We start from the raw sequence: 56,064 nt of genomic DNA on the forward strand, positions 1-56,064 counted from the left end.
ACACTTCGCGGATAGCGCCTATTTCCTTCGAATCGCCAACAGGCGTCGAGGTGCCGTGCGTGTTGATATAGTCGACATCGCCCTTCACGGAGGCAAGCGCCTGGCGCATGCAGCGGATGGCACCCTCGCCGGACGGGGCGACCATGTCGTAGCCGTCGGAGGTCGCGCCGTAGCCACCGATTTCGGCGTAGATCTTGGCGCCGCGGGCCTTGGCATGTTCCAGCTCTTCGAGAACCAGCACGCCCGCACCGCCGGCGATGACGAAACCGTCGCGGCTGACGTCATAGGCGCGGGACGCGGTCGACGGCGTGTCGTTGTACTTGGAGGACATGGCACCCATGGCGTCGAAAAGGTTCGACATGGTCCAGTCGAGGTCCTCGTGGCCGCCGGCAAACATGATGTCCTGCTTGCCCCACTGGATCATTTCCGCGGCATTGCCGATGCAGTGCGCCGAGGTCGAGCAGGCCGACGAGATCGAATAGTTGACGCCGTGGATCTTGAACCAGGTGGCGAGCGTCGCGGATGCCGTGGATGACATCGCCTTCGGCACGGCGAACGGGCCGATGCGCTTGGGCGAATTGTTCTTCAGCGTGATCTCGGCCGCTTCGATCAGCGTGCGGGTAGACGGGCCGCCCGAGCCCATGATGATGCCGGTGCGCTCATTGGCGGCGTAATCCGCCTCCTCGAGGCCGGAATCGGCGATCGCCTGCTTCATCGCGACATGGTTCCACGAGCCGCCCTGCGAGAGGAAGCGAGCCGCGCGACGGTCCACCATTTCGGTCGTGTCGATGTTCGGCGAACCCCAGACCTGGCACTTGAAGCCGTGGTCGGCGAAATCCTGGCTGAAGCTGATGCCGGAGCGCGCATCACGCAGCGACTGCGTCACTTCGTCAGCATTGTTCCCGATGGAGGATACGATCCCCAGACCCGTGACAACAACCCGTCTCATGATTCCTGACCTTTTCTAGAACGTCTCATTGTGAAGGCGGCGTGGCGCCGCCCTCAGGCTTCCGGCGGCCATCGCCGCCTTAGGCTTCCTTGTCCTTCGACAGGCCGACGCGCAGGTCGGTCGCCTGATAGATAGTCTCGCCGTCGGCCTTCAGCCAGCCGTCCGCCGTGCCGAGCACGAGGCGGCCGCGCATGACGCGCTTGAAGTCGATGCCGTATTCGAGGAGCTTCGTTTCCGGGCGGATCATGCCCTTGAACTTCACTTCGCCGGTGGACAGCGCCATGCCGCGGCCCGGTTCACCCAGCCAGCCGAGGAAAAAGCCGGTCAACTGCCACATGCCGTCGAGGCCGAGGCAGCCCGGCATGATCGGGTTGCCCTGGAAATGACAGGGGAAGTACCAGTCGTCGGGCTTCACGTCGTATTCGGCGCGGATATAGCCCTTGTCGAAGGCGCCGCCGGTTTCGGAAATGTCGGTGATACGGTGGACCATCAGCATGGGCGGCAGAGGAAGCTGGGCATTGCCGGGGCCGAAAAGCTCCCCGCGGCCGCAGCGCAGAATTTCCTCATAGTTGTAGCTGGATTGCCTGGTCGTCATCGAATGTCTCATCCCCGGTCTGATACGCTTTGTAAGCGTTAGATTTAGAGAAGGTGCGGCACGAATTGAAGCACCCGGTCCTTCCCTTTTTGTCGCCCTACCCATTCTGAGCGGGACGTTATTTCAGCAGTCCGCATACATGATGCTTGCCGCGACAGCCAGTGCAAAGTGGTGCAGTGAAAGCAAAGGGCCCGGTTTTCCGCATGTTGCACGCCATTCAAGTGCCGTAATCCTATTGAATCCCGGCAGCGCTAAAGTTATATCGAAACGTCGACATTGTTGTTCAAGGCCAGACAAGCGGATCCGTCACCCATGACGCATACACACGAGATGCCCATCGAAGAGCGCTTGCGCCACTGCGGCCTGCGCCCGACGCGCCAGCGCGTGGCACTCGCCGACCTGTTGTTCGCCAAGGGCGACCGTCATCTGACGGTCGAGGAACTGCATGAGGAGGCCGTCGCTGCCGGCGTCCCGGTCTCGCTTGCAACCGTCTACAACACGCTGCACCAGTTCACCGAAGCGGGCATGATCCGCGTTCTGGCGGTGGAAAGCTCGAAGACCTATTTCGACACCAACGTGTCGGATCACCACCATTTCTTCGTCGAGGGCGAAAACCACGTGCTCGACATTCCGGTGAGCAACATCGCGATCGGCAACCTGCCGGAGCCGCCGGAAGGCATGGAAATCGCCCATGTCGACGTGATCATCCGCCTGCGTCCGCGCAAGGCCTGACCCCTCACATCACATCGTCCGGATGCCGCCCCGGCCGTGGCCGATAGACCGGGAAACGCCAGCCGAATCGCAGGGCCCCACCGCGCACGATGAAGGCGGCGGTGATGCCGATTGCCGACGCGATCCAGAGCGGTACGCCCGTCGCGCTCGCCGCCGTGAAGGCCGCCGCACCAATCAGCGCAGCCGTGACGTAGACCTCGGGGCGCAGCAGCACCGATGGTTCTCCGGCCAGCAAGTCCCGAATGATGCCGCCACAGCTGGCCGTCAGCACCCCGGTGGTGATCGCGACGGTCGGCGATCCGGTCGCGGCAAGGCCTTTCGCAGCCCCCATGACACAATAGGCGGAGACGCCCATCGCATCGAGCCAGAGCAGCAGGCGGTAACGTGACTCGATGCGGTGAGCGAGCACGAAGACCAGAAGCGCGACGACCACGCAGACGATGAGGTAGGTCGGTTTCACCACCCAGAAGACGGGGGTCGCAAGGATGACATCGCGGAACGTGCCGCCGCCGATGCCGGTCGCGGCGGCCAGGAACAGGAAGCCGATGATGTCGAGCTGTTTGCGCGAGGCGGAAAGCGCGCCAGTGGCGGCAAAGACCGCGACGCCCGTATAATCGAGCAATTCCAGGATCGGCACGCTTCCCCTCCTTGTGCGCTTTTCGCAGCCCAAGCCTCGCGACAGCTTTGCCGCGCTAGAGTGTGCGCCCACAGGTCCGGGTAGAATCAGGCAGCGCGCCGGCTCGTCCGCATAATGACCGAATCGCCTGCCATGGAAAGGTTTGAGAGATGGCCATCCGCATCAGAATCCTTGCGCTCCTCTCCGCCGCGCTCGTTTCCACCGTCCTGCCGGCCCGCGCGGCAGAAATCGTCCCCGATGCGCAGGCGGTCGTGAAGGCGGAAGTCGCCAAGCGCTGCAAGGCGCCGATCTACGGTGAGGATTTCGCCGAAAACGTCGATTTCAACAATGACAGGCTTGTCGACGCGATCTTCAATCTCGGCGCGGTCAATTGTGATGGCGTGCCGGGCGGCCTCTGCGGTAATGTCGGTTGCCCGCACGAATTCTATATTCAGGTCGCCGAGGGCGGTTATTTTCTCGCGGCCAACGCCGATCTCTACGGCTACGAGCTGAAGCAGCGCTACGGCAACAAGGTGCTGGAACTCAAGGCCAATGCCGCAAGCTGCGGGCGTGAAGATTCCGACTACTGCGTCATGACGATCCGCGTGCGCGGCGCGCAGTTCGACACGATTTCCAAAAAATAGGTCTATTCTGGGAAGAGCGCGTGCGTGCGGCCCGCAAAATAATAGAGCAGCAGTCCCGTCCACTCCCTGAGCGCCGTCGTCGTCAGCTGGCTGTTGGTCGACGGCTGCGTGAAGTCGAATGTGAGACTGGCGCGGCCCGTCGTGCGGAAATCCGTCGGCCAGGGCAGCACGTCGAGCCCAAGCTTGCGGAAGAGGCCGACCGAGCGTGGCATATGGAAGGCCGAGGTCACCAGCAGGCAGCGGTCGAGGCCGTTCTCTGCGAGAAGCGCCTTGGTGTTTTCGACATTCTCGAAGGTGGTGCGTGAATCTGTCTCGCGGATCAGCCGGTCGGCGGGCACGCCGAAGGCCTCGAAAAAGCGCGTTGCGACAACCGCGTCGCCCTCATAGCTGCCACTGAACGAGCCGTCGCCGCCGGAAATCAGGATGCGCGCTGCCGGGAACTCCCGGGCGAGCCGCAGCGTCTCGATGAAGCGGTCGCCGGCCTGGTTCATCTCGAAACCGCCGCGGGCCGCGATCACCTCAGCCTCCACGCCGCCCCCGAGCATGATGACGCAGCCCGGCCCGCCGGCCGGCAGCTCCGCCCGTGGAATGCGATCTTCCAGCGCCTGCAGCAGGACCGAACCGGTCGTGGTGAAGAGCGTCACGAAGAGGACGAACGCGGCAGCGACGCTCGCCCATGTCCGGAGGCGGTTCCACTTCAAAAGCCCGACCAGCAGGCCAAAGACGAGAAGCAGCAGGGCGAGCGACAGTGGTTGGGCCGCGAGCCAGAAAATCTTCGAGGCGTAATAGGTCACGCGTTACCCGCTGTTCGTTATCATGTCGCCGTCAGCGTCAGGCCCGTCCCAGTGCCGGAGCTGCAGCCTTGCCGCGCCGCAGATAGAGGATGCCTGCCGCAAGCGCAATGCCCGCGACGAGAACCGCTATGGCAATGAACGGGCGATAGGCGATCCAGGCAATGGCGATGACGGCCGGGCCGATCAGCAAGGTAAGGATGAGGGCAATCGCCGACGTGCCGAAATTGACGATCGAGCCGAGGAAGGGGATGACGTCGGCAATCACGCCCAGGATCGACAGGATGAAGGCGAAGCCGACGAAGATGCCGATGAGGCCGCCGGCGCGCACGAGCCAGGTGATCAGCGTGTTCTCGCTCTGCGCCGCATCGAACATCGCTGCCGCATCGACGAGACCGGCATCGCTGAGGAACAGGTCGCGCCCGTTCGTCGTCTTGTAGGGCGTAATGCCGCTGCCGCGCTGGGCGCCGACGAAACTTGCCTCGTCAATGTCGGAGCGCTCGAAGCGGATGCGGATGTCGCCGATCTGCGGGTCTTCCGGATTGAAGGAGAAGATGGCCTGGCCGGCGATCGTCGAGACGGGTTTGCCGAGCGTCACGGCCTCGCCCATCCGGTTCGCCTCGATGGCGGTTAGCGGCACGGGCCGTTCCTCGCCGAGGCGGGCGACCGCACGTCCATCGATGCTGAAGGCGCCGATCGTGGCGGAAGCGACCGGGAAGCTCGCATCGTCGATCGGCTTTTGCGGGTTGTCATGGCCCGACTGGCGGAAATTGCCGGAGTTGATTTCGTTCTGCTTCCATTCCTTGTGGTAGGAATAGGTCGTGACGGTTTCCTCACTGCCGCCGAGCTGCTTGCGCGTCTCCGACTTCGAGGTCTCCACCCACTGGTACATCTCGACGATGCGGTCGAGACCGGCCGCGCCTTCAGCCGAAACGCCGAGCACGTCGTCTTCCGGCACGCCGACCGGCTTCACCGGCCCCGAAATATGCACCAACTTGCCTTCGTTGCCCGGATCGACGCTGCCATTCTCGACAGAAACGACAAGCCCCGCGCCCTCGACGAGCGCGCGATAGGTTTTGACCGAGCGGCCCTCGTTCCAGAATAGGAGCCAGATGCAGGCGATGAGAAGGATGAAGCCGATCACGATCTTGATCAGCGCCCCCTTCAGCCTGGAGAACCAGGAGGTGGTCGTCGTTTCCGTAAAGCTCATGATGTCCCCCGACAAAGCGTGCGTCCTAGCCTGAGACGCCCGGCAAGTGATGCTTATTCGCGGTTCCTGAACTGTGCAAGCGGGGATATGATGGTCGACAGGTGAAGGGCGGGGTGGCGGAACATCTCACCCTGACAATCGTTTGTTGCTGGAATGGAAGGGAGCATGTCCATGACCGATGACCGCAACGAAAAAATCCGCAAACGCGCCCACGCACTCTGGCTGCAGGAAGGCCAGCCGGACGGCAAGCCCGACGACCACTGGTATCAGGCCGAACGGGAAATCGACCAGGGTGAAGGCGAGATCGAGGGCGACGATGTCCCGAACCTCGCAGCACTCCGCGAAGCCGCCCGCCAGCATAACGATGTATTCTTGGTAAAGACCGACTTGGAAGATGCCGACCAGCGTGAAGCGACACCGGGCATGCGCGAACAGCCGTAGCGCTTCCGCATTCTGCCGATCTCCAGCTCGATCAAGTATGTGCTCACTGTCCTGGTTGGCATCGAGGAATTCGATAATCTGCTTCTGGGGTTTTTGCGGAAAATCCCGCATGGCGCTCCCAGTGCCCGAAAGTGACAACGTCGTCTCATATGGAGGGCTCCGCTGAAGCGGAGCCCTTTGTAATTGCGGATCAATGGGGTCCGCGAAGGGAGATCGTTAGATCATGCCGCCCATGTCCGGCATGCCGCCACCGGCGGCGTCCTTCTTTGGCAGATCGGCAATCATGGCTTCCGTCGTCACGAGCAGACCAGCAACCGAAGCCGCATTCTGAAGCGCGGTACGAACCACCTTGACCGGATCGACAATGCCCATGGCGATCATGTCGCCATATTCAGAGGTCTGGGCGTTGTAGCCGTAGTTGTCCGTATTGCTTTCGAGAATCCGTCCGACCACGATGGAGCCTTCGTCGCCGGCGTTTTCGGCGATCTGGCGAACCAGCGACGGCAAGGCCTTGCGGATGATGGCGACGCCGGCATTCTGGTCGTCGTTCTCGCCCTTGACGTCGAGGACGATGGAGGCGCGCAGCAGGGCGGTTCCGCCGCCGGGCACGATACCTTCCTCGACAGCAGCACGCGTCGCGTTGAGCGCGTCGTCGATGCGGTCTTTCTTTTCCTTCACTTCGATTTCCGTCGAACCGCCGACCCGGATCACGGCAACGCCGCCGGAAAGCTTGGCAAGACGTTCCTGCAGCTTTTCCTTGTCGTAGTCCGACGTGGTTTCTTCGATCTGTGCCTTGATCTGGGCCACGCGGCCTTCAATCTCGGCCTTGGTGCCGGCGCCATCGACGACGGTGGTGGTTTCCTTGGTGATCGAGACTTTCTTGGCATGGCCGAGCATCTCGAGCGTGACGGTCTCGAGTTTGATGCCGAGGTCTTCGGAGATCACCGTGCCGCCGGTCAGGATCGCGAGATCCTCCAGCAGGGCCTTGCGGCGGTCGCCGAAGCCCGGAGCCTTGACGGCAGCGATCTTGAGGCCGCCGCGCAGCTTGTTGACGACGAGGGTCGCAAGCGCTTCGCCTTCGACATCCTCCGAGATGATCACCAGCGGCTTGCCGGTCTGAACGACTGCTTCCAGGATCGGCAGCATGGCCTGTAGATTGGAAAGCTTCTTTTCGTGCAGCAGCACGTAAGCGTCTTCCAGATCAGCCACCATCTTCTCGGCATTGGTGACGAAATAGGGGCTGAGGTAACCGCGGTCGAACTGCATGCCTTCGACGACTTCGAGCTCTGTCTCGGCGGTCTTGGCTTCCTCGACGGTGATGACGCCTTCGTTACCGACCTTCTGCATCGCGTCGGCGATGTACTGGCCGATTTCCTTCTCGCCATTGGCCGAGATCGTGCCGACCTGGGCGATCTCTTCCGAGGTATTGATCTTCTTGGCCTTGGCGAGCAGGTCCTTGACGACGGCGGTGACCGCAAGGTCGATGCCGCGCTTCAGGTCCATCGGGTTCATGCCGGCAGCGACCGCCTTGCCGCCTTCGCGAACGATGGCCTGGGCAAGAACGGTTGCCGTCGTCGTGCCGTCGCCGGCGATGTCGTTGGTCTTCGAGGCGACTTCGCGAACGAGCTGGGCGCCCATGTTCTCGAACTTGCCTTCCAGTTCGATTTCCTTGGCGACGGTGACGCCGTCCTTGGTGATGCGCGGCGCGCCGTACGACTTGTCGATCACGACGTTACGGCCCTTGGGACCGAGCGTGACTTTCACGGCGTCAGCGAGGATATCGACGCCGCGTAGCAGCTTTTCGCGTGCATCACGGCCGAATTTGATCTGTTTGGCAGACATGGAAAAACTCCCGGGCCGTTGGCCCTCTGGTCTCTATGATAGGAAACGGCAGAAACGCTCGAGATCAGGCGATGACGCCCATGATGTCGGCTTCCTTCATGATCAAAAGGTCCTCGCCGTCGAGCTTGACCTCAGTGCCCGACCACTTGCCGAACAGGATGCGGTCGCCAGCCTTGACGTCCAGCGGGACGACCTTGCCGGACTCGTCACGAGCACCGGAACCGACGGCGACGATTTCGCCCTCCTGCGGTTTTTCCTTGGCGGTGTCAGGAATGATGATACCGCCCTTGGTCTTGGCTTCAGCCTCGATACGGCGCACGACGACGCGGTCGTGCAACGGCCGGAAAACGGTACTTGTCATTTTTTGGGTTCCTCGGCGGGAACGCGGCCCAATGGCCGATCCCGCCAAACACTCTTAGCACTCCCGCGCCGAGAGTGCTAGCGGAGTTTCTTGTTTGGTTGTGCTGGAAAATGGTCGGGGATAGGAAGCCCGTAGGCAATATGCCGGTAGCCAATGGGAGAAGGCGAGAAATATCACGCCTATTCTGACGTATCGCAGCTCGAAGCATTTAACGGGAAAGTTCGCTAATTCTTGCCAACGTCGCGCGCTGCCTTCATATCGGGCCTATGACCCGTGATTCCAAAATTTTCGTCGGCCTTAAATCCACGCGCAAGAAAGCATCTCCGTCTAGCGAGCCTGTCGGCCCAAAATGCCAATGGGATGGTTGCGAAAAGAGAGGCACGCACCGCGCGCCCGTCGGACGAGACGCCGAAGGCCTGTATCTGCTGTTCTGTCTGGAGCATGTGAAGGAATACAACAAGGGCTACAATTTTGCGACAGGCCTTTCTGATGCAGACGTCGCCCGCTACCAGAAAGAGGCGACGACCGGCGCGCGCCCGACCTGGGGGGCGGCGGTCAGCCAGGGATCCGAAGTTCCGATGCCCTTTACCGTCCGCTCTGGTTCTGCAAAGGCATTGAATGCCCGCAAGACCGCGGCCCAGCGCCAGGCACAAAGAGCCGAGCTCCAGAAGCGAAAACTCAAGGTGCTTGAAGCCAAGGCATTTGAGACACTCGGTCTTTCGCCGGATGCGACGCCGGAGGAAATCAAGAGCCGCTACAAGGAAAGACTCAAGATGCACCATCCCGACACCAACCAGGGAAACCGCATTTCCGAGGATGAGCTTCGCGCTTCAATCGAGGCGCATAAGATTCTCAAGTTGAATGGATTTTGCTGAGAGATTCATCTCTACAGCGGTAGCCCTGCGGGCGTTGAAATGACAAGCTGAGCATTGACCGCCTCGGAGGACAAGACGCGTTTGTTCATCTGTCTGCCTTGCAATGCGATGGTTCGCTCCGCGAAGGCGATACTATCGGCTTCGCGGTTGAACAACGCCGATAGCCAGCCGCGGTATGTCGAGTGGTCACAACAACGTATCTCAATCTGTGGAAGGCCTATCCATGACAGCGTCGTCGAACAGTCGGATCAAACCTTGACCGGTTCCAACCTGCCCCCATCGCTTGAACGGCTCGGCTGGTCGGATTTCTTCGCCGCTCAGGTCGAGCCAGCCGAAGCGGATCTCGCGCCCAGGCGCGTCGCCTCGGTTCACCGGGCCCGTATCGACACGATCGATGCCACCGGACCGGTGGGATTTGAGCTGCCAGCTAGCGCCAACACTGCTGATTTTGCGGTGGGCGATTGGGTTCTTGCCGATCCCCTGACAGGCATGTTTGTCCGCCGTCTCGATCGAAAGACCGTGTTCCAGCGGCGCGCGGAAGGCGGACACGGCCAGCAGCTTGCCGCCGCCAACGTGGATACGCTGTTTATCGTGACCTCGTGCAATGCCGATTTCAACCTTGGAAAGCTGGAACGCTACCTGATCATGGCCAACCAGGCGGGAACCAATCCGGTGATCGTGCTGACCAAGGCTGACACCGCCGATGACGCGGGCCTATTCGAACAGCAAGCCAAGGCGCTGCAGCGTGATTTGCCCGTCATTGTCTTGAATGCGCGCTCGGGCGATGCCGTTTCCCTGCTGAAGCCCTGGTGCGGTGCTGGCCAGACAGTGGCGCTGGTGGGGTCCTCCGGCGTCGGAAAGTCGACGCTGGTGAACACTCTGGCCGGGCCGGCATCCGGCACAATGCAGAAGACCGGAGGGATCCGTGAGCATGACGCACAGGGCCGGCACACCACGACCGCACGATCGCTGCATGCCATTTCAGGCGGCGGTTGGGTTATCGATACGCCGGGAATACGAACGCTTTACGTCAGTGACGTTACCGATGCGATCGATACGCTGTTTGCCGAAATCACCGACCTGACCCCGCTCTGCCGATTTCGCGACTGCACCCATGTCCACGAGCCGGGCTGCGCCGTGCAGGCGGCGGTCGCCACCGGGACCCTCAGCGCCGACCGCCTGGAACGCTGGCGCAGCCTGCTTGCGGAAAACCGCGACCGAACGCCGGTCGTCAGCGGACCACGCGGCAACAAGATTGTCCGCAAGAAGAAATACTGAGGTTAGGCCGGATCGGCAGTCGGGTTTCCCAAATCGCCCGGTCGCTGTTTCATGGGCGCCGCGTTGAGCCCGGCAAGCGTGGCGATCCGCGGCACTCAGGCTCGGGCAACCAGTTGCCTATCACTGATTGTCTCTGGAACACATTGGCTGATCTGTCGGGAGTGTTGAGGTAGTTGGAAAACAGTGCACAAGCGCTTCAGCCGCGGGTGCACCGGCCATCGCCGCATCGATGTTCACCAATTCAAGTGGAAGAAGCCGCCGGACTTCTGCGAAATAGGGCCTGTTGAGCACCACAACGCGGACGCATCATGTGTTGCCGCGAAATGTGAGACGTTGATTGTTCTTGGCCACGTTTTTTTGCTCGTGGTGTACCAAAATGGGGAGATACCCTAGTCGACTAAGGATATATAGGAAAATCCAATGCTTGGAAGAATTGGTGGAGCTAAGCGGGATCGAACCGCTGACCTCTTGCATGCCATGCAAGCGCTCTCCCAGCTGAGCTATAGCCCCATAACGGGTCCGGCTAGGCCGGTTTTCCGGGAACCGAAGCGGCGTTTCCGTTCGGTGTGCGGCTTATTACTTCCGGTGATCGGAGATGGCAAGCCGAAAAATGAAATCCGGCCGGTTTTTTTGAAACCGGCCGGAAAAACAACGTCTTATGCTTCGTCTTCGTCGCCGGTGACGCCGATCAGGCCGGTCATGTCGTCATCGTCGTCGTCTTCGTCCTGTTCCAGGAACGTATCGTCTTCGTCGCCGTCGATTTCGACTTCGTCGTCGCCGAGATCGGGCAGGTCGTCACCACCCGCTGCTTCGTCATCGGCATCCTCGAGCGAGACGAGTTCGACTTCCGTGTTCTCGGTATCGACTTCGTTGACTTCCTCTTCCTCGGCCGCCTTTTCGAGAACCGCAACCGCAGCCGTCTCTTCAAAGAAGGACAGCGGATAGGACTTGCCCGTATAGGGCGAGACAATCGGATTGCGGTTCAGGTCATAGAATTTCTTGCCCGTTTCCGGGTCGATGCGTTTGGTTCCGAGTTCCTGTTTCGCCACAGTCAAAGCCTCTCAGGTGCCGAATGTTTCCGGCGGGGCCGGGGGTCCCGGCGCGTTGGACGTAGAATGATTAGCCGGTCCCCATAATCGTCTTGGGCAATCCTGTCAAAGCCAAACTTGGAGACGGTCCGATCCGCGGCCTGCGACGAATGTTTTTCGGCAGGATGATGACGCTTTAAATCGTTTGTGATAGCAAGCCCGCGTTCTCCCCGGCGCGCTCCGTTCGGGGAGCGGTGGATGTATATAAGGAAGACGCCCATGTCGCACGGCGCCAGTGCACGGCCCGCAACCGCCCGCAAGTCCTCCGGCCTTTCCGGGACCGTTCGCATCCCCGGTGACAAGTCGATTTCTCACCGTTCCTTCATGTTCGGCGGGCTTGCCAGCGGTGAAACCCGCATCACGGGCCTGCTCGAAGGCGAGGACGTGATCAATACGGGCAAGGCGATGCAGGCCATGGGCGCCAAGATCCGCAAGGATGGCGACACCTGGATCATCAATGGTCTTGGCAATGGTGCGTTGCTGGCACCGCAGGCGCCGCTCGATTTCGGCAATGCCGGCACCGGCTGCCGGCTGACCATGGGCCTCGTCGGCGTCTATGATTTCGATTCCACCTTCATCGGTGATGCGTCACTCACCAAGCGCCCGATGGGCCGCGTGCTCAACCCGTTGCGCGAAATGGGCGTGCAGGTGACCTCTGACGCCGGCGACCGCCTCCCGGTGACGCTGCGTGGTCCGAAGACGCCAACGCCGATCACCTATCGCGTGCCGATGGCCTCCGCCCAGGTGAAATCCGCCGTGCTGCTTGCCGGCCTCAACACGCCGGGCATCACGACGGTCATCGAGCCGATCATGACGCGTGACCACACCGAAAAGATGCTGCAGGGCTTTGGCGCCAACCTCTCCGTCGAGACGGATGCGGACGGTGTGCGCACGATCCGGCTTGAAGGTCGCGGCAAGCTCACGGGCCAGGTCATCGACGTGCCGGGCGATCCGTCTTCGACGGCATTCCCGCTCGTTGCCGCGCTTCTGGTTCCGGGGTCCGACGTTACGATCCTCAATGTGCTGATGAACCCGACCCGCACCGGCCTTATCCTGACGCTTCAGGAAATGGGTGCGAATATCGACGTCCTGAACCCCCGTCTTGCCGGCGGCGAAGACGTGGCGGACCTGCGCGTGCGTTCCTCCGAGCTCAAGGGCGTGACGGTACCGGAAGACCGCGCCCCGTCGATGATTGATGAATATCCGGTACTCGCCGTCGCCGCCGCTTTTGCGGAGGGCACGACGGTGATGAACGGCCTCGAGGAACTGCGCGTCAAGGAAAGCGACCGTCTTTCCGCCGTGGCGATCGGCCTCAAGCTCAACGGTGTCGATTGCGACGAGGGCAAAGCATCGCTCGTCGTGCGCGGCCGCCCGGACGGCAAGGGCCTCGGCAATGCCTCGGGTGCAGCCGTCGCAACGCATCTCGACCACCGCATTGCCATGAGCTTCCTCGTCATGGGCCTCGTCTCGGAAAACCCGGTGACCGTCGATGACGCGACGATGATTGCGACGAGTTTTCCGGAGTTCATGGACCTGATGGCGGGCCTGGGCGCGAAGATCGACTAGACGCGCCGGTCAAACCCGCATGAGGCTTCTGCGCATCGCGCTCGTCTTCTCGCTTCTGACGGTGCTCACCCAAATCGGGGGTGCAGTTTACCTTTTGGGGCGCTGGTTCGCCCGTAAGGCGAGACTCACTGGTTGTTTGGCACGCGTTGCAGTTTTCGCGGCGCTCTATGCCTCGGCGACTGTTGCAGCTTCCTTTCTGGCGCCGGCCTTCGGGCGTGTGGCGTTATCTTGTTTTGATAGCGGGAATTTGCGGGTCCAGTCGCCGCTCTATTGCGCGCTGAACCGCAACTATCTGGCGATAGATACCAAACGCGCCGCGGAAGGGCTTTCGGCGGCGATGGCCGCGAAGTTCCCCGGAACCGTTACGCTCGTTCTTGATGCCAATTTTCCATTCCTGGATGGCTTTCCTCTTTTGCCGCACCTGTCGCATGATGATGGGCGCAAGCTCGATATCGCCTTCTACTATCGGGATGAGGCAGGTGTCGCTTTGAACCGGGCAACGCGCTCTCCGATCGGATATTTCGCATTTCAAGAGCCGGCACCAGGTGCCGTTTTGCCTTGCAGCGGGCGTCGCGATCTCTTGACACTCCGGTGGGATATGGGGTTTCTGCAAGGGCTTTTCCCGGCATGGGCGCTGGACGAAGCCAGAACGGGTGCAGCCTTACGCTGGCTCGCATCGGAAGGTTCGAAATACGGGGTGGAACGCATTTTTATCGAGCCGCATCTATCGCAACATCTCGGTGTCTTCAGCCCGAATGTGCGGTTCCAAGGATGCAGGGCCGCGCGCCATGACGATCACATCCATTTTCAGGTGAAAGAATGACCTTCACAATTGCCATCGACGGTCCTGCTGCTGCCGGCAAGGGGACGCTGTCGCGCCGCATTGCGGAAGACTACGGCTTTCATCATCTCGATACGGGTCTGACCTACCGGGCAACGGCGAAGGCATTGCTGGACGGCGGCCTGCCGCTTGACGACGAGACTGTCGCCGCCGATGTGGCGCGCAATCTCGATCTCGGCGGGCTCGACCGCTCGGTGCTGTCCGCGCATGCCATCGGCGAGGCGGCGTCCAAGATTGCCGTCATGCCCTCCGTGCGCCGGGCTTTGGTCGAGGCGCAGCGGAATTTTGCGGCGCGCGAGCCCGGAACGGTGCTCGATGGGCGCGATATCGGCACGGTGGTTTGCCCGGATGCGCCGGTAAAACTCTATGTTACGGCCTCGCCTGAGGTGCGCGCGAAGCGTCGTTACGACGAGATCCTCGCCGGCGGTGGGGTGGCCGATTTCGAGACGATCCTCGACGATATCCGCCGCCGTGACGAGCGGGACATGGGCCGGGCGGACAGCCCGCTGAAGCCCGCCGACGATGCGCACTTGCTTGATACCTCGGAAATGAGTATAGAGGCGGCGTTTTCGGCGGCAAAGTCGTTCATCGACGCCGCGCTTAAGCAATAGAACGAAGCCTGTCCCCGCGCCGGATTAGCTGCCCTTGAGGCAGCGGACAAAGTTTTGTTTATCATCAACGCTAACCCCCGGCGCCTGTGCCCGAGAGGCACACCAGGAGTTTTCATGTCTCAAGCAAACCCCACGCGCGAAGATTTCGCAGCCCTGCTGCAGGAATCTTTTGCCACGAACGATCTCGCCGAAGGCTATGTTGCCAAGGGTATCGTTACAGCCATCGAGAAGGACGTCGCCATCATCGACGTCGGTCTCAAGGTTGAAGGCCGCGTACCGTTGAAGGAATTCGGTGCCAAGTCCAAGGACGGCACGCTGAAGGTCGGCGACGAAGTCGAAGTCTATGTCGAGCGCATCGAAAACGCGCTGGGCGAAGCTGTTCTGTCGCGCGAAAAGGCTCGCCGCGAAGAGAGCTGGGCCAAGCTCGAAGTCAAGTTCGAAGCCGGCGAGCGCGTCGAAGGCGTCATCTTCAACCAGGTCAAGGGTGGCTTCACCGTCGATCTCGACGGCGCCGTTGCCTTCCTGCCGCGTTCGCAGGTCGACATCCGTCCGATCCGCGACGTCACGCCGCTCATGCACAACCCGCAGCCCTTCGAAATCCTCAAGATGGACAAGCGTCGCGGCAACATCGTTGTTTCGCGCCGTACGGTTCTTGAAGAGTCGCGCGCCGAGCAGCGTTCTGAAATCGTTCAGAACCTCGAAGAAGGCCAGGTTGTTGACGGCGTCGTCAAGAACATCACCGATTACGGTGCGTTCGTTGACCTCGGCGGCATCGACGGCCTGCTGCACGTCACCGACATGGCCTGGCGCCGCGTCAACCACCCGTCGGAAATCCTGTCCATCGGCCAGCAGGTCAAGGTTCAGATCATCCGCATCAACCAGGAAACCCACCGCATCTCGCTCGGCATGAAGCAGCTCGAGTCGGATCCGTGGGATGGCATCGGTACCAAGTACCCGACCGGCAAGAAGATTTCCGGTACGGTCACGAACATCACCGACTATGGTGCGTTCGTCGAGCTGGAGCCGGGCATCGAAGGCCTGATCCACATCTCGGAAATGTCCTGGACGAAGAAGAACGTTCACCCCGGCAAGATCCTGTCCACCAGCCAGGAAGTTGACGTGGTCGTTCTCGAAGTCGACCCGACGAAGCGCCGCATCTCGCTCGGTCTCAAGCAGACCCTCGAGAACCCGTGGCAGGCATTCGCGCACAGCCACCCGGCTGGCACGGAAGTTGAAGGCGAAGTCAAGAACAAGACCGAATTCGGCCTGTTCATCGGCCTCGACGGCGACGTCGACGGCATGGTGCACCTGTCGGACCTCGACTGGAACCGTCCGGGCGAGCAGGTCATCGAAGAGTTCAACAAGGGCGACGTCGTCAAGGCTGTCGTTCTGGATGTGGACGTCGACAAGGAGCGTATCTCGCTCGGCATCAAGCAGCTCGGCAAGGACTCGGTCGGCGATGCCGCCACGTCCGGCGACCTGCGCAAGAATGCCGTCGTTTCGGCTGAAGTCATCGCGATCAACGATGGCGGCATCGAAGTGAAGCTCGTCAACCACGAAGACCTCACGTCGTTCATCCGCCGCAACGACCTGTCGCGTGACCGTGACGAACAGCGTCCGGAGCGTTTCTCGGTTGGCCAGACCGTTGACGCCCGCGTCCTGAACTTCTCGAAGAAGGATCGCAAGATCCAGCTTTCGATCAAGGCTCTGGAAATCGCTGAAGAGAAGGAAGCCGTTGCACAGTTCGGTTCGTCCGATAGCGGCGCTTCGCTCGGCGACATCCTCGGCGCGGCTCTGAAGAACCGCAACAACGCCGAGTAAGCCTTGCTTGCCTGACCAATAAGAAGCCCGCGGAGAGCGATCTCCGCGGGCTTTTTCGTTACGAGGTTTTGGGGGCGCTCAGGCCCAGTAGTCGCCAAGCTTCTGGTAGAAGACGAGGCCGGGCTCGATCACGCCGACCATCTCCGCCGTCTTCTCGCGCTTGCGGGCCATGTCGGCGCTTTCAGGCTCGCCCTCGGAGGCGTCCGCTTCCGCGTCCTGCTGTGCTGCGTCGTCGCCTCCGGCTTCACTGTCTGCCGCGTCTTCACCGGCAGCTTCGTCTTCTTCTGTATTCCTGTTCTCCGACCATTCGAGGTCTTCCTCGGCAGGCAGGTAGGGAACGAAGGCAAGCGGTATTCCGTCACGCGGCATCGCTGCCGGGAGCAACCTGTCCGGCGTCACGTCGACCACCGTTGCCGATTGGGCGGCTGAGCGAGCCGGCATCGGCAGCGCCTCGTCCTGCTCTGTAACCTGCCGTGGCGAGGAGAGGGCGGTCTCAGGCTTTGCCTTGTTGCCTTCGGCCGCCGTTTCGGTCTCGATGGCCTGCTGTACGCTCTCCTCCGGGTGGCCGGTCTCGGCGAGTTCGAGTTCCGGCTCAACCATCGCATCGAGCGGTCGCTCCAGCAGTGCCCGAAGAAAGCTTGCTTCCTCGGGCGAGAGATTTTCGACCAGATGAGCCACCGCCTGCATCAGCAGGGCGGGCGGTACATCACGTGCCACGGCTTGCAGCACGCTGCGGGCCAGCGCCTGTCCCGTCGCGTTGGCGGTCTGTGCCTTTGCGGGCAGTTCCTCCCGCTTTGCTGCCGGTGTCGCGGTTTCAGGTTCTTCCGCATGTTCACCGTGGCGGACGACCCCTGCTACGGCTTCCACGGGCTGCTGGTCGCCGTGTTTGGCGATGGGCAGCGGCGAATGCAGCTCTGTCCGGGCTGCCGCATTTGTTTCGGCGGGCAAGCGGTTTACCAAGGCGGGATCCAGCCGGCCGGCAACGGCCTCCGCCGCGCGTGCCACCACGGCGCGTGGCTTGCTGCTGCCGTCGGCATCGAAGATGCTTTTCAGCGCCGCTTGCAGCGCACGCGCATCGCCGGATTGGCCCGCCTGCTGCGTGCCTTGGCGGCCGATGGCGATAAGTTGCTGGGCGGTCAGGCCGAGTGGCTTGCGCTCCGCACCGGCAGCATGAAAACTGTTGTCGCCCTGGTCGAGATCGACGTTCGCAAGGAGAGCGGCCAGTTTTTGCGCTTCCGGCCCGCTCGGATTGCGCAGGATCTCAGCGAGCACGCGCGCCGGAATGGCAGAGAGCAGATTGCCCTGGCGGCCGATGATGCCAAGCTGCTGGTTGGCAAGGCCAATCGGCTTCTGCTGGTGCTCTGCCCCACCTTCGTCGGCGATCGGAAGGCCCGTTGCGATAAGACTGGCAAGCTTTTGAGCTTCCGGCCCGCTTGGATTGCGCAGGGCCTCGGCAAGCACACGCGCCGGAATGGCGGAGAGCGGGTTGCTGCCCTGGCGGTCGAGAATGGCGAGCTGCTGGAGCGTCAGGCCGAGCGGTTTCTGCGGATGTTCCGCACCTCCGCCATGAAAGTCGCCACCGTCAGGAAGCGAAAGGCTGGTCGCAATCAAGGTGGCGAGTTTCTTCGCCTCCGGCCCGTTCGGGTTGCGAATGATTTCGATCAGACTACGCGCGGGCATGGAGGAGAGCACGGTGCTGATCAGCTTTTCCACGCTCGGGCGAAGTTCCGGCGGAAGCTTGGCGAGAATATCGGCAAGCTTGCGGCCATTCTCGCCCTCGCGGCCCGGCAGGGTCTTCAGCGCGACAAGTAACGTCTCGAGCAGGTCACGACTGGGGCTCGCCTCGGCGCCTGACGGCAGATGCTTGAGCATGGTTTCGATGAGCCGGAGCAGCACGTCCGCCCGAAGATTGGCGAGTGCGGCGGCGGAGAGCTGCGGCCTGGCGGTCGCATCGACCGAGCCACCCGCCGGAAGGGCGGGGGAGGGCTGCGAAGTCCCGGTCGTTGTTGCCACGCGCGGCAGCATGCCTGCCTCCTGTTCTCCATCGCCGATGCGTTCCCGCATCGCCAAGGCCTGCCAATGTTCCATCGTCCGTCGGATGGCGCATCATGCGCGACGCTGCGAAGGGTGAGCATTCGGCCCGGACGAACCGGGCATTTTACGCGGAGGCGGCGGGCAATCCGGCAAGCACTGAACCGCTTAACTGTACCGGACGGGAGGAACCCTGGACTCCGAACATCTACTGACCCTTACAATTGGCATTTTATGGTTAACGAAATCCTAATACGGGCGAAAAACCTTCGCATGTGCAGCAACGACAGCAAGATTTCACCTCTTTTACAGGGGCTTGCCCCTTATGCTCACCTCGCGTAAATCTTCCCCACACTGTTAACCGCCGATACATGCGGGCCGCGGATGCGGCGGAGATCTCTCGATGAACCTCACCAATTTCATCCTCAACACCGACAGCTACAAGTTCAGCCACTACCTGCAATACCCGCCGGAAACCCGCGCCATCTCCTCCTATGTCGAGGCACGCGGCCATTCCGAGCAGGCAGAAGTCTTGTTCTTCGGCCTCCAGATGTTCCTCAAGGAATATCTCTCGAAACCGGTGACGGAAGCGGATGTGGACGAGGCCGAAGCGATCGTGACGGCGCACGGCCTGCCGTTCAACCGCGCGGGCTGGACGCATATCGTCAACAAACATGGTGGCTTCCTGCCGCTCTCCATCGAGGCGCTGCCGGAGGGCACATTGGTGCGCCGTGGCGTACCGGTTGCGCAGGTCGTCAACACAGATCCCGACTGCTACTGGCTGACCTCCTATATCGAGACCTCGCTTCTGCGCGCCATCTGGTATCCGAGCACGGTCGCCTCGAACTCGCGCAAGGTGAAGCAGATCATCCAACCGATCCTCGACAAGACCTGCGACGACCCTGCCGCCGTCTTGCCTTTCCGCCTGCACGATTTTGGCGCGCGTGGAACCACGAGCTTCGAGCAGGCGGGCATCGGTGGCGTGGCCCATCTCGTCAATTTCATGGGCACGGATACGGTGAGCGCGGTGCTCTTTGCACGCCGCTACTACGGTGCGGACATGGCCGGTTTTTCGATCCCGGCATCGGAACACTCGACCATGACCTCTTGGGGCCAGGAGCATGAGGCCGATGCCTATGGCAACATGATCGACAAGTTCGGCGCCAAGGGCCTCTATGCCGTCGTGTCGGACAGCTACGACATCAACAATGCCGTCACGGAAATCTGGGGCAAGCAGTTGAAGGACCGGGTGCAGTCTGCCGGCGGCACGCTCGTCGTCCGGCCGGATAGCGGCGACCCGGTGGAAACGCCGGTGCAGGTCGTGCGCCAGCTCGCCTACGCCTTCGGCACGCACCTCAATGCCAAGGGCTACAAGGTGCTGGACAACAGCGTGCGCGTCATTCAGGGCGACGGCATTTCGCCGGCCGATATCGGTCTCATCCTCGGTCGGCTGGAGGCTTTCGGCTTCTCGGCGGAGAACATCGCCTTCGGCATGGGCGCGGGGCTTTTGCAGAAGGTCAACCGCGACACCTATTCCTTCGCCATGAAGGCCAATGCGCGGCAGGACACGCAAGGGGCCTGGCATGACGTGTTCAAGCGCCCGGCGACCATGAACCTCAAGGCCTCGAAGGGTGGTCGGCAGGCCGTAGTGGCAGGCGCCGGTGGCCTGGAAGCCGCCCGCAGCGACCAGCTGGTGGGCCGCGAGAACCTGCTTCAGCCGGTCTGGCGCGACGGCCAGCTGCTGCGCGACTGGACCTTCGACGAGATCCGTGCCCGCGCCGTCTGACCTCTTGCAACCGCGCGTGCGCCGCGCCATCTTTCGCTCGTTGACTGGAGACGAGAGATGACGGTTCGCCCGCCACAGGCCCTTGCCCCCTCTTTCACCAAGGATACGGGGCTCAATATCCTCGAATACGAGTTGATGTCCGAGCGGGCCGATGCGCTCGGCCGGCACGGGCTGAAGGTCGAGAAGGCTCTGGCGCTGCTCAGTGAGCGCCTTGCCGCAGGATGCGGCGAAACCGAACGCGAAGACCTGCTGAACGACGCGGCCGACAAGGTCTGGGCCTTCTTCATCCAGCGGGAAATGTGCGGCCTGCGCAGCCAGAAGGACGCGGTCCGCCGCTACGGCATTCCGCCCGAGGTGATTGCAAGGCTCGGCATCGTGCGGCGGAAGGCGTAGGCGTCAGGCGACGAGCTGGCGCGTGATCAGATCGTAGATGCCGTTGTCGTCGACCCGCAGTGCAAAGACCTCTTTCTTCGCCTCTTCCCGTTCTTCCAGTTCGCGGGTGCTTGCGGCATCAAGGTTGCGGATCGCCTCGCCGGTGGTTTCGGCCGCGGCTTCCTTGTTCTTGAACAGGGTGTTGTCGGTTTTCGCAGGCGCTTTGTCGGTAATCTCGGTGGCTTCCGCGCCTGCCGCGAGCAACTGAATGGTATCGAGCGCAGCGGCGGACGGATCGGCGGCTTTCTTGTCTTTCGTCTTGCCGGCGCTCGCGTCTTCGTGGGCTTCGCCGACAGCGTCCTGAAGCTCCTGTACGTCCTCGAGCTTCTTGCCGGCTTCCAGCTTGCGGATCGTGTCTTCGCGCTCTTTGCGCGTCTCCGCATCCTCGACGCGGGTCGGGTCCCGCCGGGTGCGGTCGAGCTTCAGTTCCTCGATCGATTTCGGGTTCGCCGCGTCTTCCAGACGGGCGAGCACCTTCTGCATCTCGGGTGTCAGCGCCTTTTCATCATGCGCCTTCTCGGCCAGCGCTTCCTTCACCCGCTCGGCTTCGGTGCCGTAGGGATTGCGGATCGCGGCAACGAGGTCGCTCGCTGCGAGGCCGAGCTCGGAGAGGCCGGTCTTCTTCTCCAATGTCGCGATATCGGCAGGCAACTCGCCGCGCTGGCGCGTCAGCATGCCGGAGAGGCGCTGTTCGAAGTCGGCGTCCGTCTCGTCTTCGCCCTGCGTCACGTCGGCGGTCAGCGCGAGGCGTGCGACGAGGTTTGCCGTCGCATCGTCGGAGGGGCCGCTCATCGCCTGCTTGACGGCAGTTAGTGTCGTGCCGAGCGAGCCGAGGGTGACGTTGAGCGTGCTTCCCTTGGCGGGAAGTGCGATGCCGTCGATGAGCGTCAACTGGTCGGCAAGGCGCTGGGCGAATTGCCGGCTGGATTCACCATCCTGCTGGGTGAGGCCGAGTGCATCGCTGAAGCGGGATACCAGCTTGGCAAGCGTGTCTTCGGCTCCGGCATTGCTGCCGAAGAAATGTTCGTTGATACGGGCGTTCGCCTGGCGTGCCGTGTCGTCCGAGCGCAGATGTGCCTGCTCTCGAATTTCGTCGGGCTTGCGCCCGCTCGCCTTCTCCGCTTCCTTGCGCTGGCGTTCCTCCAGCGTCTCGACGATCGACTGCATCGCCGAGACGGCGGCAGTGGATTGCGCGCTCTGCAGGGGTGTCAACATGGCAACCTCCGGTCTCATCGGAGGATAGGACGGGTCTATTAACCAGGCGTTAATCCTGTGCCCGTCGGATTTCGGGGGTATCCGGCGGCTGCGGCCGGCAGACGACCGTCACCAGCACGAAGCTGACATAGAGCAGGAGATACCACGATCCGAGCTTGGTGAAGGGCACCATGTGCCAGGTCTTTTGCCCCGGATAGAGCCACACACCCGTCGCCGTACCGATGTTTTCGGCGATCCAGAGGAAGATGCTGGTGAGGAATGCCGCGACGACGAGCGGCATCCAGCGCGGCTTCGCCTCCACCGTATAATAGATGCGCACCCGCCAGAACAGCAGCACCGTCGCCGCGAACAGCACCAGGCGGATATCGATGATGAAGTGGTGCAGGTAGAAATTGGCATAGATCGCGATCGCCAGCAGCGCCGTCATCCAGAAGGGCGGATAGTGCGTGAAGCGCATGTCGAAGATGCGGATGGCGCGCGCCATGTAGCTGCCGACCGAAGCATACATGAAGCCGGAAAACAGCGGCACGCCGCCAATGCGGAAGATAGCGTCCTCCGGATAGACCCAGGAGCCCATATGGACCTTGAAGATCTCCATGGCCGTGCCGACGAGATGATAAATCAGGATGACCTTCGCCTCCTCCAGGCTCTCCATCTTCAGCTTGAGGAAGGTGACCTGAATAGCGAGCGCCATCAGAAAGAGGGCGTCGTAGCGATGGATCGGCCAGTCAGGCTGCCAGATGAGCTTCGTCAGGATGATCAACCCGAGCATGAGGGCGCCGAACAGGCAGGCCCAGGCCTGTTTCAGCCCAAACAGGATGAACTCGGCAAGCCCGGGAGGAAGGGCCGCAAGCCGGCCGCGGATCAGCCGCCGCAGCGGTTCCAGCGCCGGCCCGGTCTGATGCTGCTGTCCGTTTTCCACGGACTGGCTCAGCTATGCGCGAAAATGTCGGTCTCGTCCCAGCCGAGCAGATCGAGCTTGGCGCGGGTCGGCAGGAAGGCGAAGCAGGCATCCGCATGGGCAAGCCGGCCGTCACGCACGAGGCGGGCATTGAGCTTGTCGCGCAGCGCGTGGAGGTGGAGCACGTCGGACGCGGCATAATCGAGCTGCGCCGGCGACAGCGTTTCGGCCGCCCAGTCGGAGGACTGCTGATGTTTGGAAATGTCGACTTCGAGCATTTCCTTGAGATTGTCCTTCAGGCCGTGCCGGTCGGTGTAGGTACGCGTCAGGCGCGACGCGATCTTGGTGCAGAAGACCGGCGTGGTGGTGACGCCGAAGGTATGGAACAGCACGGCGATATCGAAGCGGCCGTAGTGAAAAATCTTCTGGCGGCTCGGGTCTTCCAGCATGGCGACGAGGTTCGGCGCTTCCTTCTGGCCGGCAGCGATGCGGATGACATCCGCCGTGCCGTTGCCCGGCGAAAGCTGCACCACGCACAGCCGGTCGCGGCGCGGGATTAGGCCGAGCGTCTCGGTGTCGATGGCGATCGCACCGGTATAGCGGGCCGCATCGGCCGCCGAGATGTCACCTTCGTGATACCGGATTGCACTTGCCATGAAAAACCCCATCTAAGCAGCACGAATATCCGCAGGCCTATAGCGCAAGTTTTTGCCCTGCGGTACCTCTTTGTGGATTGCGAAGGATCGGCCGCCGGCCGGAAGAGATGATGACGATACGATTGACCCTTGCCGCCCTTGCCATGCTGACGATCGTCCCGACCGCCCAGGCGCAGGTTTTTCACGACCTGCCGGGCGTTGTCACGACGGAAGAGCATGAGGCCGAAGATCGTGTGACATGCGAGCCGCGCTATGTTCCTCCGCCGGAAAACAGTTCCAGGCAGATATGGGGACACACCGTCTATGATTGCGTACGTGGCGGCGTGACGATCACCGGTAGAGGCCAGCCACTGTCACGCGAGCGGAGTTTGCGCGGTCTCGACTGGTAAGACACAGGCCGCCCCTTCGCTTCGCCCATCCCATCGAGACTGTCATCCGGAGGAGCCATGACCGACGATACCTTGCCGCTGGTGATCAGCGCGCCCGAGCCGCGCACGCTGGACCTGATCTTCACGCCGGCGGCGGAGGCCGAGCTGCGCAGGACCTACCGGATCGTCGAGGCTGATGCGGAAAACGTTGCAGGGCTCGGCGACGATGTCCTGGCGGAGGCGCGCTACATTCTCGGCCAGCCGCCGCTTTCGGCAGAAACGCTGGCGCGCATGCCGAAGCTGCGCTCGATCCTCAATGTCGAAAGCAACCTCCTCAACAACATGCCCTATGAGATCCTGTTCGTGCGCGGCATCCATGTCGTGACGACGGGGCAGGTCTTTGCCGAGCCGGTTGCCGAACTCGGCCTTGCCATGGCGCTGAACCTGGCGCGCGGCGTGATCGACGCGGATGTCGCCTTCCGCGAAGGACAGGAGCTGTGGGGCGGAGAGGGTAATCAATCCGCCCGCCTGTTGTCCGGTTCCGAGATCGGCATCGTCGGCTTCGGTGATCTCGGCCGCGCGCTGAACCGCCTGCTCTCCGGCTTCCATGCAAAAATCCGTGTCTTCGATCCCTGGCTGCCGCCGTCCATGCTGCGCGAGGCGGGCGTCGAACCGGCGTCGCTCTCCGAAGTGCTGGCGATGAGCGATTTCGTCTTCGTCGTTGCGTCAGTGACGAGCGAGAACAAGGGCTTTCTTGGCGCAGAGGCTTTCGCCTCGATGCGCAAGGGCGCTGCCTTCATCCTGCTCAGCCGGGCGGATGTCGTCGATTTCCCGGCACTGATGGCGGCTGTCGAAACCGGCCATATCGTTGCGGCAAGCGACGTCTATCCGCAGGAACCGCTGCCGCTCGAGCATCCGGTGCGCACGCTCAAAGGCTTCGTTCGTTCGGCGCATCGCGCCGGCGCGCTCGACAGCGCCTTCAAGAAGATGGGCGATATGGTGCTGGAAGACATGGCGCTGATGGACCGCGGCCTGCCGCCGATGCGCTGCAAGCGCGCTGAGCGCGAGACGGTGTCGCGCATGCGATCGAAACCGGTCAGCGTCAACTGAAAGAAAAGGCCGTGGCGGGAAACCGCCACGGCCTTTTCGATTCTTGATGGTGGTCAGGCGCGTTTGATGACCTTGATGAGCACGAGCAGGATCACTGCGCCGATCGTTGCGTGAATGATGGCGGCAAGGATGCCGCCGCCGATCGAGAAGCCGAGCCTTGGAAACAGGAAACCGGCGATGAAGGCGCCGACGATGCCGACGACGATGTTGCCGACGAGGCCGAAGCCGAAGCCCGAGACGATCAGGCCCGCAAGCCAGCCGGCAATGGCGCCGACGATGAGGAAAACGAGAATGCTTTCAATGCCCATACTATGCTCCCTTTGACAGTTCCATCTGTCTCTGCTGAATCTGGCAGCCGTTCTCAGGAAAGCAAGGGGCGCTGAAAACTTCTCTTCAGCCGCTCAGACGATGCCGCCGCCGCCACTCGCAACCGCCGGCCGCTCGCTTGTCACCTTCGCCCGGTAACCTGCCGACCGATAGGTCGCGACCGGATCGATCGCGCCGCCCGCGCCCAGCCGCGCCATGGCAAGGATCGGCTCGACATCCGTGCGGAAGCCGGCCTTCAGCGTTTCGGAGGCCATCAGAGCATCGTTGCCGTCCTGGTAGCCGACAAGGGCTGCGCGGTCGACGATCAGCCCCTGCGCATAGGCGCGGCACACTTCCATGGCGCTGCGCATCAGGCTTTCGATCGGGTCGGTGACGTTGTGGCTCTGGTCGAGCATGTGTGCCGGTGAAAAGCCCTCGGCTTTTCGCACTTCGGCATCGACCAGCTCGTTGAAGACGAGGAAGAGCCGGTAGGGATCGATCGAACCCGTATCGAGGTCGTCGTCGCCATATTTCGAATCGTTGAAATGGAAGCCGCCGAGCTTCTTGAACTGGATGAGCCGGGCGACGATCATCTCGATATTGACGTTCGGCGCATGATGACCGAGATCGACGAGGCAATAGGCCTTGGGGCCGAGCTCCTGGGCGATCAGGTAATTGCTGCCCCAGTCCTGCACGACCGTCGAATAGAAGGCAGGCTCGTACATCTTGTGTTCGGTGAAAAGCCGCCAGTCTTCCGGCAATTCCTTATAAATGGCCTTCATCGCATCGAGATAGCGCTCGAAGCTCTTGGTGAAGTTGGCCTGGCCCGGAAAGTTCGTGCCGTCGCCGATCCACACCGTCAGCGCCTTGGAACCCAGCGCATTGCCGATGGCGATGCATTCCAGATTGTGCTCGACGGCCTGCTGGCGCGTTGCGGCATTGGCGTGCGACAGCGAGCCATATTTATAGGAATGCTCCTGCTGCGGCGCGTCAGAGAAGGTGTTGGAGTTCATCGCGTCGAAGCCGAGGCCCAGCGCATTGCCCCGTTCCTTCAGCTCCTTGAGGTCCGTGACCTTGTCCCACGGGATATGCAGGGAAACGGCCGGTGTCGCGCGCGTCAGTTCCTGGATGACCGCGCAGTCCTCCAACTTGTCGAAAATGTTGCGCGGTTCGCCCTCGCCGGGAAAGCGGGCAAAGCGTGTACCACCGGTGCCGACACCCCATGAAGGTACGGCGACCGCATAGGCCGCGACCTTGTTCTTCACCGCATCGATATCGACGCCGCGACGGGCAAGCTGCGCGCCGAGATGCTCATAGTCGCTCTTCAGGTCGGCGAGACGCCTGTCGTTCTCGCGCCCAATCACGTCCTTGGAAATCATCGTCATGACAAAATTCCTCAGCGCGTGAAGGACTGGGCATTGCCCGCGTCGACATTGACGATGTTGCCGGTCGATTTGGCCGACATGTCGGAGGCAAGGAAGTAGATAGCCTCGGCGATATCCTCCGGGAAGACCGAGAGCTTCAGCATGGAACGCTCGCGGTAGTGCGCTTCAAGATCGTCGGTTTTGTAGGTCGCGGCGCGCTGTTCCTTCCACTCGCCGGTCCAGATTTTCGAGCCGCGCAGCACCGCATCCGGGTTCACCACGTTGACGCGGATCTGCTCGGATGCGCCTTCAAGCGCAAGGCAGCGGGCAAGATGAATTTCGGCGGCCTTGGCCGTGCAATAGGCGGATGCGCCGGGGGAGGCGGCAAGGCCATTCTTGGAGGCGACGAAGACCACGTTGCCGCCCGCCTTCTGCCGGCGGAAGATGCGGAAGGCTTCGCGCGCCACGAGGAAATAGCCGGTCGCGAGAATGCCGATATTCTTGTTCCACAGCTCCAGCGTCGTCTCCTCGATGACGGCGGAGGAAGCGAGGCCGGCATTGGAGACGAGGATGTCGAGACCGCCGAACTCGACAAGCGTATCGGCAAAGCTCTTTGCCACCAGCGCCTCGTCGGTGACGTTCATGGCGACCGAGCGCACGACATCCTTGCCATAGCGGCTTGCCAGCTCGCTTTGAGCCGCTGCAAGCGCCGCCTCGTCGATATCCGCCAGCACCACGCAGGCACCCTCCGCCATCAGGCGGTTGGCGGTGGCCTTGCCGATACCGCCGGCACCGCCGGTGACGAGCGCGATGCGGCCGGCAAGGCTCTTCGGCTTCGGCATGCGCTGGAGTTTCGCCTCCTCCAGCAGCCAGTATTCGATGTCGAAGGCTTCCTGCTCCGGCAGGCCGACATAGTCCGAGACGCCGGAAGCGTCGCGCATGACATTGATGGCGTTGACATAGAACTCGCCGGAAATCCGCGCCGTCGCCTTGTCCTTGGCAAAGGTGATCATGCCGACGCCCGGTACCAGATAGACGACGGCATTGGGATCGCGCATGCCGGGACTGTTGTCCCGCTTGCAGCGTTCATAATAGGCGGCGTAATCGGCGCGGTAGGCGGCCACCGCATCCGCAAGGCCTGCGAGCGTCTTGTCGATATCCGGGTTGGCAGGGTCGAAATCCACGACCAACGGGCGGATTTTCGTGCGCAAAAAGTGGTCCGGGCAGCTGGTGCCCAGGGCTGCGAGCGGCGCCAGGTTCTTCGATGTCACGAAGTCGAGCACGGCTTCACCGTCGTCGAAATGGCCGACCTTCTTTTCATCGAGGCTGATCATGCCGCGAATGACGGGCATCAGCTTTTCGGCGACCGCGCGGCGCTCGGAGGCAGGCAGAACCGGCTTTACCGCGCCGCCGAAGGCTGGTGCATTGTTGTTGTCCTCGAACCAGCCGATTGCCTTGTTGATGATCTCAACGGTCGTTTCGTAGCATTCCTTCGCCGTATCGCCCCAGGTGAAGAGTCCATGGCTCTCCAGCACGAGGCCGCGGGCTTTGGGGTTTTCCAGGCAGAACTTTTCGAGCCACAGGCCGAGTTCAAAGCCCGGTCGCTTCCAGGGCAGCCAGCCGATATCCTCGCCGAAAATCCGCTGCGTCAGCTCGCGGCTATTCTTCGCGGCGGCAATGGCGATGATTGCATCGGGGTGCATATGGTCGACATGCTTCTTCGGCACATAGGCATGCAGCGGCGTGTCGATCGAGGCGGCGCGCGGGTTGAGGTTGAAGGTGCAGTGGGGGAGGTAGCCCACCATCTCATCCTCATGCTCCAGGCCGCGATAGAGGCCCTTCAGCGCATTCAGCTTCTCCATGTAGAGGGTGGCAAACCCGTCCATCTTGATCGTGCCGACATCGCCGCCCGAGCCCTTGACCCAGAGAACCTCCGCCGCGCCCGCCCCGAGCGGGTCCGTCTCGATGGCCTTCGCCGAGGTGTTGCCGCCGCCGTAATTGGTGATGCGCTTGTCGGAGCCGAGCAGGTTCGAGCGATAGAGCAGGCGCTCCGATTCGCTCATCGTCGACGCCTTCGCGTCATCCCACAGGTTAGCAAGGCGTGCGCCCTGGTTCTTCTCCAGCATCGGCATTTCCTCCCGGTGTTTCTCATGCGCAAGGCGATGGTTCTCATTCGCAAGGCTATCGCCGCGCTTGAACGCATGCTTTCAGATCACATGAGAGTTTCGCCGATGTCAATCATAAACGATCAAAAACAATCATACTGCGCTGCACAATGAAAAAATATGATTGATTGTGATTGACATTGCGCGATCGTGATGGAAGCATTGCAAGCACTGGAGGAGCCATGCACGAGAAGGAAAGACATCGGATCATTCTGTCCGCGGTTCAGGAAAAGCCGGTCATCACCGTGCCCGAGCTGGTAGACCTGACCGACAGTTCCGAGGCGACGATCCGCCGCGACATCGCAGCGCTTCACGTGCAGAAGAAGCTGCGCCGGGTGCGCGGCGGCGCCGAGGCGCTGCATCCGCCACAGTTCGTCGGCCTTGCCGGCCGGCCCTTCACGGTGAACGAGACGCTGAACACCCGCCAGAAGCAGGCGATCGCCAAGGAGGCGGTCGGGCTCTGCGAGGATGGTGACCCGATCATCATCAATGGCGGCACGACGACATTCCAGATGGTGCATTTCCTGACCAACCGCCGCATGCAGGTCTTCACCAACTCGTTCAACATCGCCGAACACCTGCTGAAACATTCGAAGAACACGATCATGCTCTCCGGCGGCACGATCTACCGCGAGCAGAACATCGTGCTCAGCCCGTTCGACAACGACGTGACGCGCAATTTCTATGCGCGCCGCATGTTCATGGGCGCACAGGGCCTCGGGCCGCTCGGCCTGATGGAGGCTGATCCGCTGCTCATCCAGGCAGAACAGAAGCTGATCGATCAGGCGGACGAACTCGTCGTGCTGATCGATTCCACAAAATTCAAGAAGCGCTCCAGCCTCATTCTCTGCGGGCTGAAGCGCATCGCAACCGTCATCACGGATTCGGGCATCGAGGACAGGGATGCCGCGATGCTGGAGGAGGCCGGCGTCAACCTGATCGTTGCAAACGTTCAGACCGACGCCAGAACGCAGACTGCACCCTCCTCGGCATGACGCCGGAGGGTTGATTTTCACTGGGAGGAAACGTCGTGAAAATTCTGAAGACATTGCTTGTGACCGCGGCCGTCTCGGTCGCGATGATGGCAACCGCACAGGCGGAAACCAAGAAGATCGCTCTCGTCGTCAAGGCGCTCGGCATCGGCTTCTTCGAAGCCGCCAACAAGGGCGCGCAGGAAGCCGCTAAGGAACTCGGCGACGTCGAAGTCATCTATACCGGCCCGACGACGACGACCGCCGAGGGTCAGATCGAGGTGATCAATTCGCTGATCGCCCAGAAGGTCGATGCTATCGCGGTTTCGGCCAACGACACAAATGCCCTTGTACCGGCCCTCAAGAAGGCCATGGACCGCGGCATCAAGGTCATCTCCTGGGATTCGGGCGTCGCCCCCGAAGGCCGTTCGATGCACCTCAACCCGTCGTCGAACCCCTTGATCGGCAACATGATCATCAAGCTTGCTGCCGACAATCTGCCTGATGGCGGCGATGTCGCCGTGCTCTCCGCAACAGCCACCTCGACCAACCAGAACGTCTGGATCGAGGAAATGACCAAGGTGCTGCCGAACTACAAGGGCATCAACGTGGTCGCGACCGTCTATGGCGACGATCTTGCCGACAAGTCCTACCGTGAGACGCAGGGCCTCATCCAGTCGCATCCGAACCTGAAGGCGATCATCGCGCCGACCTCCGTCGGCATCGTCGCCGCAGCCCAGGCCGTCACCGACGCCGGCAAGGTTGGCCAGATCAACGTCACAGGCCTCGGCCTGCCGTCCGAAATGGCCGGCCATGTGAAGTCGGGCGCATCAAAATCCTTCGCGATCTGGAACCCGATCGACCTCGGTTACTCGGCCACGATGATCGCCTATGACCTGATCGGCGGTGCGGAAGCCAAGCCCGGCGCGGAACTGAAGATGGGCCGCATGGGCACCGTCAAGCTCGACGACAAGAACGAAGGCGCCATGGCCGACCCGTTCATCTACGATGCCAAGAACGTCGAAGAGTTCGCCAAGATCTTCTGATCTGGCTTTACCCCTTCTCCCTTCGGGGAGAAGGTGGCCGAAGGCCGGATGAGGGGGCTTGGCCGCGGCGTTGCGCCCGTGGCTACCCCTCATCGCCTCGCATTCGCTTGGCATTTCTCCCCGCTGGGGAGAAGAGGAACCGCGACGACGGCACGAAATAAGACAATCGCTCCGAAATTTTGCTGGTGGACCGAGACTTGCTGCAGGACACGACCACATCGCGGATGAAGCCCGCCATCGCACTTGAGGGGATCTCGAAATCCTTTCCCGGCGTGCGCGCGCTCGCCGAGGTCTCGCTCGCGCTCTATCCAGGTTCTGTGACCGCGCTCGTCGGCGAGAACGGTGCCGGCAAGTCGACGCTCGTCAAGATCCTCACCGGCATCTATCAGCCGGATGAGGGGGAAATCCGCGTCGATGGCGTAGAGACGCGTTTTCCGACCGCCACGTCCGCCGCCAAGGCCGGTGTCACCGCCATCCATCAGGAGACCGTGCTGTTCGACGAGCTGTCGGTCGCCGAAAACATTTTTTTGGGGCACGCCCCTCGCACCCGCCTCGGTCTGATCGACTGGAAAAAGATGAACGCGAATGCGCGTGCGCTGCTGTCCCGCGTCGGCGCTGATCTCGACCCGTCGATCCGCCTGCGCGACCTCGGCATCGCCAACAAGCACCTCGTTGCCATCGCTCGCGCGCTGTCCATTGATGCCCGCGTCGTCATCATGGACGAGCCGACGGCTGCCCTGTCACATAAGGAAATCCACGAGCTCTACGAACTGGTCGACCGGCTGAAGGCGGATGGCAAGGCGATCCTCTTCATCAGCCACAAGTTCGACGAGATTTTTCGGATCGCCGACCGCTACACCGTTTTTCGCGACGGGCGCATGGTGGGCGAGGGGCTGATTGGCGAGACGACGCAGGACGATCTCGTCCGCCTGATGGTCGGCCGCGATGTCGGCCAAGTTTTCCCCAAACAGGATGTTGCGATAGGCGAACCGGTGCTCACCGTCTCCGGCTATCGCCATCCGACGGAATTCGAAGACATCAATTTCGAACTGCGCCGTGGCGAAATCCTCGGCTTCTACGGCCTCGTTGGCGCCGGCCGCTCGGAGTTCATGCAGTCGCTGATCGGCATTACCAAACCCTCTGCCGGAGCGATCAGGCTGGATGGTGAGATCAAGGTCATCCGCTCGCCGGCGGAAGCGATCGAAGTCGGCATCGTCTACGTGCCGGAGGAGCGCGGCCGGCAGGGCGCGATCATCGGCCTGCCGATCTTCCAGAACGTCACGCTGCCCTCGCTCACGCGCACCTCGCGCGCCGGTTTCCTTCGCATGGCGGAGGAGTTCGCCTTGGCACGGGAATACACCGCCCGCCTCGATCTGCGCGCCGCCTCGCTCGATCAGGATGTCGGTACACTCTCGGGCGGCAACCAGCAAAAGGTGGTGATCGCCAAGTGGCTGGCGACGCGCCCAAAAGTCATCATCCTCGACGAGCCGACCAAGGGTATCGACATCGGATCCAAGGCCGCCGTGCACGCCTTCATGAGCGAACTGGCGGCCTCGGGACTCAGCGTCATCATGGTCTCCTCCGAAATCCCGGAAATCATGGGCATGGCCGACCGCGTCATCGTCATGCGCGAGGGCCGCATCGCCGGCCGCTTCGAACGCGCGGACCTCACCGCAGAAAAACTCGTGCGCGCCGCCGCCGGCATTCAGGAGGCCGCATGAAACTTTTGCTGAATAACCGCGAAATGCTGCTGGTCGTGGCGATCGTCGCCCTTGTGGCGTTGATCGCCCTCCGCTTCCCGCCTTTCGTCACGCCGGGCAATCTTGCCAATGTCTATAATGACACGTCGATCCTGATCATCCTGGCGCTCGGCCAGATGGCGGTCATTCTGACGCGCTGTATCGACCTCTCCATGGCCGCGAACCTCGCGCTGTCGGGCATGGCCGCGGCGATGATCAATGCGGCGATACCGGGCCTGCCGATCCCGCTCGTCATCCTGACCGCCATGGCGCTCGGCGCCGTGCTTGGCTCGATCAACGGCCTGCTCGTCTGGAAGCTCGACATTCCGCCGATCGTCGTGACGCTCGGCACGCTCACCATCTATCGCGGCTTGATCTTCCTTCTGTCCGGTGGCGCCTGGATCAATGCACACCAGATGAGCGATGCGTTCAAGGCGCTACCGCGCGCAGCCGTGCTCGGCTTCCCGCTGCTCTCCTGGCTGTCGCTCGTCATCATCGGCATTATGGTCGTGGTGATGCGCCGTACACCGCTCGGCCGCGCCTTCTTTGCGGTCGGCGGCAATCCGCATGCGGCGGTCTATACCGGCATCGACGTCGGCCGCACGCGTTTCTTCGCCTATTGCCTCTCCGGCACGCTGGCCGGCCTCGCCGGTTATCTCTGGGTCTCGCGTTATGCGGTTGCCTATGTCGATATCGCAGCCGGCTTCGAACTCGATATCATTGCGGCCTGCGTCATCGGTGGTATCTCGATTGCCGGCGGCATCGGCTCGGTCGGCGGCGCGCTGCTCGGCGCGCTGTTCCTCGGCGTCATCAAGAACGCGCTGCCCGTCATCAACATCTCGCCCTTCGCCCAGATGGCAATCTCCGGCATGGTCATTATCATCGCCGTCGCCGTGAATGCGCGCGCCGAAAAGCGCAAGGGCCGGGTCATTCTCAGGAAAGCGGAGGCTATCCATGGCTGAGACCCAGATGGTTGCGCGCCACATCCCCGATCGGCTGGAAGGCCGCGGCGCGCGGCTGGTGAAAAGCTGGGAGACACTGCTGGTCGCCGTGGCGCTGGCGATCTTCCTCGTCAATTCCTTCGCCTCGCCCTATTTCCTCGATCCCTGGAACCTGTCGGACGCGACCTTCAACTTCACCGAAAAGGCAATGATCGCCTTCGCCATGGCGCTCGTCATCATTTCCGGCGAGATCGACCTCTCCGTCGCGTCCATTATCGCGCTGACCTCCACCGCGATGGGCTACGCCGTGCAACTCGGCTTCGATACGCCGGCGCTAGTCATGGTCGGCCTTGCCACCGGCCTGCTCTGCGGCGCCTTCAATGGCCTGCTCGTCACCGGTCTCGGCCTGCCGTCCATCGTCGTCACCATCGGCACGATGAGCCTGTTCCGCGGCCTCTCCTTCGTCATCCTCGGCGACAAGGCGTTTACCGGCTATCCTGAAAGCTTCTCCTGGTTCGGCCAGGGCTATGTCTGGTGGGTCTTCTCCTTCGAACTCTGCCTCTTCGTGGCACTCGCGGTCATCTACGGCGTCGTGCTGCACAGGACGAGTTTTGGCCGGACGGTCTATGCGATCGGCAACAACCAGACGGCAGCGCTGTTTTCCGGTGTGCGGGTCGGGCGCGTCAAGTTCGTACTCTTTCTTTTGACCGGCCTGATGGCAGCGATCGCCTCGATCTGCCTGACCGCGCGCCTCGGCTCGACGCGCCCCTCCATCGCCATGGGCTGGGAGCTGGAAGTGGTGACGATGGTCGTGCTCGGCGGCGTCAACATCCTCGGCGGCTCGGGCACCATTCCGGGCGTCGTTCTTGCAGCGCTCATCATGGGCATGGTGACCTTCGGCTTCGGCCTCTTGAATGTGCCGGGCATCGTCATGTCGATCTTCATCGGCCTGCTCTTGATCTCCGTCATCGCGCTGCCGATCCTCTATCGGCGCTTCCGCGGCCGCAGGAGCCATTGAGCCATGGAGAAATACGCGTTTCGCATGCGGCTCAATCCCGGCTGCTCGGCCGAATACAAGGCACGGCACGATGCGATCTGGCCGGAGCTTTCCGCCCTGTTGAAGGAGGCCGGCGTTTCGGACTATTCCATACATCTCGACGAAGAGACGAACCTGCTCTTCGGCGTGCTCTGGCGGCGCGACGATCACACCATGGCGGACCTGCCGAACCATCCCGTGATGAAACGCTGGTGGGCGCATATGGCTGATATCATGGAGACGAAGCCGGACAACGAGCCGGTCGCCGTGCCGCTCGTTACCGTCTTCCATATGGATTGAAGCGATGGCCCCGCCAAAAACCATCGCCGTCGTCGATATCGGCAAGACGAATGCCAAGGTCGTACTCGTCGATGGTGAAAGCTTTCAGGAAATCGCCGCGTTCACCATGCCGAACGGCGTGGTGAACGCGGCACCCTATCCGCATTTCGACACGGAAAAGCTCTGGACCTTCATCGTGGAGAGCCTTGGCGCCCTCAACCGCGAGCACTCGATCGACGCAATCTCCGTCACCACCCATGGCGCTACCGCCGCGCTGGTTGGTGAGGATGGTCACCTTGTCCTGCCGGTGCTCGACTACGAGCACGAAGGCCCGCAGGAGCATGCCGACACGTATCGCGCGGTCCGCCCGCGCTTCGAGGAGAGCGGCACCCCGATCATGCCCATGGGACTCAATGCCGGCCTTCAGATCTACTGGCAGTCGAAGCGTTTTCCCGAGGCCTTCGCGAAGGCCCGCCACATCCTGATGTATGCGCAATACTGGTCTTTCCGCCTCACCGGCATCGCGGCCAGCGAGGTAACGTCACTCGGTTGCCATGCCGACCTCTGGGAGCCGCGCAACGGAAGGTTTTCCAGCCTCGTTGCAAGCCAGGGCTGGACCCGGCTGATGCCACCGGTGCGCAAGGCAGGTGACGTGCTCGGCCCGATCCGCCCCGAGGTCGCTGCGGGGACAGGTCTTCGACCGGATGTGCCGGTCCATTGCGGCATCCACGATTCCAACGCCTCGTTGCTGCCCTATGTGCTGACGCGAAAGGAACCCTATGCGGTCGTCTCCACCGGCACCTGGGTCGTGGTCATGGCGATCGGCGCGCGGTCGGTCATGCTGGACGAAGCGAGAGACACGCTGATCAACGTCAATGCGCTCGGTGATCCGGTGCCGTCGTCGCGCTTCATGGGTGGGCGAGCCTTCTCTCTGCTCGGCGGCAAGTCCGGCGAGCTGCCGCCTGCGGCCATCGCTGAGGTGTTGGAGCGTAGCGCCATGCTGCTGCCGTCGCTGCCGGAGGAATCCGGGCCGTTCCCCGGACGCAAGGCGACATGGACCGTGCCGCGCGAAGAGTTGAGCGAGGATGAGGCGCAGGCTGTCATAGCCTTCCACCTTGCCCTCATGACCGCGACTTGCCTCGATCTCATCGGTGCGGACGGACCGGTGATCGTCGAAGGCCCATTTGCCGCCAACAGGGCATTCCTGATGATGCTGAAGGTCGCGATGGACCGCCCGGTGCTGGCTGGCGGCAGCGCGACCGGCACGAGCATTGGTGCTGCCTGCCTTGCAGCGGGCAGGGCGCCGGACCCCGCACTTGTTGCGATTACGGACACATTGCCGAAAAACGCGACGGACTATGCGGCGCGCTGGCGCGCGCTTGCCGGGCAGGGATAATAGCCTTCAGCGGCTATGCTCAGAAAACGCGGGCCTTGGCCGGCGCGCGCGCCGCATCGATATCGAGAAGAAGATAGATGGCGGCGAGTGTTGCGGAAGCAATCACAGTCGCGCCCAATGCCAGAACAATCATTGCTCTTTCCTCCTGACATCATTGTCAGCCTAGGCCCTGACCCTACGCGCGCGACCTTGTCTGAGGCTGACGCAGCATTGGGCAATGTTAATTTTAGCGAACCCGGAAGCAAGCCATGAACTATTAACCTTCAGGCAAGGAATTAACCATAAACATTGAACTACGCGTCGGAATGGGAAATTCGCCGTTTCTCACCCAGGCATGATGCCGACCCGCCGTACCGGATTTGAACCGGTATTCGAGTTTCACCGAATTTGATCATGGATCGACGGGTGGCATCGCGTGCGCCGGCTTGCCGGTACGCTACCGCCCCTTGAGCACGGCCGGTCAGCCAACCTCTCCTCCATGCGAGAATTCAATGAGCCACCCTTTTCGGGCGGCTTGGCATTGTTGGTTTGGGAGCGATTTGGTGCAGGAAATGCCAGCAGAACAGGCCCGAACGGGACAGGCGACCAGCCTGCGCGACCGTTTGCGTTTTGCCGGCGTCGACAGCAGCCAAGGTGATACGCTCCGCCGCCACCGCCAGACGCTCGAACGGCACGTCGAAACGGCGCTTCGCGATCTCTTCCAGCGTTTCCAGACCTTTCCCGATGCCGCACGCCTCTTCCAGAGCGAGCGCCAGATCGACCGCCTGCACGACCTCCAGAGCTCCCACTGGAGCGTGCTGACCGATGCGCGGTTCGATGCGCTTTACGCCGAGCGCGTCAAAGTCCTCTCCGACAGCGAAAGCCAGATGGGTCTCGACCCGCGCTGGCGCATTGCCGGCCATTCTGTCGTCGTCGAAACGGTCGTCTCCGGCCTGATCGAGGACTACTGGCCGAAATCGATTTTCCCCGGCGCCGGCAAGGCGCGCCGCAAGGAACTGACCGACCTCGTCTCCGCCTTCCTGCGCACGGCCTTTGTCGATGCGGAAATCGGCGTCTCGCTGCGTTTCAACGAACTGCGCCACGCCCACCAGCGGGCGCTTGGCGAACAGCGCCGGGAGGACCGCGCCGAACTTGACCGCGTGTTCGGGGATACGATCCGCAGCCTGTCGCAACTCGATTTCTCCGCCCGCGTTGCCGGAGAGATGCCGGATGCCTGGCGTGACCTCGCCGAGACGCTGAACGGTGCGCTCGACGAAATCCAGTCCCGTCTCACGTCGGCAGCCGACCGGGCGACAGAAAGCGACCGTCTCGTCGGCACGCTCGCCTCGGGTGCGGGTGCGCTCTCGGCCCGCTCCGCCGAGCAGTCGGCGACACTAATCGACACGGCAAACGCGCTCGGCAGCATTGTCGAACGGGTCCGCCAGACGCTCGGTGAAACCCGCAAGGCGCAGTCGGCCGCAGCCTCCACACAACAGTCCGTTGCCCACAGCGGCAACATCGTCGGCGAGGCCATGTCCGCCATGGCCGACATCGAGGCTTCGGCGGAAAAGATCGGCCAGATCATCGGCGTGATCGACGAGATCGCCTTCCAGACCAACCTACTGGCATTGAATGCCGGCATCGAGGCCGCACGGGCCGGCGATAGTGGCCGCGGCTTTGCCGTCGTCGCGCAGGAAGTGCGGGCCCTTGCCCAGCGTTCAGCGGATGCGGCCCGCGAGATCAAGCAGCTCGTTACCAGCACGAAGTCGCAGGTCGAAACCGGCGTCGAGCACGTCCACCGCACCCAGGATGCGATCGGCAACATCGTGCGCCAGGTCGAGGGCATCAACGACGCGATCACCGGCATCGTGCGCGTAAGCGCCGTCGATGTAGATGGACTTGGCAGCGTCACGGCCGATATCGGCCGTGCCAGCCGTGCGCTCGAAGCGGACGCTTCGGATGCAGGCCGCGTCGGCGAGGCAGGCGGCGACCTGCATGCTGTCATTCTCGAACTCGGCCGGACGATCCGGGAGTTCCATGTTTCCCCAGGCCGCGATCTTCGACGCCCGGGCCGCCCCGCATCGGTGGACCAGTATGTGGCGCCGGATCGCAACGAAGCGCAGGCGTCTCCCCTCGATTTCCTCTCGGCACGCGCCGTCGGCTTTGGAGGCTGAGATGACGAACAGGCAACCCCGGCATTGGTTCTCGACGGCACGCAGCCGGCTTTCGGAAGAAAGCCATCCGCCCGCAGTGCCGAACAGGGCGACGATGATTTTGGACAGACGCAGACAAGGAACCCGGTAATGGCGAGCAAGAAAGCCGTTCAGAAAAGTTTAAGCCTTGCCCCCGTTCTCGATCTCAACGAGGCGACGGCGCTGCATACCCAGCTCATGGGCCTGAAGGGCAATCCGCTCGTCATCGATGCTTCGGCGGTCGAGCGGGTCGGTGCGCTCTGTGCCCAGGTGCTGATGGCCGGTGCCAAGAGTTGGGAAGAGGACAGGCAGCCCTTCACCTTCGGCAAGGTTTCCGATCCTTTCATGAAGACAATGCAACTTATCGGCGTGAACATTGATCACTTGCTGGCACAGGAGATTCGGCAATGAAGAAAAAAGTCCTCACCGTGGATGATTCACGGACAATCCGGAACATGCTTCTGGTTACCCTCAACAATGCAGGCTTCGAGACCATCCAGGCCGAAGACGGCATCGAGGGTCTGGAAGTTCTCGAAAACGCCAACCCGGATGTCATCGTCACCGACATCAACATGCCGCGCCTCGACGGCTTCGGCTTTATCGAAGGCGTGCGCCGCAACGAGAAGTACCGGGCAATCCCGATCCTGGTCCTGACCACCGAAAGCGATGCCGAGAAGAAGAACCGTGCACGCCAGGCCGGCGCCACGGGCTGGATCGTCAAGCCTTTCGATCCGACCAAGCTGATCGACGCAATCGAGCGCGTAACCGCCTAATTCACTAGTCCAGGATTCTCCCGATGGATATGAACGAAATCAAAGAGATCTTCTTCCAGGAATGCGAGGAGCAGCTCGCGGAATTGGAATCCGGTCTCTTGAAGCTGAACGACGGGGATCGCGACCCGGAAACGGTCAACGCCGTTTTCCGTGCCGTGCATTCGATCAAGGGCGGTGCCGGTGCATTCGGCCTGGATGACCTCGTTTCCTTCGCCCATGTGTTTGAGACGACACTGGATTGCGTTCGATCCAACAAGCTGGAGCCGACCCAGGATGTCCTGAAGGTCATGCTGAAGTCCGCCGACGTTCTGGCGGACCTGACCAATGCCGCCCGCGACGGCGGAAGCGTCGACGAGGCCCGTAGCCGCACACTCATCCGCGAACTCGAAGCCTTGGCGAACGGCGAAACACCGGCGGCTGCTGCCGAAGCGCCCGCGCCAAAACCTGCAGCCGCTGCTCCCAAGGCGGCCGCACCGGCGCCGGTCGTGGAAAAGCCCGCGGTCAACGACGAAGGGTTCCAGCCGATCCCGTTCTCCTTCGGCGATTTCGACGACGAACCGGCTGCGCACTACGTTCCGACCTGTCAGGTCCTCTTCAAGCCGAAGAAGGATCTCTACGCCAAGGGCAACGAGGCCGTCCTCCTGCTGCGCGACGTTTCCCGCCTCGGCGACATGAGCGTCTATTGCGACATGGATGCCTTGCCGACGCTCGATAAGATGAACCCGGAGGAAGCTTACTTCTCCTGGAAGATTTCGGTCACGACCGAAAAGGGCGAGGATGGCGTGCGCTCCGTCTTCGAATTTGCCGAATGGGATTGCGACCTCGACATCCGCACCATCGAGGAAGACGTCGTCAGCGAAGCGGCAGATGACGAAGAGCTGCCGATGCAGCCCGTACCGTTCGACCTGTCGATCCTCGATGATGGCGGTTCTGTCGCTGCCGAGGATGAACCGGCAATCATCGAAAGCGATGCCGCTGCCGCCGTTGCCGCCGCAGAAACCGCAAGCAAGGTTGCGCAGGTCACAAGCCGCGCCGCCGACAATGCCAAGGCCGCTGCCGCCGCATCGGCAGCGAGTGCAGCGCAGGCAAACCAGGCTGCTGCCGCCGGCCAGACGATCCGCGTCGATCTCGATCGCGTCGACCGCCTGATCAACCTTGTCGGCGAGCTCGTCATCAACCAGGCGATGCTTTCGCAGAGCGTCGTCGAGAACGACAGCAACGGTACGTCCTCCATCAATATGGGCCTCGAGGAGCTGCAGCAGCTCACCCGCGAGATCCAGGACTCGGTGATGGCGATCCGCGCGCAGCCGGTAAAGCCGGTCTTCCAGCGCATGGCCCGTACCGTCCGCGAAATCGCCGACATCACCGGCAAGTCGGTGCGCCTTATCACGGAAGGCGAGAACACCGAAGTCGACAAGACCGTCATCGACAAGCTCGCCGAACCGCTGACGCACATGATCCGCAACGCGGTCGACCACGGCCTCGAAATGCCGGAGAAGCGCGAAGCCCTCGGCAAGAACCCGGAAGGCACGGTTCGCCTGACGGCAAAACATCGTTCCGGCCGCATTGTCATCGAGCTTGCTGACGACGGCGCCGGCATCAACCGTGAGAAGGTGCGCCAGAAGGCGATCGACAACGACCTGATCGCGGCCGATGCCAATCTGTCGGACGAAGAAATCGACAACCTGATCTTCCACGCCGGTTTCTCCACCGCCGACAAGGTTTCCGACCTTTCCGGCCGCGGTGTCGGCATGGACGTGGTCAAGCGCTCGATCCAGGCACTCGGCGGCCGCATCTCGATCTCGTCGAAGCCGGGCCAGGGCTCCGTCTTCACCATGAGTCTGCCGCTGACGCTTGCCGTTCTCGACGGCATGGTGGTCACGGTTGCCGGCCAGACGCTCGTCGTGCCGCTGACGGCCATTGTCGAGACCTTGCAGCCGGAAGCCTCCGCCATCCATTCCTTCGGCGCCTCGCAGCGGCTTATCTCGATCCGCAACTCGTTCTGCCCGCTGGTGGATGTCGGCCGGATCCTCAATTTCCGCAACATCCAGGCCAACCCGATGGACGGCGTGGCACTCCTCGTCGAATCGGAAGGCGGCGGCCAGCGCGCCCTCATGGTCGATGCGATCCAGGGCCAGCGCCAGGTCGTCATCAAGAGCCTCGAGGCGAACTACACGCACGTTCCGGGCATCGCCGCGGCGACCATTCTCGGCGACGGCCGCGTGGCCCTCATCCTGGACGTCGATGCGGTGGTTGCCGCATCGCGCGGCCACTCCCTGAGACAAGACATCTCGCTTGCTGCAACCGGTTGAGACGATGACGTACGCAGGAAAGAACATCATGCACGGGCGCGAGCTGATCGCGTTCAGGATCGCTGACCAGGAGTTCTGCGTGAACGTCATGTCGGTCCGGGAAATCCGTGGCTGGACCCCGGCGACACCGATGCCGCACGCGCCATCCTATGTCCTGGGCATGATCAACCTGCGCGGCGCCGTCCTGCCGATCGTCGACATGTCTCAACGCCTCGGCATGAAGCCGGCCGAGCCGACCGTCCGTCATGTCATCATCGTTGCCCAGGTCGGGCCGAAGGTGGTGGGGCTGCTCGTCGATTCGGTCTCGGACATCCTCACCGTCACCGACGAGAACATCCAGCCGACGCCGGACATCGCGAACGAAGCGGAAAAGGGCTACGCCCGCGGCATCCTCGCCATCGAGGGCCGCATGATCTGTCTCATCGAACTCGATTCCCTCTTCCCGCATACGGAAAGCGAAGCCGCATGACCTATTCCCCGGCCATCGATACGAGACAGTCTCCGGACGAGTGCCTGGCGAGCGGCGAATATCCGCTGACGCGCAAGGATCTCACCGAGATTGCGGCCATGATCTATGCGGATGCCGGCATCTATCTCAACGAGACGAAGGCCTCGCTCGTCTATTCCCGCCTGTCGAAGCATATCCGCCAGCTCGGCCTCAAGGGGTTCCGGGAATATTGTGCGCTCGTCTCCTCACCGGCCGGTGCGGGGCCGCGCAAGGAAATGCTGTCGCATCTGACGACCAATTTCACCCGCTTCTTCCGCGAAAACCACCACTTCGACCATCTGAAGAGCGACGTGCTGCCGGATCTTCTGGCGCGGGCCCGCAATGGCGGCCGCGTGCGCATCTGGTCGGCCGCCTGCTCGGACGGGCAGGAGCCCTATTCGATCGCGCTCACCGTGCTCTCGATGATGCCGAATGCCGCCGATTACGATTTTCGTATCCTCGCGACGGATATCGACCCGAAGATTCTCGCAATCGCTCGGGCCGGCGCCTACGACGCGACGGCGCTCGAAACGGTCAATCCCGCCATGCGCAAGCAGTTCTTCCGCGAGACGGAGGTCGGCGGCCGGCAGAAATGGCAGATCGACGACCGGGTGAAGCGCCTCGTCACCTTCAACGAACTGAACCTGATGGCGCAGTGGCCGTTCAAGGGGCCGTTCGATGTCATCTTCTGCCGCAACGTCGTCATCTACTTCGACGAGCCGACGCAGGTGAAGATCTGGTCGCGTTTCGCCGGCATGCTGGGCGACAACGGCCATCTCTATATCGGCCATTCGGAGCGCGTTTCCGGCGAGGCGAAAAACCAGTTCGATAATATCGGCATCACAACCTACCGCTACACCGGCAAGCACAGGAGGAGCGTATGATGGCACCCGCGCGCGTACTCGTCGTTGACGATTCGCCGACCATGCGCGGCCTGATCACGGCCGTGCTCAATTCCGACCCGGACGTCAATGTCGTCGGGCAGGCCGGCGACGCCATGGAAGCCCGCAACGCGATCAAGCAGCTCAATCCGGACGTCGTGACGCTGGATATCGAGATGCCGAACATGAACGGGCTCGAATTCCTCGACAAGATCATGAAGCTCCGGCCGATGCCGGTCATCATGGTCTCGACGCTGACCCATCGCGGCGCGGAAGCCTCGTTGATGGCGTTGGAAATCGGCGCCTTCGATTGCGTCGGCAAGCCGCAGCCGGGTGACGCCCGCCCGTTCGGCGATCTCGCCGAAAAGGTGAAGGCCGCCGCCCGCTCGCAGCGCCGGTTCCATGCCGACCCGCCGCCGCTTGCACCGACCGCCACGAGCGTCAACCCGGTTGCCAGCTACAAGCCCGGTCGCAGGGTCATCGCCATCGGGTCCTCGACGGGGGGCGTCGAAGCGCTCATCGCCGTGCTCCAGAAGTTCCCGGCGAATTGCCCGCCGACCGTCATCACGCAGCACATGCCGCCGAGCTTTACAAAGAGCTTTGCGGAGCGGCTGAACCGGCTCTGTGCCCCGGTCGTGCAGGAAGCGACCGACGGCGCGCGGCTCGAAATCGGGAAAATCTATCTGGCGCCCGGCGGCGAGCGCCATCTCCAGATTGCCAACGTGCATGCACCTTGCTGCCGGTTGGTGGAACGGGATCCGGTCAACGGCCATCGCCCTTCGGTGGATGTGCTGTTTGATTCGGTTGCCGAACTTGCGGGCCGCAACGCCGTCGGCGTCATCCTGACCGGCATGGGCCGGGACGGGGCAAGCGGCCTTTTGAAAATGCGTCATGCAGGCGCTCGGACCATCGGTCAGAACGAAAAAACCTGCGTCGTATATGGAATGCCGAGAGTGGCTTTCGAATTGGGTGCCGTAGAACACCAGTTTCCGCTCTCCTCCATAGGGGAGGAAATCTTGAAAATCACTGCGGCCCGTAGAGAAGGGAGCGAATAATGTCTATCGCTGAAAAAATTAAAGTCCTCATAGTCGATGATCAGGTGACCAGTCGCCTGCTGCTGGGTGATGCCCTGCAGCAGCTTGGCTTCAAGCAGATCACGGCAGCCGGTGACGGTGCGCAGGGCATGGCCATCATGGCCCAGCAGCCCCATCACCTCGTCATCTCCGATTTCAACATGCCGAAGATGGATGGCATCGAGTTCCTTCAGGCGGTGCGGTCCAACCCCACCACCAAGAAGGCAGCCTTCATCATCCTGACCGCACAGGGCGACCGTGCCCTGGTGCAGAAGGCGGCGGCGCTCGGTGCCAACAACGTTCTCGCCAAGCCGTTCACCATCGAGAAGATGAAGGCGGCCATCGAAGCAGTGTTCGGGGCATTGAAATGATAGCAGAAGCCGGGACGCGCCGCGTCCATGTCATTCAGGGCGAATACAAGGTCCTCAACGATCCGAATGTGGTGCTCACCACCATTCTCGGTTCGTGCGTGGCCGCCTGCATGCGTGACCCGGTCATTGGTGTTGGTGGCATGAACCATTTCCTGCTGCCGGGGTCGGCCGAGGCCATGGCCTCGGGCGGCGACGCCACACGCTACGGCGTGCATCTGATGGAACTGCTGATCAACGGCCTCCTCAAGCAGGGCGCGCGGCGCGACCGGCTGGAAGCGAAGATCTTTGGCGGCGCGAAGACGATCGCGCGCTTCTCCAATGTCGGCGAACAGAACGCGCTGTTTGCCAGGCAGTTCCTGATGGACGAAGGCATCAAGGTCGTCGGCGAAAGCACGGGCGGCGAACACGGGCGCAAGCTGGAATACTGGCCGTCGAGTGGCCGCGCGCGGCAATATGCGCTGACCGGCGTCGAGACGCAGAAGACGGTGGCGCTGGAGCAGCGGCCCGTTCCTGTCGCGCGGCCCGTCGAAAGCTCGATCGAATTCTTCTGATCGGGCAATCGCGCCCGAAGGAAGCGAAAATACCAAGGTATGTGTGTTGCCGGTCCCGATCATCGATCTGCCGGCCCCGCACGGGGGAAAAGGGTTACCCATGCAAGCCGAGTATCTGAGTGCAGCGACTGCCATGGAGGAAGCCCTTCCGGATGTCCTGATGCGTATCGTGTCCGAACTGCACGACGTCGCCTATCTGATCGAACGGATCGAGCCGCAGCTGGCCGCTGTTCACGGCGAAACGGGAGTGCACGCCGCCGAACGCATGATGGTGCTGCAGGGCATCGACCTTGCCGTGCAGAAGACGCGCGGCCTTGCCGAGTTCATCGACACGATCACCGGAAGCATTCCGGAAAACTGGGTCGTTGACGTCACGACGGCGCTCAATCTGGTGAAGCTTGCCGATATGCAGAAGGCGCTGAGCAATGGAATGCGCCACGGCCATTCCCAGCCTATCGGCAAGGCGGTCGGCGACTTCGAAGCCTTCTAGTTGATTTGAAAGAGTAATCAGCTTTTCAGATGGCGCCCTTGTGGCGCCATTTCTCGTTGTCGCATGCCCCTTCGTCCCGCATGGCAACGACATGTTCGCGCAAGTTTCAGCGGCTAGTCTCCACCTCGGGTCAGTTAGATCCGCGTATTCCATGGGGCAGGCGGCGCGTGCGGAAATGTGCCGGTTTCGTCCCACGAGATTGAAAATTTGTCTGATAGCGCCGGCATGTTGCCCGGTGTCCAGGCGACTAGTCCGTGCGGGAACAGAATGAATCTGTTGGAACAGTTGACGAAAGTCTACAAGAACCTGGCTTCGCTGGGGCAGGCGAAGCTCGCGATGCTGGCGGGAGCCGCCGTCGTTTCGATCGGTCTCGTGCTTGCAGCCGGGATCCTGGTAAACAAGCCCGCTTACGAGACACTTTACGTCGGACTAGAAAAGACCGACGTCAACCAGATCAGCCTGGCGCTCGCCGAAGCCAATATCGATTTCACCACCGGAACGGCAGGCGACAGCATCGAGGTCCCGGTCGGCCAGACCGGCAAGGCGCGGCTCTATCTCGCCGAACGCGGCCTGCCGAACAGCGCCAATTCCGGCTACGAACTCTTCGACAAGGTCGGCTCCCTCGGCCTTACCTCCTTCATGCAGGAAGTGACACGCGTTCGCGCCCTTGAAGGCGAAATCGCCCGCACCATCCAGCAGATCAGTGGCATCGCCGCCGCCCGGGTGCACATCGTCATGCCGGAGCGCGGCAACTTCCGCAAAGCCGAACAGGTGCCGACCGCCTCCGTCATGATCCGCGCAGGCGCGCAGGTCGGCCGTGAATCGTCGGCCGCGATCCGCCACCTGGTGGCAGCCTCGGTTCCGGGGCTTGAGGTCGATGGCGTTACCATCCTTGACTCCGCCGGCCAGCTTCTCGCCTCCGGCGACGATGCGGAGAACGGTGCGGTCAACCGGTCGTTGACGGCCGTGCAGACCATACAGAGCGAAGTCGAGCGCAACATCGAGAAGGCGCTTGCTCCCTTCCTCGGCATGGAGAATTTCCGCGCCAGTGTCACCGCAGCACTCAACATGGATACGCAGCAGATCCAGGAGACGGTCTACGATCCGGAATCGCGCGTCGAGCGCTCTGTCCGCGTGACGCGGGAAACCCAGAAGTCCGAGCAGCAGGCCGCCAACAAGGCCGCGACCGTCGAGCAGAACATTCCGCAGGGCGGTCCCCAGGGCGAGGCCAACGGCCAGAAGTCGAGCGACGCGGCGGACAAGAAGGAAGAGCAGACCAACTACGAAATCAACAGCAAGACCGTCGCGACCGTTCGCAACGGCTATGCGCTCGAGAAGCTGTCAGTCGCCGTCGTCGTCAACCGGGCCCGCATTGCGGCCATGGTGGGAGAGCCGGCGGATCAGGCGAAGGTCGACGCCTATATCGCGGATATGCAGAAGATCGTCTCGTCCGCAGCCGGTCTCAATGGCGAGCGCGGCGATGTCGTGACCATCACCGCGATGGAATTCCTCGATCATCAGCTGCTCAACGAGGCCGTGCCCGGACCGGGCGTCATGGAGGTGCTGACGCGCAATCTCGGCGGCATCATCAATGCGCTCGCCTTCGTCGGTGTCGCCTTCCTGGTGGTGTGGTTCGGTCTTCGCCCGGCGGTCCGCTCCGTCACCGGTGGCGGCGCTGCGGCCAATGCGCTGGAAAGCGATGCGGCCGGCCTCGAGCTGCCCGACTTCTCGCCCGCTGCCGGCATCGGTGGCCCTGGTGCTACCCTCATGGACGGCTTCGGCGCGGACTTCGGCTTCGACAGCACGGACGACCTGCTCAATGCTGGCGACGACGGCGACGGCACCTTCAACCGTCGCGTCAAGGAAGGCCCGGAACGCCGCCTCGGCCGGATGGTGGACATCAGCGAGGAACGTGCTGCGAAAATCCTGCGCAAGTGGTCCGCCGAGAGAGAAGCAGCCTGACGGCTCCTCCCATAAGAACGATCAAAACGCGGCCCGCAGTGGCCGCGTTTTCGTTTGCGGGAAAGAATACGCCTGCCGTTTTTTGAGCCCGGCCTGTCGCTTTTCGGCAACGCTTGTTCAGCCCGCGCGCAGCAAATTCGTTCATTCGGACTCCAAGCGTCGGCAGGCGCGTTCACGGCCGTGTGATTGCTGAAAAAATTTTACCACCACATTGGTTGAGAGCGGCATGGGCAGGCCGCAATTTTCACTCGAATTAGCACGGGCTTTTGTTCGGGCGGTTGCGAATAATGCATGGTTAACAATCGCTTAACGCTATGCCTTTCAGGAAGGCAGACAAGCAAATCACTCCCCTCAAGTCGATTCACAGAAGGTTGCAAAAGTAAATCCCGAGAAGATGGCGGTGGTTTTTAGCGATAGCCGATGTACACTTTAGTTACTGATTCGTTTGGTGATTCTTGCCGATGCGGCCTGAGCGGGAAGGGTTTTGGATGGTTCCAAAATCCTTGACGGGAAGGAGGCGGGAGTTCTCCGTTCGGAATCGGAACAGGGGGCTATCATGGAAACGATCCGGTCGGATGTCGCGGCCCGGGAATCCTATGGATTCACCGCGGAAGCGAGTGAGCGTAAGAGTGCGCGTGAGCTTCTGGTTCAACATCTCGGCCGCTGTGCAAATCGCGCCGGCCTTTCCTCCGGTCTGAAAGCGCTGACCGACTATGTAAGCGCTTCGCATTACCTTCTCGTTCGCCACGACGTCTCGCCCGAAGCGGGCCTCGAAACCGTCGTCGCCTCGGACTGGCCTTTTGACATGGTGCGCACGATTTCCGGTGCAGTCATCGCCAGCCAGTCCCGCATGAGCGAGCTGGACAAGTGCCTCGGGCTGCTCAAGCCCTGCTTCCACCACCTGGCTGATGACGTCGCGGTGCCGAAAGGCACCAGCCGCGAATATTGCGTCATCGCTTTCCATGTCGGCCGGGTGCGCATGTCGCTGCTGCTCCTCTTCCCGGAGCATTTCATCCTCTCGCAGAGCAAGCTGCGCGACGTCGGCGTCATGACCGGTTACTTCGCCAGCGTCTGCTGCCAGGGAGCGATCCTGCGTCATGACCGCGAGATGGAACTGACGGAACGTGAGATCGAGTGCCTCTACTGGATTGCCGAAGGCAAGACGAGCGACGAGATCGCCGTCATCCTCGGCATTTCACGCAACACGATCAACAACTACATCACCAGCGTGATGCGCAAGACCGCGACGAAGACGCGGTCGGAAGCAATCGCCTGGGCCGTTCGCAACAGCCTGGTCTGAGGAGAACTGCCATGAACATCCAGCTTTCCGGTCCTGCCGCCCTCGAGGTGGAAATCCGGCTCGCGCGGCCACCGAAGATCGCGCGGGCGTCCGATTTCGTTTCCCGCCTGCAGATGATGCAGACGGTCATCGGGGCCGAGAATTTCGCGGTTCTCCGGGTTGCCGGCCATGGCCTTCCCTCGGCGCGCAAGCTGACGCTTTCACTGCACAACTGGGGCCGTGACATCGGTACGAACACCCGTACGCTCCTCGACGCGTATGGTTCGGCGATGCTTGCCCATCTCGAAGCCTCCATGCTGCCATTGATTTGGGAAGGTGCAGGCAACAACCAGTTCGCCGAATCGGGTGCCGAACCCTTCACCACGCGCCTCCCGGCGCAACTCCTGCCCTGGTCGGGCATCGCATTCCCCATCCGGCTGGGCGCGCATGGCAATGGTTATGTCGTCTTCATGGGCACCTTCATCTCGCCCTCCAGCGACCTGATCGTCGATATCCATATGAAGAGCTGCCAGGTGCTCATCGACATGCTGGCCTGCGAGGAAAAGAGGCTGGCGCCATCCGAAGCGCTCAGCGAGCGCGAGATCGCCTGCCTGCAGATGGCCGGCGACGGCTGCATTTCAGAGGCGATTGCCGAGAAGATGGGGCTTTCGGTGCACACCGTGAACGCCTATCTCGGCACAGCCACCACGAAGCTCGATGCGGTGAACCGCATCCAGGCAATCGCCAAGGCCATTCGCCTCGGTTACATCAACTGACAAATGAATGCGGCCATGCCCGGCATGGCCGCTGCCTTTTTCGTCAATGGGCCTGTGGCGACGACGGGCTGGACTTCACGTAGCGCGCCTCTGCGAGGCTCTTGCGCAGGAAAGCCGTGTTGTCGTCCGGATCAGCTGCCGGGTCGTTAAAGGCGACGTGGGTGACCTCTACGCCGGCCGTGTCCTTCTGAAGCAGCAGTTTCGCATAGACCGTCACGCCCTGCGGGCGGAGTTCCATGTCCAGCGTTACCTCCGGCTCCGTGTCCCAGTCGAGGCGATAGTCACCGCCGGCGCCGAAATTGACCGTGCCGGGCAGGAAGTAAAGCTCGGCGGCTGAAGAGACCAGGTCGGCCAGATTACCGTAGCACTCGAAACGCAACAACGAGACAAGATCGGCTGCATCGAGCAATCTGAGCTCTGTGGCGACCGGGCAAATTGCTTCTGCAACAATCTTCTCGCGTTCGGCGGAATAGGTGCATTTTCTCATCGGATCTAGTTTACCCGTCTGGTCTGGGGCGAAGCTGCATATACCCGGTGAATCAGTTCCGCCACAGCTTTGTAGAACACCGGTGGAATGACACTATCCACCGAGACTTGCGCAAACATTGAGCGTGCGAGCGGTGGGTCTTCAAAAACGGGAATTCCGTTTTCTTCCGCGATCTCGCGAATCTTCAGGGCGACAAGGTCCTGTCCCTTGGCGACGATCACCGGCGCGTCGCCTTCTTCGCGCACGTAACGCAACGCAACGGCAAAGTGAGTCGGGTTGGCGATGACGAGGGTGGCGCGCGGCACTGCGGTAATCATGCGCCTGCGGGCGCGGTCGCGCTGGATCGAGCGCATGCGCGCCTTGACGATCGGGTCACCCTGCGACTGCTTCATTTCCTCCTTCACTTCCTGCTTCGTCATCATCAGTTCGGAAAACCAGTGATGGCGGGTCCAGGCGAAGTCCAGGCCGGCGATGATCGCGGTGGCGAAAAGAATGATCAGCAGCACCTTGTTGATGTCCGAGACCATCATGTAGATCAGCGCCGCCGGCTCGGAAAACATGGTGTCGAGCGAAGCGAAATAGTTGCCGCGCATGGCAAGGGCCACGACCAGCGACACGATCAGGATCTTGATCAGCGACTTGCCGAATTCGACGAGGCCCTGCTTGCCGAAGAGGCGGCCGAGGCCCTTTATCAGGCTGAGGCGGGACATTTGCGGTCGCACCCGCTCCAGTACCGGGCTTGGCAGGTTCTGAAGGATCGACGAGATCACGCCGAAAGCCATCATCATCACGAGGATGGGTAGCATCAGGGCACCTGCCTCCCAGCCGAGATGGCGGAAGATGGCAATGACGTCCGTGCCGGATTTGAGATTCCAGGCCTCCGGCTGTTCGAAAAAGTCGCGCAACGTTTCGTTCATGCGGGCAATGCCGCCCGGCATGAAGAAGACGAGGTAGAGATAGATCGCCAGCGTCGAGGCGAACATGGTGATTTCGCGGGAGAAAGGCGTATTGCCCTTCTCCATGGCATCCTGGATTTTCTTCTCTGACGGGAGTTCTGTTTTACTGTCCTTGTCCTCGTCGGACATGTCGCGCTCCCCGGTGGCCATGGTCGGCCAAAAACAAACGGCCCGAACCCCCTGAAAGGAGATTCGGGCCGCAGATACGCTCCGCCTGTGGCGTCAACGTGTCAAGGAGGGTCAGGCAGCCTGCCGCTCTTCTTCCTTTTCCTTCAACTGTATTTGTCCGGCCGCCGCGAGGCGGATGGCTTCCTGCGTGATCGAGCGGCGGGCGATGGCCACTTCGCGCGGGTTGACGCCCTGGTCGCCGGCAGCGAGATCGGATTCGATCATGCGGCGCTGGCGTGCGCCGATGCAGGCGAGGATTGCCTCGCGCAGTTCCATCGGCGTGCCGCGCAACGCGGCCGTGATGATGTCGCCGGAGACGTCGTTGAAGAGCGAGACGCGGCTCTTCTGCGGCATGTAGAGCACGTCCTCGAAGAGGAAGATCTTCGGGCGCACCTTCTTGACCGATTCGGTCGAGACCGTTTCGAGCGAGGCGAGCATTTCGTCGACCTGCGACTTCTCCAACTCGTTCATGAGGTCCGCGACCTTGTTGGTGCCGACCGCGTTGCGATCCGCATCCAGCGCGTTGATCATCTCGATGACGCGGGCCTCTACGATCGCGGTCGCCTTCGGGCTCGCGTCCTTCAGGTTGACCGTACGGTTGATGACATCGGCGCGGCGCTCTTCCGGAATTTCGAGCAGCACCTTGGCGCCGAAGGCGGAGGGCATCATCGACAGGATGTAGGCGATCGTCTGCGCATGTTCGTTGAGCAGGAATTTCGCAACAAAGACCGGGTCGGCGTCCTGCAGACGGTCCCAGATCGTCGTCTCGAAGGCCTGGAAGGCGGCGCGGCGGCCAAGCAGGCCATCCACTTCGTCCGGCGTCAGGCCCTCTTCGAGAATGCCTTCCATCATCTTGGCATTGTCCATCAGTCCTGCACCTTCGGTGAACAGGTCCTCGAACTCGTTGACGAGGTCGATCAGTTCATGGGGCGGGATGGCACGCAGGTTCTGCGCGGCGGCGATGATCGCCTGGAGCTCGCTCTGGGTGAAATACTTCAGCAGCTTGCCGGCAACACCCTTGCCCATGGCGAGAAGGACGGCTGCAGCCTTCTCAACCGCCGAAAGCGGTGTTCCTACCGCTGTGGAGGTGCCGAAATTTTCGAAATCCATCATGGATCATCCTCCTGAAACCTAAACCGGTATCAGACCTTTCGTGTACTCTTCACTTCGATGAGCTTCACCCCGAAGCGGGTGTCGTCGTTTTCAAGAACGGTGATTTCGCCCCGGCCGATTACGCGGCCGTTGACCATGACCTCGACGGGCTCGCCGATGCGGCGGTCGAGCGCAATCGTGGCGCCCTCGCTGAGGTTCATGAGGCTGGAGACCTGCATCTGCGACGAGCCCAGAACGATCTGCAGATCGATCGGGATGTTCATGATCAGGTCCATGTTGGACTCAAGCGCGCTGCCCGGCTTCGAGGCTTCGCCAAGGTCCGCGGAGAAATCGTTGCCGCCACCGAAGTCGGAGCCGCCGAAATCCGAACCGCCGAAGCTGGTGTCGGCGCTGAAATCGGATGCCGCGCCACCACCGAAGTCGGAGCTGCCGAAATCGCCGCCGAAGGCGGCGAGCGGGTCGTCGTCGACGGTCGCCGGCAGGCCAGTGCCCATCGCGCCGGAAACAGCATCCTTCTGAAGAACGCCGCGCAGGTCGTCGATCGCCTGCTCCAGTTCCTGGTCGCCCGCGTTGAGGGAAGGCGTCATGTCGTCAAGGGGTGTTTTCTTCGGTGCCATATGACCACTATTCCATTCGAAACTTGCCTGAGGCGTTCCGCTCGACAGGCTTCATGCCTAAACTATCCGATGATGTGCTGGAGGATGTCGTCCTCCGAGCCGTATGTATCCTTGACGCGAACCGTGTAGCGGGCGCCGGAGCGGCCGAATTCGCAGACGTAGAGATTGCGGCCGTTGGCATTGACCTCGACGCGCACGTCACCCGATTCGTTGAACGGGATGATGTCACCGGCCTGAAGCCGGCTGATCGTGTCGAGCGTCTGCGCTTCGAGGCGGATGCGCGCCTCGAGCGTCACCTTCGAGCGGCGGACCTGCTCGCCGAGCTCTTCGCTCCACTCGACGCGGGTTTTCGCCGCGTTGGCAGGCTTGGGGGCGGTGACCGTCGACTTCAGAAGAACGTGCTGCGGAATGATGACGTGGAAAGTCGATAGAACAGGCCCGATGCCGACGGACATGTTGATCATGGCGACGAAAGTGTCGTCCGAACCGTCCTCCGCAGGCTTGCGCGTCTCGGCGTTGTGCGACGGGCCGAGGAAGGGTTCGTAGCTGTTCGCATCGGTGACGGCGGTTTTCAGCACGCTGGAAATACGGTCGAACATCATGGCGGCGAGATCGAGCTCGATCTTGGAGAGCGGGCGTGCTTCCGGATCCTCGATCGAATCGCTGACGGCGCCGAGCATGTTCTCGACGAGCGTGATGATCATCGGGCTGTCGCAGATCAGGGTGAAGCGATCACACCAGTTGCGCAGCGACGCATCGCAGCAGGCCATGGCGCCGCCGAGGCCCGATATCAGCGGCCCGTATTTGCCGGTCTCGAAACCCGCATAGGAAACGGCGACCTCGAAGCCAAGCTCGCTTTCCAGCATGTCCGGCAGGAATTCCGCGAAGACCTCGCCGAGGGTGGCGCAGAGCTTGGAGATCGTTGCCTGGTCGCCGAGCCGGCCGGTGAGGCGGGCGAGAACGATCGGGTCCATGGCGGGCGGTGCAGTCACGGTCGCGTCTCTCATCTCTTAGGCCGCCTTCGATCCGCCGCCAGGGTTCATCATTTCCTGCTCCACCGCGTCGATCGACGGGCGTTCGTAGGAGGAGATGGTCTTGCGGCCATATTCCAACGCTACCTGCGGCACGGAGCCGTTCATGTAGGCGAGCAGCGTCTGCTTCACGATGATGTAGAGGCGGTTCTGCTTTTCGCGCACCACCTTGATGTTGGTGATGATCGGGGTGACGATCGAGTAGGACAGGAACACGCCGAGCAGCGTGCCGACGAGGGCGGCCGCGATCTTGCCGCCGAGCACTTCAGGGCTTTCGTTGATGGCGCCCATGGCCTTGATAACGCCGAGAACGGCCGCGACGATGCCGATTGCCGGGAAGGCGTCGCCCATCGTGCCGAGTGCGTGGTAGGGCTTCATCTTGTCGCGCGTGATCGTCTGGATTTCCTCATCCATCAGCGCCTCGATCTCATGGCTGCGGGCATTGCCGATGATGATGAGGCGGACATAGTCGCAGATGAAGGCCGTCAGTTCATGGTTGGCGAGAACCGTCGGGGCGGACTGGAAGATCGTGGATTCGGCCGGGTTGTCGATATGCGCTTCAATCTCGTTGCGCGACTTCGTGCGCAGGTCCCGCATCAGGCTGTAGAGCACGCCGAGCGTATCGAGATAGTGGCGCTCCTTCGGAACCTTGTGCTTGAAGGCCTCGCCAAGCGCCTTTCCGGTCTCCTTGATCACCTTCATCGTGTTGGCGACGATGAAGCCGCCGATCCCGGCGCCGCCGATGATGAGGAGTTCGAAGGGTTGGTTCAACACCTCCAGGTGCCCGCCCATGGCCATATAGCCGCCGAGGACGCAGCCGAAGGTAACGATAAGACCGATGATGATGTTCATGAGCGCTGGTGTCCCGACACAATTCTGACCGTTCTGGAGATACGGTTCCAGCCTTGCGTGAAGCTGTACCTAACGGCGGGTTCACGGATCAGGTTCGCGCAAGCAAAAACCCGCAGGATCATGGCTCAAAACGGGCAATCGTGCCCTCTTGCACCTTGATCGGCGGCCAATCGTGACGACCACCTATACAAGCTACAAGCTGATTACCGCCGACCTCCAGACGTCGCTGAACCGCGTGTCGGAGCAGCCGGACGTCAAGCGGGAGACCGAATATTACCTGTCGAAGATCGGCGGCGTGAAATCGGTCGACGACTTCTTCGCCGACAGCCGGCTTTATAACTATGTCATGAAGGCACATGGCCTGGAGGACATGGCCTATGCCAAGGCCTTCATGCGCAAGGTGCTGACTGAAGGTGTCGACGACAAGGACGCCTTCGCCAACAAGCTTACCGACACGCGCTACAAGGCCCTGGCGGAATCGCTCAATTTCGCCAAGTATGGCGAACTCGCCACCACCTTCGAGCGCGCCCAGAAGGGCATGGTCGACAAATACACCCGCCAGACGCTTGAGCTCAGCGCCGGTGAGGACAATACCGGTGTTCGGCTCGCGCTCTATTTCGAGCGCATGGCATCCACCGTCACATCGGGCTATTCGATCATCGCCGATGACGCGCTGGCGCAGGTCGTGCGCACGGCCTTCCAGCTTCCGGCGGAATTCGCCGCGACCGATATCGACCGCCAGGCCGCCTACTATGAAGACGTGCTTGATCTCGAGGATTTCAAGGACCCGCTGAAGGTCGGAAAGTTCCTGGAGCGCTTCACCGCGATGTGGGAACTGGAAAACCCATCCGGCAGCTACGACCCGCTGACGGCCTTCCAGCCGTCGAGCCTCACCGGCATTTCGACCGACCTGCTTCTATCCATCAATAACCTGAAACTCGGAGGTCGCTGACATGCAGACCGGGCTCTATGTATCGCTTTCGTCCCAGCTTGCGCTCGACCGCCGCCTGACGACCCTCGCCGACAACGTCGCGAACTCGACGACCGTCGGCTTTCGCGCCACGGAAGTGAAATTCAACCAGGTGATCAGCGACCAGAAGGTCGCCGACGTCGCCTTTGTTTCGCAAGGCAACGAATTCATCTCGACGCGCGCCGGCGGCATGACCGAGACCGGCGGCACCCTGGATTTCGCCATCAAGGGTGATGCCTGGTTCCAGGTGGAGACGCCCTCCGGCCCGACACTCACCCGCGACGGTCGCTTCACGCTGACGGAAGCCGGCGAGCTGGTGACGCTCAATGGTTACGCCGTGCTCGATGCCGGTGGCGGGCCGATCCAGCTTGATGGTGCCAATGGGCCGATCGTGCTCAGCGCCGATGGCCAGCTCAACCAGAACGGCCAGCCGGTCGCGGCACTCGGCCTCTTCTCGGCGGATCTGTCCGGCGGGTTCACGCGGGCCGGCAACAGCGGCATCATCACCGCCATTCCGCCGGAACCGGTGATCGATCGCCTCGATGCCGGCGTGGTGCAGGGCTATGTCGAGGAATCCAACGTCAACGCCATCGGCGAGATGACGCAGCTCATCCAGGTGACGCGCGCCTTCGAAAGCATCGCATCGCTGTTGCGCGACAGCGAGGAATCGATGAACGAGGCGGTGCGCACCCTGGGTGGAAGCCGGTAAACGATCATGGCGGCGACAGACAACAGGACACC

At 62.0% G+C, this 56,064-nt stretch carries 57 protein-coding genes and 1 tRNA gene (2 of these 58 running past the window's edge); 36 read left to right on the forward strand and 22 right to left on the reverse strand.

The features are described from left to right. Positions 1 to 949: the 5' portion of a beta-ketoacyl-ACP synthase I gene (gene fabB / locus AC1RT2_RS23275; protein ID WP_493105757.1), read on the reverse strand. It extends 275 nt beyond the left edge of the window; the window shows 949 of its 1,224 coding nt (coding positions 1-949); the start codon lies at positions 947 to 949; the stop codon falls past the left edge of the window. 79 nt (positions 950 to 1,028) lie between these two features. Continuing rightward, complete coding sequence (fabA, locus tag AC1RT2_RS23280) at positions 1,029 to 1,544, reverse strand: 3-hydroxyacyl-[acyl-carrier-protein] dehydratase FabA (RefSeq protein ID WP_069060015.1); 516 nt, start codon at positions 1,542 to 1,544, stop codon at positions 1,029 to 1,031. Between the two features lie 312 nt (positions 1,545 to 1,856). Between fabA and irrA the strand changes: the two genes are divergently transcribed. Continuing rightward, a complete protein-coding gene (gene irrA / locus AC1RT2_RS23285; protein WP_493105759.1) occupies positions 1,857 to 2,276 on the forward strand; it encodes an iron response transcriptional regulator IrrA in 420 nt (139 codons plus the stop codon). 4 nt (positions 2,277 to 2,280) lie between these two features. Here irrA and AC1RT2_RS23290 read toward each other — a convergent pair whose 3' ends face one another. Continuing rightward, positions 2,281 to 2,913, reverse strand: a complete 633-nt coding sequence (locus tag AC1RT2_RS23290; RefSeq protein ID WP_493105761.1) for a trimeric intracellular cation channel family protein — start codon at positions 2,911 to 2,913, stop codon at positions 2,281 to 2,283. Between the two features lie 149 nt (positions 2,914 to 3,062). On the opposite strand from AC1RT2_RS23290, the gene AC1RT2_RS23295 reads away from it, so the two are divergent. Beyond that, positions 3,063 to 3,536, forward strand: coding sequence for a hypothetical protein (locus AC1RT2_RS23295; RefSeq protein WP_493105763.1), 474 nt, complete (start codon positions 3,063 to 3,065; stop codon positions 3,534 to 3,536). A 2-nt stretch (positions 3,537 to 3,538) separates the two neighbouring features. Here AC1RT2_RS23295 and AC1RT2_RS23300 read toward each other — a convergent pair whose 3' ends face one another. Together AC1RT2_RS23300 and AC1RT2_RS23305 are read right to left on the reverse strand one after the other, a co-directional pair. Then, a complete protein-coding gene (locus AC1RT2_RS23300) occupies positions 3,539 to 4,330 on the reverse strand; it encodes a YdcF family protein (protein WP_069060012.1) in 792 nt (263 codons plus the stop codon). Positions 4,331 to 4,367: 37 nt separating this feature from the next. Beyond that, complete coding sequence (locus tag AC1RT2_RS23305; protein WP_493105765.1) at positions 4,368 to 5,537, reverse strand: TMEM43 family protein; 1,170 nt, start codon at positions 5,535 to 5,537, stop codon at positions 4,368 to 4,370. Between the two features lie 165 nt (positions 5,538 to 5,702). Here AC1RT2_RS23305 and AC1RT2_RS23310 point away from each other — a divergent pair, with 165 nt between their 5' ends. Next, complete coding sequence (locus AC1RT2_RS23310; RefSeq protein WP_493105767.1) at positions 5,703 to 5,978, forward strand: DUF2934 domain-containing protein; 276 nt, start codon at positions 5,703 to 5,705, stop codon at positions 5,976 to 5,978. Between the two features lie 216 nt (positions 5,979 to 6,194). Here AC1RT2_RS23310 and groL read toward each other — a convergent pair whose 3' ends face one another. Both groL and groES read right to left on the reverse strand, forming a co-directional pair. Beyond that, positions 6,195 to 7,820: a chaperonin GroEL gene (gene groL / locus AC1RT2_RS23315; protein ID WP_493105769.1), complete on the reverse strand. Its 1,626-nt coding sequence runs from the start codon at positions 7,818 to 7,820 to the stop codon at positions 6,195 to 6,197. Between the two features lie 64 nt (positions 7,821 to 7,884). Continuing rightward, a complete protein-coding gene (gene groES / locus AC1RT2_RS23320) occupies positions 7,885 to 8,181 on the reverse strand; it encodes a co-chaperone GroES (RefSeq protein ID WP_069060008.1) in 297 nt (98 codons plus the stop codon). A 266-nt stretch (positions 8,182 to 8,447) separates the two neighbouring features. On the opposite strand from groES, the gene AC1RT2_RS23325 reads away from it, so the two are divergent. Beyond that, entirely contained in the window at positions 8,448 to 9,056 is a 609-nt protein-coding gene (locus AC1RT2_RS23325) for a J domain-containing protein (RefSeq protein WP_069060007.1), read from the forward strand. A 255-nt stretch (positions 9,057 to 9,311) separates the two neighbouring features. Then, positions 9,312 to 10,334, forward strand: a complete 1,023-nt coding sequence (gene rsgA, locus AC1RT2_RS23330) for a ribosome small subunit-dependent GTPase A (RefSeq protein WP_493105891.1) — start codon at positions 9,312 to 9,314, stop codon at positions 10,332 to 10,334. A gap of 434 nt (positions 10,335 to 10,768) precedes the next feature. Here the strand turns inward: rsgA and AC1RT2_RS23335 are convergent. After that, positions 10,769 to 10,844 (reverse strand) — tRNA-Ala (locus AC1RT2_RS23335). Positions 10,845 to 10,990: 146 nt separating this feature from the next. After that, positions 10,991 to 11,383, reverse strand: a complete 393-nt coding sequence (locus AC1RT2_RS23340) for a TIGR02300 family protein (protein ID WP_493105772.1) — start codon at positions 11,381 to 11,383, stop codon at positions 10,991 to 10,993. 258 nt (positions 11,384 to 11,641) lie between these two features. Here AC1RT2_RS23340 and aroA point away from each other — a divergent pair, with 258 nt between their 5' ends. The 4 genes from aroA (at position 11,642) to rpsA (ending at position 16,261) form a co-directional block, all read left to right on the forward strand. Beyond that, positions 11,642 to 12,988, forward strand: a complete 1,347-nt coding sequence (gene aroA / locus AC1RT2_RS23345) for a 3-phosphoshikimate 1-carboxyvinyltransferase (RefSeq protein ID WP_493105774.1) — start codon at positions 11,642 to 11,644, stop codon at positions 12,986 to 12,988. Between the two features lie 19 nt (positions 12,989 to 13,007). Further along, positions 13,008 to 13,811 carry a hypothetical protein gene (locus AC1RT2_RS23350; RefSeq protein WP_493105776.1) on the forward strand — a complete coding sequence of 268 codons (804 nt, stop codon included), beginning with the start codon at positions 13,008 to 13,010 and terminating at the stop codon, positions 13,809 to 13,811. Beyond that, on the forward strand, positions 13,808 to 14,440 hold the full coding sequence (cmk, locus tag AC1RT2_RS23355) for a (d)CMP kinase (RefSeq protein WP_493105778.1): 633 nt from the start codon (positions 13,808 to 13,810) through the stop codon (positions 14,438 to 14,440). The genes AC1RT2_RS23350 and cmk overlap by 4 nt, the downstream gene beginning before the upstream one ends. Before the next feature lie 114 nt (positions 14,441 to 14,554). Continuing rightward, a complete protein-coding gene (rpsA, locus tag AC1RT2_RS23360; protein WP_069060000.1) occupies positions 14,555 to 16,261 on the forward strand; it encodes a 30S ribosomal protein S1 in 1,707 nt (568 codons plus the stop codon). Between the two features lie 78 nt (positions 16,262 to 16,339). On the opposite strand, the gene AC1RT2_RS23365 is transcribed toward rpsA, so the two are convergent. Continuing rightward, the gene (locus tag AC1RT2_RS23365; protein ID WP_493105780.1) at positions 16,340 to 18,286 is read right to left on the reverse strand and encodes a hypothetical protein; all 1,947 of its coding nucleotides are present in this window, start codon (positions 18,284 to 18,286) and stop codon (positions 16,340 to 16,342) included. A 409-nt stretch (positions 18,287 to 18,695) separates the two neighbouring features. Here AC1RT2_RS23365 and AC1RT2_RS23370 point away from each other — a divergent pair, with 409 nt between their 5' ends. Together AC1RT2_RS23370 and AC1RT2_RS23375 are read left to right on the forward strand one after the other, a co-directional pair. Beyond that, entirely contained in the window at positions 18,696 to 20,078 is a 1,383-nt protein-coding gene (locus AC1RT2_RS23370; RefSeq protein WP_493105782.1) for a nicotinate phosphoribosyltransferase, read from the forward strand. A 57-nt stretch (positions 20,079 to 20,135) separates the two neighbouring features. Further along, complete coding sequence (locus AC1RT2_RS23375; protein WP_493105784.1) at positions 20,136 to 20,471, forward strand: DUF6665 family protein; 336 nt, start codon at positions 20,136 to 20,138, stop codon at positions 20,469 to 20,471. 3 nt (positions 20,472 to 20,474) lie between these two features. Here the strand turns inward: AC1RT2_RS23375 and AC1RT2_RS23380 are convergent, their stop codons facing one another. From AC1RT2_RS23380 to AC1RT2_RS23390, 3 genes are read right to left on the reverse strand one after another with little or no spacing between them, the layout of a single operon-like run. After that, positions 20,475 to 21,725, reverse strand: coding sequence for a hypothetical protein (locus AC1RT2_RS23380; protein ID WP_493105786.1), 1,251 nt, complete (start codon positions 21,723 to 21,725; stop codon positions 20,475 to 20,477). Positions 21,726 to 21,774: 49 nt separating this feature from the next. Next, a complete protein-coding gene (locus AC1RT2_RS23385) occupies positions 21,775 to 22,647 on the reverse strand; it encodes a DUF817 domain-containing protein (RefSeq protein ID WP_493105788.1) in 873 nt (290 codons plus the stop codon). Positions 22,648 to 22,655: 8 nt separating this feature from the next. Beyond that, positions 22,656 to 23,282, reverse strand: coding sequence for a ribonuclease D (locus tag AC1RT2_RS23390; protein ID WP_069061521.1), 627 nt, complete (start codon positions 23,280 to 23,282; stop codon positions 22,656 to 22,658). 110 nt (positions 23,283 to 23,392) lie between these two features. Here AC1RT2_RS23390 and AC1RT2_RS23395 point away from each other — a divergent pair, with 110 nt between their 5' ends. Next, positions 23,393 to 23,671, forward strand: coding sequence for a hypothetical protein (locus tag AC1RT2_RS23395; RefSeq protein WP_069059996.1), 279 nt, complete (start codon positions 23,393 to 23,395; stop codon positions 23,669 to 23,671). Positions 23,672 to 23,728: 57 nt separating this feature from the next. Next, positions 23,729 to 24,760, forward strand: a complete 1,032-nt coding sequence (locus tag AC1RT2_RS23400; protein WP_493105789.1) for a hydroxyacid dehydrogenase — start codon at positions 23,729 to 23,731, stop codon at positions 24,758 to 24,760. Positions 24,761 to 24,813: 53 nt separating this feature from the next. Here the strand turns inward: AC1RT2_RS23400 and AC1RT2_RS23405 are convergent, their stop codons facing one another. The 3 genes from AC1RT2_RS23405 to AC1RT2_RS23415 form a co-directional block, all read right to left on the reverse strand. After that, a complete protein-coding gene (locus tag AC1RT2_RS23405; RefSeq protein WP_069059994.1) occupies positions 24,814 to 25,068 on the reverse strand; it encodes a GlsB/YeaQ/YmgE family stress response membrane protein in 255 nt (84 codons plus the stop codon). A 93-nt stretch (positions 25,069 to 25,161) separates the two neighbouring features. Beyond that, complete coding sequence (gene rhaI, locus AC1RT2_RS23410; RefSeq protein ID WP_493105790.1) at positions 25,162 to 26,451, reverse strand: L-rhamnose catabolism isomerase; 1,290 nt, start codon at positions 26,449 to 26,451, stop codon at positions 25,162 to 25,164. A gap of 11 nt (positions 26,452 to 26,462) precedes the next feature. Beyond that, on the reverse strand, positions 26,463 to 28,556 hold the full coding sequence (locus AC1RT2_RS23415) for a bifunctional rhamnulose-1-phosphate aldolase/short-chain dehydrogenase (protein ID WP_493105791.1): 2,094 nt from the start codon (positions 28,554 to 28,556) through the stop codon (positions 26,463 to 26,465). Between the two features lie 221 nt (positions 28,557 to 28,777). On the opposite strand from AC1RT2_RS23415, the gene AC1RT2_RS23420 reads away from it, so the two are divergent. The 20 genes from AC1RT2_RS23420 to visR all read left to right on the forward strand — a co-directional run bounded on the left by AC1RT2_RS23420 (position 28,778) and on the right by visR (position 49,129). Next, positions 28,778 to 29,590 (forward strand): DeoR/GlpR family DNA-binding transcription regulator, encoded by an 813-nt coding sequence (locus tag AC1RT2_RS23420; RefSeq protein WP_069059992.1) that lies wholly within the window; start codon positions 28,778 to 28,780, stop codon positions 29,588 to 29,590. 35 nt (positions 29,591 to 29,625) lie between these two features. Beyond that, a complete protein-coding gene (gene rhaS / locus AC1RT2_RS23425; RefSeq protein ID WP_069059991.1) occupies positions 29,626 to 30,612 on the forward strand; it encodes a rhamnose ABC transporter substrate-binding protein in 987 nt (328 codons plus the stop codon). A 224-nt stretch (positions 30,613 to 30,836) separates the two neighbouring features. Next, positions 30,837 to 32,333, forward strand: a complete 1,497-nt coding sequence (locus AC1RT2_RS23430; protein WP_493105893.1) for a sugar ABC transporter ATP-binding protein — start codon at positions 30,837 to 30,839, stop codon at positions 32,331 to 32,333. Further along, positions 32,330 to 33,313, forward strand: coding sequence for an ABC transporter permease (locus tag AC1RT2_RS23435; RefSeq protein ID WP_493105794.1), 984 nt, complete (start codon positions 32,330 to 32,332; stop codon positions 33,311 to 33,313). Before AC1RT2_RS23430 ends, AC1RT2_RS23435 begins: the two co-directional genes overlap by 4 nt. After that, positions 33,306 to 34,310, forward strand: a complete 1,005-nt coding sequence (locus tag AC1RT2_RS23440; protein WP_493105796.1) for an ABC transporter permease — start codon at positions 33,306 to 33,308, stop codon at positions 34,308 to 34,310. Before AC1RT2_RS23435 ends, AC1RT2_RS23440 begins: the two co-directional genes overlap by 8 nt. Positions 34,311 to 34,313: 3 nt before the next feature. Next, positions 34,314 to 34,628: an L-rhamnose mutarotase gene (rhaM, locus tag AC1RT2_RS23445; RefSeq protein ID WP_493105798.1), complete on the forward strand. Its 315-nt coding sequence runs from the start codon at positions 34,314 to 34,316 to the stop codon at positions 34,626 to 34,628. Between the two features lie 4 nt (positions 34,629 to 34,632). Next, entirely contained in the window at positions 34,633 to 36,003 is a 1,371-nt protein-coding gene (locus AC1RT2_RS23450; RefSeq protein WP_493105800.1) for an FGGY-family carbohydrate kinase, read from the forward strand. A gap of 551 nt (positions 36,004 to 36,554) precedes the next feature. Continuing rightward, positions 36,555 to 38,156, forward strand: coding sequence for a globin-coupled sensor protein (locus AC1RT2_RS23455; protein WP_493105802.1), 1,602 nt, complete (start codon positions 36,555 to 36,557; stop codon positions 38,154 to 38,156). A 129-nt stretch (positions 38,157 to 38,285) separates the two neighbouring features. After that, positions 38,286 to 38,585, forward strand: a complete 300-nt coding sequence (locus tag AC1RT2_RS23460; protein WP_069059984.1) for an STAS domain-containing protein — start codon at positions 38,286 to 38,288, stop codon at positions 38,583 to 38,585. After that, the gene (gene cheY1 / locus AC1RT2_RS23465) at positions 38,582 to 38,947 is read left to right on the forward strand and encodes a chemotaxis response regulator CheY1 (RefSeq protein ID WP_069059983.1); all 366 of its coding nucleotides are present in this window, start codon (positions 38,582 to 38,584) and stop codon (positions 38,945 to 38,947) included. The genes AC1RT2_RS23460 and cheY1 overlap by 4 nt, the downstream gene beginning before the upstream one ends. A gap of 23 nt (positions 38,948 to 38,970) precedes the next feature. Further along, positions 38,971 to 41,259, forward strand: a complete 2,289-nt coding sequence (locus AC1RT2_RS23470) for a chemotaxis protein CheA (protein WP_493105805.1) — start codon at positions 38,971 to 38,973, stop codon at positions 41,257 to 41,259. 4 nt (positions 41,260 to 41,263) lie between these two features. Further along, a complete protein-coding gene (locus tag AC1RT2_RS23475; protein WP_069059981.1) occupies positions 41,264 to 41,728 on the forward strand; it encodes a chemotaxis protein CheW in 465 nt (154 codons plus the stop codon). After that, positions 41,725 to 42,630, forward strand: coding sequence for a protein-glutamate O-methyltransferase CheR (gene cheR / locus AC1RT2_RS23480; protein WP_069059980.1), 906 nt, complete (start codon positions 41,725 to 41,727; stop codon positions 42,628 to 42,630). The genes AC1RT2_RS23475 and cheR overlap by 4 nt, the downstream gene beginning before the upstream one ends. Beyond that, positions 42,627 to 43,682 (forward strand): protein-glutamate O-methylesterase CheB, encoded by a 1,056-nt coding sequence (cheB, locus tag AC1RT2_RS23485; protein WP_069059979.1) that lies wholly within the window; start codon positions 42,627 to 42,629, stop codon positions 43,680 to 43,682. Before cheR ends, cheB begins: the two co-directional genes overlap by 4 nt. Further along, a complete protein-coding gene (locus tag AC1RT2_RS23490) occupies positions 43,682 to 44,071 on the forward strand; it encodes a response regulator (RefSeq protein WP_069059978.1) in 390 nt (129 codons plus the stop codon). Before cheB ends, AC1RT2_RS23490 begins: the two co-directional genes overlap by 1 nt. Further along, positions 44,068 to 44,622 carry a chemoreceptor glutamine deamidase CheD gene (gene cheD, locus AC1RT2_RS23495; protein WP_069059977.1) on the forward strand — a complete coding sequence of 185 codons (555 nt, stop codon included), beginning with the start codon at positions 44,068 to 44,070 and terminating at the stop codon, positions 44,620 to 44,622. Before AC1RT2_RS23490 ends, cheD begins: the two co-directional genes overlap by 4 nt. Positions 44,623 to 44,722: 100 nt before the next feature. Continuing rightward, a complete protein-coding gene (cheT, locus tag AC1RT2_RS23500) occupies positions 44,723 to 45,112 on the forward strand; it encodes a chemotaxis protein CheT (protein ID WP_493105808.1) in 390 nt (129 codons plus the stop codon). A 267-nt stretch (positions 45,113 to 45,379) separates the two neighbouring features. Continuing rightward, on the forward strand, positions 45,380 to 47,074 hold the full coding sequence (gene fliF, locus AC1RT2_RS23505) for a flagellar basal-body MS-ring/collar protein FliF (protein WP_069059975.1): 1,695 nt from the start codon (positions 45,380 to 45,382) through the stop codon (positions 47,072 to 47,074). A gap of 556 nt (positions 47,075 to 47,630) precedes the next feature. Then, the gene (gene visN, locus AC1RT2_RS23510) at positions 47,631 to 48,374 is read left to right on the forward strand and encodes a transcriptional regulator VisN (RefSeq protein ID WP_069059974.1); all 744 of its coding nucleotides are present in this window, start codon (positions 47,631 to 47,633) and stop codon (positions 48,372 to 48,374) included. Between the two features lie 11 nt (positions 48,375 to 48,385). Then, a complete protein-coding gene (visR, locus tag AC1RT2_RS23515) occupies positions 48,386 to 49,129 on the forward strand; it encodes a transcriptional regulator VisR (protein WP_493105811.1) in 744 nt (247 codons plus the stop codon). Between the two features lie 43 nt (positions 49,130 to 49,172). Here visR and AC1RT2_RS23520 read toward each other — a convergent pair whose 3' ends face one another. The 6 genes from AC1RT2_RS23520 to motA all read right to left on the reverse strand — a co-directional run bounded on the left by AC1RT2_RS23520 (position 49,173) and on the right by motA (position 54,353). Then, on the reverse strand, positions 49,173 to 49,616 hold the full coding sequence (locus tag AC1RT2_RS23520) for a BspJ family T4SS effector nucleomodulin (protein ID WP_069059972.1): 444 nt from the start codon (positions 49,614 to 49,616) through the stop codon (positions 49,173 to 49,175). Between the two features lie 5 nt (positions 49,617 to 49,621). Beyond that, positions 49,622 to 50,701 carry a flagellar biosynthesis protein FlhB gene (gene flhB, locus AC1RT2_RS23525; protein WP_069061519.1) on the reverse strand — a complete coding sequence of 360 codons (1,080 nt, stop codon included), beginning with the start codon at positions 50,699 to 50,701 and terminating at the stop codon, positions 49,622 to 49,624. Positions 50,702 to 50,812: 111 nt separating this feature from the next. Continuing rightward, a complete protein-coding gene (gene fliG / locus AC1RT2_RS23530) occupies positions 50,813 to 51,853 on the reverse strand; it encodes a flagellar motor switch protein FliG (RefSeq protein ID WP_069059971.1) in 1,041 nt (346 codons plus the stop codon). Positions 51,854 to 51,882: 29 nt separating this feature from the next. Next, on the reverse strand, positions 51,883 to 52,470 hold the full coding sequence (fliN, locus tag AC1RT2_RS23535; RefSeq protein WP_493105814.1) for a flagellar motor switch protein FliN: 588 nt from the start codon (positions 52,468 to 52,470) through the stop codon (positions 51,883 to 51,885). A 62-nt stretch (positions 52,471 to 52,532) separates the two neighbouring features. After that, positions 52,533 to 53,477, reverse strand: coding sequence for a FliM/FliN family flagellar motor switch protein (locus tag AC1RT2_RS23540; protein WP_069059969.1), 945 nt, complete (start codon positions 53,475 to 53,477; stop codon positions 52,533 to 52,535). Positions 53,478 to 53,480: 3 nt separating this feature from the next. After that, complete coding sequence (gene motA / locus AC1RT2_RS23545; protein WP_069059968.1) at positions 53,481 to 54,353, reverse strand: flagellar motor stator protein MotA; 873 nt, start codon at positions 54,351 to 54,353, stop codon at positions 53,481 to 53,483. Positions 54,354 to 54,525: 172 nt separating this feature from the next. On the opposite strand from motA, the gene AC1RT2_RS23550 reads away from it, so the two are divergent. The 3 genes in view from AC1RT2_RS23550 to fliI are tightly spaced (at most 6 nt apart) and all read left to right on the forward strand, a layout consistent with a single transcriptional unit that may run on beyond the window. Beyond that, on the forward strand, positions 54,526 to 55,305 hold the full coding sequence (locus AC1RT2_RS23550; RefSeq protein ID WP_069061518.1) for a DUF1217 domain-containing protein: 780 nt from the start codon (positions 54,526 to 54,528) through the stop codon (positions 55,303 to 55,305). A 1-nt stretch (position 55,306) separates the two neighbouring features. Next, entirely contained in the window at positions 55,307 to 56,032 is a 726-nt protein-coding gene (gene flgF / locus AC1RT2_RS23555; protein WP_069059967.1) for a flagellar basal-body rod protein FlgF, read from the forward strand. Between the two features lie 6 nt (positions 56,033 to 56,038). After that, a protein-coding gene (gene fliI / locus AC1RT2_RS23560) for a flagellar protein export ATPase FliI (protein WP_493105818.1) crosses the window boundary here: on the forward strand, positions 56,039 to 56,064 show its 5' end (the start). Its footprint extends 1,378 nt past the window's final position; only the first 26 of its 1,404 coding nucleotides appear in the window; the start codon lies at positions 56,039 to 56,041; its stop codon lies off the right edge, out of view.

The organism is Shinella sp. GW821-FHT11G07, assembly GCF_058808115.1.

Coding starts and splice junctions, on each gene's coding strand:
- irrA (WP_493105759.1), top strand. CDS start 1,857: ATGACGCATACACACGAGATGCCCATCGAAGAGCGCTTGCGCCACTGC.
- AC1RT2_RS23305 (WP_493105765.1), bottom strand. CDS start 5,537: ATGAGCTTTACGGAAACGACGACCACCTCCTGGTTCTCCAGGCTGAAG.
- AC1RT2_RS23475 (WP_069059981.1), top strand. CDS start 41,264: ATGACGTACGCAGGAAAGAACATCATGCACGGGCGCGAGCTGATCGCG.
- AC1RT2_RS23450 (WP_493105800.1), top strand. CDS start 34,633: ATGGCCCCGCCAAAAACCATCGCCGTCGTCGATATCGGCAAGACGAAT.
- AC1RT2_RS23395 (WP_069059996.1), top strand. CDS start 23,393: ATGACGATACGATTGACCCTTGCCGCCCTTGCCATGCTGACGATCGTC.
- AC1RT2_RS23400 (WP_493105789.1), top strand. CDS start 23,729: ATGACCGACGATACCTTGCCGCTGGTGATCAGCGCGCCCGAGCCGCGC.
- AC1RT2_RS23375 (WP_493105784.1), top strand. CDS start 20,136: ATGACGGTTCGCCCGCCACAGGCCCTTGCCCCCTCTTTCACCAAGGAT.
- fliG (WP_069059971.1), bottom strand. CDS start 51,853: ATGATGGATTTCGAAAATTTCGGCACCTCCACAGCGGTAGGAACACCG.
- rpsA (WP_069060000.1), top strand. CDS start 14,555: ATGTCTCAAGCAAACCCCACGCGCGAAGATTTCGCAGCCCTGCTGCAG.
- AC1RT2_RS23415 (WP_493105791.1), bottom strand. CDS start 28,556: ATGCTGGAGAAGAACCAGGGCGCACGCCTTGCTAACCTGTGGGATGAC.
- visN (WP_069059974.1), top strand. CDS start 47,631: ATGGAAACGATCCGGTCGGATGTCGCGGCCCGGGAATCCTATGGATTC.
- fliN (WP_493105814.1), bottom strand. CDS start 52,470: ATGGCACCGAAGAAAACACCCCTTGACGACATGACGCCTTCCCTCAAC.
- AC1RT2_RS23470 (WP_493105805.1), top strand. CDS start 38,971: ATGGATATGAACGAAATCAAAGAGATCTTCTTCCAGGAATGCGAGGAG.
- flgF (WP_069059967.1), top strand. CDS start 55,307: ATGCAGACCGGGCTCTATGTATCGCTTTCGTCCCAGCTTGCGCTCGAC.
- AC1RT2_RS23405 (WP_069059994.1), bottom strand. CDS start 25,068: ATGGGCATTGAAAGCATTCTCGTTTTCCTCATCGTCGGCGCCATTGCC.
- AC1RT2_RS23295 (WP_493105763.1), top strand. CDS start 3,063: ATGGCCATCCGCATCAGAATCCTTGCGCTCCTCTCCGCCGCGCTCGTT.
- visR (WP_493105811.1), top strand. CDS start 48,386: ATGAACATCCAGCTTTCCGGTCCTGCCGCCCTCGAGGTGGAAATCCGG.
- groL (WP_493105769.1), bottom strand. CDS start 7,820: ATGTCTGCCAAACAGATCAAATTCGGCCGTGATGCACGCGAAAAGCTG.
- cheD (WP_069059977.1), top strand. CDS start 44,068: ATGATAGCAGAAGCCGGGACGCGCCGCGTCCATGTCATTCAGGGCGAA.
- AC1RT2_RS23540 (WP_069059969.1), bottom strand. CDS start 53,477: ATGAGAGACGCGACCGTGACTGCACCGCCCGCCATGGACCCGATCGTT.
- AC1RT2_RS23365 (WP_493105780.1), bottom strand. CDS start 18,286: ATGCTGCCGCGCGTGGCAACAACGACCGGGACTTCGCAGCCCTCCCCC.
- cmk (WP_493105778.1), top strand. CDS start 13,808: ATGACCTTCACAATTGCCATCGACGGTCCTGCTGCTGCCGGCAAGGGG.
- AC1RT2_RS23490 (WP_069059978.1), top strand. CDS start 43,682: ATGTCTATCGCTGAAAAAATTAAAGTCCTCATAGTCGATGATCAGGTG.
- AC1RT2_RS23350 (WP_493105776.1), top strand. CDS start 13,008: ATGAGGCTTCTGCGCATCGCGCTCGTCTTCTCGCTTCTGACGGTGCTC.
- AC1RT2_RS23370 (WP_493105782.1), top strand. CDS start 18,696: ATGAACCTCACCAATTTCATCCTCAACACCGACAGCTACAAGTTCAGC.
- AC1RT2_RS23455 (WP_493105802.1), top strand. CDS start 36,555: ATGCCAGCAGAACAGGCCCGAACGGGACAGGCGACCAGCCTGCGCGAC.
- AC1RT2_RS23460 (WP_069059984.1), top strand. CDS start 38,286: ATGGCGAGCAAGAAAGCCGTTCAGAAAAGTTTAAGCCTTGCCCCCGTT.
- AC1RT2_RS23325 (WP_069060007.1), top strand. CDS start 8,448: ATGACCCGTGATTCCAAAATTTTCGTCGGCCTTAAATCCACGCGCAAG.
- cheY1 (WP_069059983.1), top strand. CDS start 38,582: ATGAAGAAAAAAGTCCTCACCGTGGATGATTCACGGACAATCCGGAAC.
- cheB (WP_069059979.1), top strand. CDS start 42,627: ATGATGGCACCCGCGCGCGTACTCGTCGTTGACGATTCGCCGACCATG.
- AC1RT2_RS23520 (WP_069059972.1), bottom strand. CDS start 49,616: ATGAGAAAATGCACCTATTCCGCCGAACGCGAGAAGATTGTTGCAGAA.
- AC1RT2_RS23430 (WP_493105893.1), top strand. CDS start 30,837: ATGAAGCCCGCCATCGCACTTGAGGGGATCTCGAAATCCTTTCCCGGC.
- AC1RT2_RS23420 (WP_069059992.1), top strand. CDS start 28,778: ATGCACGAGAAGGAAAGACATCGGATCATTCTGTCCGCGGTTCAGGAA.
- rhaM (WP_493105798.1), top strand. CDS start 34,314: ATGGAGAAATACGCGTTTCGCATGCGGCTCAATCCCGGCTGCTCGGCC.
- AC1RT2_RS23310 (WP_493105767.1), top strand. CDS start 5,703: ATGTCCATGACCGATGACCGCAACGAAAAAATCCGCAAACGCGCCCAC.
- fliF (WP_069059975.1), top strand. CDS start 45,380: ATGAATCTGTTGGAACAGTTGACGAAAGTCTACAAGAACCTGGCTTCG.
- motA (WP_069059968.1), bottom strand. CDS start 54,353: ATGAACATCATCATCGGTCTTATCGTTACCTTCGGCTGCGTCCTCGGC.
- AC1RT2_RS23380 (WP_493105786.1), bottom strand. CDS start 21,725: ATGTTGACACCCCTGCAGAGCGCGCAATCCACTGCCGCCGTCTCGGCG.
- fabA (WP_069060015.1), bottom strand. CDS start 1,544: ATGACGACCAGGCAATCCAGCTACAACTATGAGGAAATTCTGCGCTGC.
- AC1RT2_RS23440 (WP_493105796.1), top strand. CDS start 33,306: ATGGCTGAGACCCAGATGGTTGCGCGCCACATCCCCGATCGGCTGGAA.
- aroA (WP_493105774.1), top strand. CDS start 11,642: ATGTCGCACGGCGCCAGTGCACGGCCCGCAACCGCCCGCAAGTCCTCC.
- rhaI (WP_493105790.1), bottom strand. CDS start 26,451: ATGACGATGATTTCCAAGGACGTGATTGGGCGCGAGAACGACAGGCGT.
- cheT (WP_493105808.1), top strand. CDS start 44,723: ATGCAAGCCGAGTATCTGAGTGCAGCGACTGCCATGGAGGAAGCCCTT.
- cheR (WP_069059980.1), top strand. CDS start 41,725: ATGACCTATTCCCCGGCCATCGATACGAGACAGTCTCCGGACGAGTGC.
- AC1RT2_RS23390 (WP_069061521.1), bottom strand. CDS start 23,282: ATGGCAAGTGCAATCCGGTATCACGAAGGTGACATCTCGGCGGCCGAT.
- flhB (WP_069061519.1), bottom strand. CDS start 50,701: ATGTCCGACGAGGACAAGGACAGTAAAACAGAACTCCCGTCAGAGAAG.
- groES (WP_069060008.1), bottom strand. CDS start 8,181: ATGACAAGTACCGTTTTCCGGCCGTTGCACGACCGCGTCGTCGTGCGC.
- AC1RT2_RS23435 (WP_493105794.1), top strand. CDS start 32,330: ATGAAACTTTTGCTGAATAACCGCGAAATGCTGCTGGTCGTGGCGATC.